Origin of the sequence: Lutibacter holmesii (assembly GCF_042679665.1) — a bacterium.
GTDB lineage: Bacteria > Bacteroidota > Bacteroidia > Flavobacteriales > Flavobacteriaceae > Lutibacter > Lutibacter holmesii.
Genome location: NZ_JBHTMV010000002.1, coordinates 57,672 through 115,342, shown reverse-complemented (window position 1 = coordinate 115,342; position 57,671 = coordinate 57,672). Strand labels below are relative to the sequence as shown.

The window sequence follows — 57,671 nt, the reverse complement described above, 5'->3', positions numbered from 1 at the left end:
AAGGAAACATTTTCATAAAAAAACGATATATGAATAAGACTAAAATTTATTAAAAAGGTTTGATTACTTTTGCAAAAAATAAAATTCAAAATACAAAATTTGTGCGTACTAAAACTAAGAAAGAAAATAAAATAAATGTAGTGACTTTAGGATGTTCTAAAAACGTTTACGATAGTGAAGTTTTAATGGGACAACTGAAAGCAAATGATAAAAATGTAGTGCACGAAGATGAGAACGATGATGGAAACATTGTAGTTATCAATACTTGTGGTTTTATTGGTGATGCTAAAGAAGAATCTATCAATACAATTTTACATTATGTAAATAAAAAAGAATTAGGTGAAGTTGATAGAGTTTACGTATCTGGTTGTTTAAGTGAACGTTACAAGCCAGATTTGCAAAAAGAAATTCCAGATGTAGATGAGTATTTTGGAACACATGATTTACCAAATTTGCTAAAGGTTTTAGATGCTGATTATAAGCATGAGCTAGTAGGAGAGCGTTTAACCACAACACCTACACATTATGCATATTTAAAAATTGCCGAAGGCTGTGATCGTCCTTGTTCGTTTTGTGCCATCCCTTTAATGAGAGGAAAACACATTTCTACTCCTATAGAAGATTTAGTTGTTGAAGCTACTAAGTTGGCAAAAAAAGGAATTAAAGAACTAATTTTAATTGCGCAAGATTTAACATATTACGGATTAGATATTTATAAGAAACGTGCTTTGGCTGATTTATTAAAAGAATTAGTAAAAATTGATGGAATTGAATGGATTCGTTTGCATTATGCATTTCCAACAGGATTTCCATTAGACGTTTTAGAAGTCATTAAAAATGAAGAAAAAGTTTGTAATTATTTAGACATTCCTTTACAGCATATTAATGATGAGGTTTTAAAATCTATGCGTCGTGGTACTTCACATGAAAAAACAACCAATTTAATTAAGGAGTTTAGAAAATCTGTTCCAGATATGGCTATTAGAACCACTTTAATTGTTGGATATCCTGGTGAAACAGAAGCTGCTTTTCAAGAGCTAAAAGATTGGGTTCAAGAAATGAAGTTTGAAAGATTAGGTGCTTTTGCGTATTCGCACGAAGAAAATACACACGCAGCTACTTTAGTTGATGATGTTCCTGAAGATGTAAAACAACAGCGTGTGAATGATATTATGGAGATTCAAAGTCAAATATCTTTTGATTTGAATCAAGAGAAAGTAGGAAAAACATATAAAGTTCTAATTGATAGAAAAGACGGAAATGAGTTTGTTGGAAGAACTGAATTTGACTCTGCTGATGTGGATAATGAAGTGTTAATTGATGCTACTAAGCATTATGTGCAAGTTGGTAAATTTGCAAACATAAAAATTACTTCGGCTACAGAATTTGATTTATACGGAGAACCTACTTAAGACGAAATTATATTAAACAAAAAAAGCGAGCTAAATGCTCGCTTTTTTTATGAATGTCAATACCTAGTTTAAAAATACAGCATTGGCAAAGAATAATTTTCCGTTTTGCCAAAAACTTCTAAATAAAGGATTGTCTACCATATAAACAATTTTTCCTCTACCTTTTCTTTCAATTCCAAATAGTAACGAATTAGGAACGTTTTCTAAGGCGTATTCACCCGCATAACCAGAAATAGGTTTTGTGTTTTCAGGTAAATAAGCAATATTAGCTCCATTTTCTAATAAGTTGTAATTTTTAGCACCTAATTTTAATGAAAAATAGGTGTCAGTATATCCAAAAGCCAACGGGTGTGATTCATCAACATTACTTTTAAAAATACTTCCTGTAATAGCTTCTTTAATATATTCTGCTTCTCTTTTATTGTACGGAGTTAAATTTGGTGACTTTTCCTCTTCTTTATCCTCTTTAGATTTTGAAGTTAACGAAAATCCTTCTTTATCAGCAAAATTATTTGCTGCATTTCCAAGTGAAATTACAGTACCACCTTTGGTAACATACTCAGTTATTTTAGCAAGTTGTCCTTTAGAAGCTCTATAATCAATAGGTAAAATTAAAACGTCAAAATCACTTAAATTAATTCTGTTTAATCCAGCAGTGTTTAAAACATTAACAGGATACTTTAATTGTGTTTCAAAAAAGTGCCATATTTCACCAAAATTAAGTGAAGAAGTTCCTTCACCACCAATTAATGCAACCTTTTTAGCTTTAATTAAAGCAACATTAGATGAACCAAAATCTGAACCACTATTTACAAAACCAGTTGAAGCTGAGTTTAAAAGTTGGTTGTTTTTATTAGCAATTTCAACAATTGTTGTATCAAAATCTGTTAGGTGTGTATTTTCACCTCTCATTACAATTAGTGAACCTTTGCTGTATTTGTTACCAGCAACTTCAAAATCTACCTCACTAAATCTAACATTAAACTTATTTTTTAATAATTCCGCTAAAAAAGTTGCATCAGCAACTTCGTTCCATTTAGTAATGTAAGCATACGCATTTATATCACTCGTATTTGCAGTAAAATCTTCTAATTTATATGCTGTATTAGAACTTGGATTGGTTGTACTTGCAATACAGTTTATACCATAAGCATAAGGTAAACTCCACGCGGTAATATCATAAGTTAATGGGTTTTCTAAAGCGGCATTTTGTTCAAATAACACTTTAACCATAGTTCCTTTTGGTTGGTTCACAGGAATAACAATGTCATCTTCAGTAATCTTTACAGATTTAGATTCCATTGAATTGTAGTCAAACCCTTTTACTGTTGTATTATTAGCTGCGTAATAGTTAATTTCATGCGCATCTAAAAGAGCCAATAAACTTTTAATATTCTTAGAGTTATTTTTTAGAATATAGCTTTTCGTTTTATAGGTATCTTGAACTTTAAAGAACTTTTCATACTCATCAATTAATTTATCAGCATTTTTAATGGTAATTTCAATAGTAGATAAACCTGTAACAGTATGGTGTGTAAGTCTGTCAAGTAAGGTTAATTCTTGACCATTTTCAAGAGAAATCCCTAATCCGGCCATTCCGTGTCCGGCTTGTTCATAGGTCATACCAATGGCACCCATATATGTTGGGTAGGTATCTCCATAACTAGGGTATAATAAATCAAAACGCTCTTTAGAAAAATATCTCCAACCTTCTTTGTCAAAGTATTTTGCGTGATTTTTACCAATCTCCGTTTGAAAATCTCTTTGCCAATCTGTAATTACCTCGTGAAAAGGTTCAGCAGCCGGTGCAAAATAATAAGGACTTTCGTAACCTTGTTCATGGAAATCAACATGTATTTGTGGCATCCATTTATTGTATTGTGCCAAACGTTGTGCACTTTCAACTTGACTAATCCAAGCCCAATCTCTATTTAAATCAAATAAATAGTGGTTTGGTCTTCCTCCTGGCCAAGGTTCATGATGTTCATAAGCCACAGGATTTGGATTGTATGGTGTATTTTGATATTGATTGTACCAGTTAACATATCTATCTCTACCATCTGGGTTTAAACAAGGGTCAATTATAATTACAGCTGTTTTAAGCCATTCTTGTTTTTTAGTAATTAATTTGTACAATGTTAACATAGCGGCCTCAGAACTAGAAGCTTCGTTTCCGTGAACATTATAGCTTAACCAAATAATTGGCACACTGGTAGACGGAGTACCTTCAACTATTCCTGTTCTTTTTAAATTGTCAAGTCTAATTGCTTCAAGGTTTTTAATGTTTTCTTCTGAAGAAATATACGAAAGTAACAAAGGACGATTTTCATTTGTTTCACCATATTTTTTTAAATCAACAGATTTTGAAGAATCACTTACATAATTAAAGTAATTTACAACTTGATGATGTCTTGTAAAACGAGTTCCCAATTCATAGCCTAAAAATTCAGATGGAGATTTAATAGTTTGGGATTTTAGTGTAAGTGTTGTGCAAAGAATTGCAAATGTGAGGATGATAAATTTTTTCATGAATGATTTTTATTAAGCATCAAATATAATTAAACTTTAGATAAAAAAAATGAGTTTTATAAGCAAATTAATGGCAAATTCGTATTTTAGTTAAAATAATGTTAGATATTTTATTGTTATACGACAAACTATTTAAATTTATTATTTTTATAAAAATTAACACTCAAAGTAATGGATAGTAAGAATGAATCAGCATATGATTTTGAAAGTCATTGGAATGATACATATCGAAAAATACCTGTAAAAAGTTTAGGATGGTATGAGGAAAGTCCAACAGCTTCATTAGAGCTCATAGGTTCTTGTTATTTGCCAGATGATGCTTTAATTTTTAATGCAGGAGCAGGAGCAAGTACCTTAATTGAGTGTTTATTGAATGATGGGTTTTCTAATATTGTTGTAAATGACATTTCTGTTTCTGCATTACTTGAATTAAAAAATAATTTATCTACACACAACCATTCAAATGTCACTTTTATTGTTGATGATTTAACAAAACCAACGTCATTATTAGAGTTAAAAAATGTTGATCTTTGGCATGACCGTGCAGTTTTACATTTTTTTACCCAAGAAGAGCAACGATTGGCCTATTTTAAGTTGTTAAAAAAAGTTGTTAATGTAGAAGGTTTTGTAATTTTGGCAGAGTTTAATTTAGAAGGAGCCAAAAAATGTTGTGGCTTACCGGTTTATAATTATAATGCTGAAATGTTACAAAATTATTTAGGACCGAACTTTACTTTACTAAAATCGTTCAATTATACATATACACAACCCTCAGGAAATACAAGAGAATTTGTGTACACATTATTTAAAAGAATTGCATAAATATTTATGAAATTACATCATATTCCTTTTCAACAAACAGGCTATTTTTCAAAATTAATGAATGATTATCTTGATGAAAATCAAGAATTAGCAAGTTTTTATGGAAATTTTCCAAACATAGAAGGGTTTAAAAATCAAATAAATCTTAAAAATGAATTTAGTTTAAAAACTAGAAAAGTTTTAGTTGAATCTCTTAAAAATCAATATATCTCAACTGAGATTTCTGAGAAAACACAAATTAATATTGAACAATTAGAAGTAGAGAATACGTTTACAGTTATCACTGGCCACCAATTAAATATATTTACAGGACCGCTGTATTTTTTATACAAAATTGCTTCAACTATTAATTTAACAAAACAGTTAGCAGCGGAATTTCCAAATAAAAACTTTGTGCCCGTTTATTGGATGGCAACTGAAGATCACGATTTTGAAGAAATCAATTATTTTAATTTTAAAGGCAAAAAAATAGCTTGGGAAAGAGAGAGTAGTGGAGCTGTTGGGCGTTTAAAAACAACTGATTTTGATAAAGTTTTAGATGTTTTTAAAGAAGAATTAGGTAATTCAACTAATGAAAAGAAGTTAATAGAATTATTTAAGAATGCATATGTTGCACATGAAAATTTAACTGATGCAACACGTTATTTGGTGAATGAACTTTTTGGTGAATACGGTTTAGTTATTATTGATGGTGATGATATTGCTTTAAAAAAAGAATTTTCACCTATTGTAAAAAATGAATTGTTACAACATACATCTTTTAAAAAAGTAACAGAAACAAATGAACAGTTAAGTAAAAACTATAAAATTCAGGTGAATCCAAGAGCATTGAATTTGTTTTATTTGAAAGACAATTTGCGTGAACGTATTGTGTTTGAAAACAATCAATTCAAAATTAATAATACAACTATTTCATTTTCAGAAACCGAAATTTTAGGTGAATTACAAACTCATCCAGAAAGGTTTAGTCCAAATGTAATTATGCGTCCGCTGTACCAAGAAAGAATTTTACCTAACCTTTGTTATATTGGCGGAGGTGGAGAGATTGCTTATTGGTTTCAGTTAAAAGCCTATTTTGAAGCTGTTAAAACTCCTTTTCCAATTTTATTGTTACGTAACTCGGTATTGTTAGCTTCAAATAAACAATTATCAAAACTAAATAAATTGAATATAACTCTTTCTGAAGTGTTTTGTAAACAAGAAGAATTAATAACTAAAAAAGTTAAAGAACTTTCAGAAGTTTCAATTGATTTCACCCAACAAAACAATTTTTTACAAGAGCAATTTAAACATTTAAAAGAGGTTGCTGCTAAAACAGATGTTTCATTTATTGGGGCTGTAAATGCACAAGAGCAAAAACAATTAAATGGCTTAGCTTATTTAGAAAAACGGTTGTTAAAGGCTCAAAAACGTAAATTAAAAGATCAAGTAACACGTATTAAAATGTTGCAAGATCAACTATTTCCAAATCAAAGTTTGGAAGAGAGAACTCGCAATTTTTCAGAAGTTTATGCGAATTTGGGTAATACTTTAATTCCTATGTTATTAGATGCTTTAGATCCTTTAAAATTAGAATTTACAATTATTGAATATTAAATAGGCTTTAAATGAATTGTATTTTTTTTGTATTTGAATTCAATTTCAACAAGCTTATTTGTTTTAATTTTTGAAGCTTCTTCATCAGTTAATTCAAAATCTACAGGTGTAAAATAAATCCCAGAACGTTGTATTTGGTGTGATTCTATAGTCGTATTATCTGAAGTAAATGTGAGTGTTTCATTTTGAAAAATATATGAAATTGAACAACCAACTCTTCTAATATTAATTTCATCAATTCCAAATAATGTTGTTTTTAAATATGGGAAACCTCCTAATTCTTCAACATCAGCATATAAAACATGTGTAGCACATTCAGCAAATTTAGTACCTTCAGTATAATTAATTTGATTTAATAATTCTGAAGCGTCAACCGTTGGTTTTGGTTTAAATAATTTTGAAAGTGAAAATGCCATATATGTTTTGCTATATTTTAATTATGATATAATTGATTGTGAACTAAAGTAGTACCACAAGATTTACAGTTTGTTGCACTTCCTGATCCTCCAGGGCAACCATTTGAACAAGTGTAGTGGAACACTCCATTTGCATTTTGTGCAGGGCTTGGTGCATTTATTGGTGCTGGTACAATTGCTTTACTTGGATTTGTAGCGTTACTTTCAACTTTAATTGGACCTGCTTTTAGTAAATCATTAGCGTGATATGCTGTATTGTGAAGATACGGGTTATTACAAACTGGACAGTTTCCGGCAACATCGCCTCCGCTATTTTCACAATTATTTTCACAAATATAATGTTGTACTTTATTAGCTGTATTTTTAGAATTTACAGTTTTAGGTTTATCATTTTTACATGAAATTGTTAAAACGGCAATTAACAACAATGTGAATTTTAAAATTTTCATAAATAATAGTATTGATTTAATTTGTAAAAGCTCAAATATACTAAAATCTTCATTGAAGAATTAAAGGTTTTAAAATAAAAAAGTCCAAACTGTTAGGTTTGGACTTTTTTTTATTTTTAACTTATTTTTTATAAGTGAATTACTTCATCATAAGCCGCTGCTACAGCTTCCATTACAGCTTCACTCATAGTTGGGTGAGGGTGAATTGCTTTTAAAACTTCATGACCTGTAGTTTCTAATTTTCTACCTAAAACAGCTTCAGCAATCATATCAGTAACACCAGCTCCAATCATATGGCAACCTAACCATTCACCGTATTTAGCATCAAAAATTACTTTTACAAAACCATCAGGAGTTCCTGCAGCTTTTGCTTTACCTGATGCTGAGAATGGGAATTTTCCAACTTTTATTTCGTAACCAGCTTCAATTGCTTTGGCTTCAGTTAAACCAACACTTGCAATTTCTGGAGTTGCGTATGTACAACCAGGAACATTTCCGTAGTCAATTTTTTCAGTATGTAAACCTGCAATTTTTTCAACACAAGTAATTCCTTCAGCAGAAGCAACGTGTGCTAAAGCTTGCCCAGGAACAACATCACCAATTGCATAGTAACCAGGAATATTAGTTTGGTAAAAATCGTTTACTAAGATTTTATCTCGGTCAACCACAATACCAACATCTTCTAATCCAATGTTTTCAATGTTTGATTTAATTCCAACAGCAGATAATACAATATCAGCTTCTAAAATTTCTTCTCCTTTTTTAGTTTTTACAACTGCTTTTACACCTTTACCAGAAGTATCAACAGATTCTACAGAAGAATTTGTCATTACTTTAATTCCTGATTTTTTTAAGGCACGTTCAAATTGTTTTGAAATTTCAATGTCTTCTACAGGAACAACATTTGGCATAAATTCAACAATAGTTACATCAGTTCCCATTGAGTTGTAAAAATGTGCAAATTCAACCCCAATAGCACCAGAACCAACAACAATCATTTTTTTAGGTTGTTTTGGTAAAGTCATTGCTTGGCGGTAACCAATTACTTTTTTACCATCTTGTGGTAAATTTGGTAACTCACGTGAGCGAGCCCCAGTAGCAATAATAATATGATCTGCACTATATTCAGTTACTGTACCATCAGCAGCAGTAACATCTACTTTTTTACCAGTTTTTATTTTTCCAAAACCGTCAATAACGTCAATTTTGTTCTTTTTCATTAAGAATTGAACACCTTTGCTCATTCCTTCAGCAACACTTCTACTACGTTTAACTACGGCTTCAAAATCTTTATCAATAGCTTCGGCTTTTAAACCATATTCATCTACGTGTTTTAAGTAATCATAAACTTGAGCACTTTTTAACAATGCTTTTGTAGGGATACATCCCCAGTTTAAGCAAATTCCACCTAAATTTTCTTTTTCTATTACGGCAACTTTAAAACCAAGTTGCGATGCTCTAATAGCTGTAACATATCCTCCAGGACCACTACCAATAATTATAACGTCGTATTTCATTTCTTTTTATTTTTTATATTCAATGCTGAATTTCGCAGCAAATTTAATTATTTTTTAATGGAATTGATTTAAGAATTCGTTAATTCTTTAACTCCTTTTTTTATAATATCGTAATTTTTAGGCTGTAAGTTAGTAATTACATTCTGTTTGGAACACTAATTCCCAATAATTTAAATGCATCTTTTATAACTTTACTTACTTTTGAAGACAGTTGAGTTCTAAATATTTTTTCGTCTTCATTGGTGCAACCTAAAATTGGAACAGTTTGGTAAAATGAATTGTATTCTTTTACCAATTCATAGGTATAGTTTGCAATTAAAGCAGGACTATGGTTTTGTGCTGCGCTTTGAATTATTTCTGGAAATAGTTGCACTTGCTTAATTAATGAACGCTCTTTTTGGTGCAATTTTATAGTTGTAATTTCAGTTGTGTAATCAAAAGTAGCTTTTCTTAAAATAGATTGAATTCTAGCGTAAGTATATTGAATAAAAGGTCCCGTGTTTCCTGCAAAATCTACAGATTCTTCAGGGTCAAACAAAATTCTTTTTTTAGGATCTACTTTTAATATGTAATACTTTAGTGCGCCTAAACCAATCATTTTATACAGTTCTTCTTTTTCTTCAGTTGAATAATCTTCTAGTTTACCTAATTCTTGTGAAATAGTTCTTGCTGTATTTGTCATTTCTAACATCAAATCATCAGCATCAACAACTGTTCCTTCTCTTGATTTCATTTTACCACTTGGTAAATCTACCATTCCGTAAGAAAGGTGGTATAAATTTTCAGCCCAATCAAAACCTAATTTTTTAAGAATTAAAAATAATACTTTAAAATGGTAATCTTGCTCATTTCCAACGGTATAAACTAGTTCATCTAAATCAAAATCTTTAAAACGTTCTATTGCAGTTCCAATGTCTTGTGTCATATAAACAGCAGTTCCGTCTGCTCTCAATACAATTTTTTCATCTAAGCCTTCAGCACTTAAATCTATCCAAACCGATCCATCTTCTTTTTTAAAGAATACACCTTTTTCTAATCCTTCTGCTACAATATCTTTTCCTAATAAATAGGTGTTGCTTTCAAAATAATTTTTGTCAAAATCTACACCTAATTCGCTGTAAGTTTTATCAAAACCATCATAAACCCATTGGTTCATAGTTTTCCATAAAGCAACTACTTCTTCATCACCAGCTTCCCATTTTAGTAACATTGCTTGTGCCTCTAACAATAAAGGAGCTTGTTTTTTTGCTTCTTCTTCTGTTTTCCCTTGTTCAATTAATTGTGCAATTTCTTGCTTGTATTCTTGGTCAAACTTCACATAATAGTTTCCTACTAATTTATCACCTTTTAATCCTGTGCTTTCTGGCGTTTCACCGTTTCCAAAGCGTTGCCAAGCCAACATACTTTTACAAATATGAATTCCACGGTCGTTTATAATTTGCGTTTTGTATACTTTTTTTCCAGAAGCAGCAATAATTTCTGCTACAGAATAACCTAATAAGTTATTTCTAATGTGACCTAAATGTAATGGCTTGTTTGTGTTAGGAGAAGAGTATTCTACCATCACAGCTTTTTCATCTTCATTAGGAGAAACAATTCCAAATTTTTCTGTTTTTAGTATACTGTTGAAGCTAGAAATAAAGTATGAATCATCAATAACTAAATTTAAAAAACCTTTTACAACGTTAAAATTAGCTACTTCAGCAACATTTTCTTTTAAATATTCACCAATTTTTGTCCCAATTTCTACCGGATTTCCTTTTACATAACGTAAAAAAGCAAAAACTACAATTGTAATGTCACCTTCAAAATCTTTTCTAGTGGCTTGAAATTCAACTGAATCAATGTTTGTGTTGTATATTTCTTGGAAGCCTTTTATTACAGCTAGTTCTAAATTTTGTTGCATAATTTTAATTAAATAATTCGAAGTGCAAAAGTACACATTTTTTAAAAGTTTAAATTGTATTTTTGCTTAAAATTAAAGGGATGGACGCGTTTTTAAAAGAGTTACCAAAATTATCAAAAGAAAAATATAATGAAACAAAAAAGTATTTTTCTAAATTAAAGAAAAGAACACCTAAAAATTTAGATGTTGTAATGCAAGATTTACACGCTAAAGAGTTTGAAAAAACAGATTGCTTAACGTGTGGAAATTGCTGTAAAACCACGAGTCCTATTTTTACAAATAAAGATATTGAGCGCATTTCAAAATCTATGAAAATGAAAGTTGTACAATTTATTGAGCAATTTTTAGAAAGAGATGCTGATGATTTTTATGTATTAAAAACTGCTCCTTGTACATTTTTTGATGAAACTGATAATACTTGTTTTATTTATGATGTACGTCCAAAAGCTTGTAGTGAATACCCACATACTGATAGACGAAAATTTATTCAATTAACTGATTTAACTTTAAAAAATACAGAAATTTGTCCTGCTGTATACAATATTGTTGAAGAATTAAAGAAAAAATTAGCAAAAGAATAGCTGTTTTATTATTTTTGATTAAAAAATAATATGAAAAAAATTCTTTGCCTTCTACTTATTGTTGGTAGTTTTTCAACTTCCTTAAAAGCATCAACCAATTGGTTAACCTCTTTTGATGATGCCAAAAAAATGTCTCAAGCACTTAACAAACCAATTTTAGTCGATTTTTGGGCGTTTTGGTGTGGTCCTTGTAAAGAAATGGATCAAAATGTTTGGAGTAAAGAAGATATTAAATCTCTTATGGATAATTTTGTTCCTGTTAAAATTGATATTGATGCAAATGTTGGTTTGGCTAGAACTTATAATGTACGGGCAATTCCACATATTTTAATTTTAGACGGTTGGGGAAATATTTTATACACTTCTGTAGGGTATAAGGATAAAAAAGAAATTACAGCTTTGCTTGAAAGTTTTTCAGTTAATATGGCTGCTGTGCATCAAGGTTTGGCAATTTTAGAAAAAGATAAAGAAAATGCCTACTCAAATGTTAGAGTTGCACAAAAATTTCAAGATGGTGCTTTTATTTTAAAAGGCGAATCAAAAAAGGCATTTTTGAGAAGCAGTAATTCTTATTTTAAAGAAGGTTTAAAATTTGTGCCAAAAGATAAGCCAGCGTTAAAAGAAAAGGTAGAATTGTTCATGGCTTTAAACAAAGCTTATGGTGGTTCGTGTAAAAGTGTTTTAAAAGGTTTACACAAAGCGTTGCCAAAAATAGATGCATCAAATAAATCGTTGTATTATTATATTGAATTTTATTGTTATCATACTCAAAAGGACGAAACTAAAGCAACCGAAAGTTATTCAAAATTGGCCGAATTGAATTCTAATACTTACTTAAAAAAAGCAAATTATTTAATAAAAAAGAGTGAATAGTTTAGTTATAAATCAAGTATTTGTTTCTAATCTTTTTGAATTCTTCAATTTCAGGTTGCCAAGAATTTTTAATTTCTTTTGCTGAAATTCCATCTTTTAATTGCTGTTCTAAAATTGTGTTTCCAGCATGAATGGTAAAAGTACTACCAAAGAATTTTTCGGTTTTTGGCGTTTTTGTATACGCATCAATTAGCCATTCTATATGTATTGAATTTAATTTTTGCACATCTTTTAAGTCAACTCCATAGCATATTTTGGTAGAATGTTTTGGGTATTTTGAACCAAAATTGGGTTTAGGCGTATATGAAAAATCACTTTTTGGAAAAAATGGAGCGCCATATTGTTGAAATTGAAATTCTGTACCTCGTCCGGCATTTATAGTTGTTCCTTCAAAAAAGCCTAAACTTGGGTACAAATTAATGGCTTTGTCATTTGGTAAATTTGGTGAAGGGCGAATTGCTAAATGATATGTACTTTGGTGTGTATAATTTTTTAAAGGAATAACGGTTAACTCACATTTTATGTTGTTTTTAAGCCAATTTTCACCATTTATCATTGTTGCATATTCACCAATTGTCATTCCGTAAACTAACGGAACAGGATGCATACCAACAAAACTTTTATGTTCTATTTGTAGTGTGGGTCCGTCAATATAATGTCCGTTTGGATTAGGTCTATCTAAAACTATTACAGGAATATTATTTTCAGCACAAGCTTCCATTACGCAGTGTAAGGTAGAAATATAGGTGTAAAAACGAACACCAACATCTTGAATGTCAAATACAACAATATCAATATTTTTTAGCTGTTCGGAAGTTGGCTTTTTGTTTTTTCCATATAATGAAACAATTGGCAATCCTGTTTTTACATCAACTCCATCAGCAACTTTTTCACTCGCGTCAGCTTTTCCTCGAAATCCGTGCTCAGGAGAAAAAACTTTTTTTATTGAAATATTTAATTGTAATAAAGAGTCAATTATGTGTGTGTAAGAATTAGCTTCTTTGTAAATAACTGAAGTTTGATTGGCTACAATAGCAATATTTTTGTTTTTTAAAAGCGAAACATATTCTTGAGTTTGTTGCGCTGCAGATTCTATTTTTAATGAAGTTGTTATTGGTTTTTGTTGTACTAGTTTCTCTAATTTTGAAGTTTTGTTTTGACCACAAGAAATGAAGCTTAAAAACAATGTTAAAACCAAGAAGAAATATGTATTTTTGAAAAATTCAGAAATCATTTATAAATTGAATTACGAGTTATTTATTGCCAAGCGCATTATTGCTGCAAAACAGCATAAAAGTAGTATATCATCTCCAATAATAAAAATTGCAATTATTGCTATTTCATTGGGGATTGTTATTATGATGATTGCTATTGCAACCGGAATTGGCTTACAACAAAAAATTCGTGAAAAGCTATCAGGATTTAACGGTCATATCCAAATTACAAATTTTGATAATAATTATTCTGAAATTACCTTAGAACCGGTTTCAAAAAATCAAGAGTTTTATCCTGAATTTAAATCTGTAGAAAACATTGATAATGTACAGGTTTTTGCTACTAAAGCAGGAATTATTAGAACTGAAACAGATTTTGAAGGTATTATTTTTAAAGGAGTTTCAGAAGATTATAATTGGGATTTCTTTAAAGAATATTTGGTACAAGGTGAGTTGCCTAATTTTTCAGAGGATGTTTCTACAGATGTTTTAATTTCACAAGAAATTTCAAATCGTTTACAAATAAATTTAGGCGACTCTTTTAATGTGTTTTTTGTGAAAGAAGATCCTTCAAAGGCTCCTTGGCTTAGAGTTGTAAAAGCAGTTGGTATTTACAATACAGGTTTTCAGGATTTTGATGAGAATTTTGTAATAGCTGATATTCGGCATATTCAAAAAATGAACCGTTGGAGTGTGCAAGAGGTTGGTGGTTTTGAAGTGTTAATTTCAAATTTTGATGAAATAGAATTGAAAAGTAGTGAAGTTTATACTGAAACCGGATCTACGTTAAATGCGCAAAGTGTTATTGAAAAATATCCAGCTATTTTTGAATGGATTAATTTATTTGATAACAATATTTATTTAATAATTGCCATTATGGTATTGGTTGCAGGTATTAATATGATAACTGCTTTATTGGTGCTAATTTTAGAGCGTACCCAAATGATTGGTATTTTAAAAGCTATGGGGGCAAGTAATGTTAGTATTAGAAAAGTATTTTTATACAATGCTGGTTACCTAATTATTAGAGGTTTATTTTGGGGTAATTTAATTGGTTTATTGGTTTTATTAATACAAAAATATACAGGTATTATAACATTAGATCCTGAAACTTATTACGTAACAAATGTTCCTGTATATTTAAATTTTAACTATATAATTTTACTAAACATTGGTACTTTAGTACTTTGTTTAGTAATGCTTATTTTACCATCAATAGTTATTTCAAAAATAAATCCTGTAAAATCTATAAAGTTTGAATAGGTTTGTTAAAATTCACTAGTAAAGTGTAATTTAACACTAGGATATTTGCTTTGCGTCATTTGAATGGTAAAAGCAGAATCTGCTAAAAACACCAATTGTCCTTGCTTATCCTTTGCTAAAAAGCGTTGTTTTACTCGTTTAAACTCTTTAAACTCTTCATTTTTAGGATCTTCAGGTTGTACCCAACACGCTTTATGAACAGGTAAATTTTCGTAGCTACATTTAGCACCATATTCGTGTTCTAAACGGTACTGAATAACTTCGTATTGTAAAGCACCAACTGTACCAACAACTTTTCTACCATTTAAATCTAGAGTAAATAATTGTGCAACACCTTCATCCATTAATTGGTCTAATCCTTTGTATAATTGTTTTGATTTTAAAGGATCAGCATTGTTTACATAACGGAAATGTTCTGGAGAAAAACTAGGAATTCCTTTAAAGTTTAAATTTTCTCCTTGTGTAAGTGTATCACCAATTTTAAAGTTTCCAGTATCTTGGATTCCAACAATATCTCCGGGGAATGATTCGTCTACAATTTCTTTCTTTTCTGCAAAAAAGGCATTTGGACTAGAGAACTTCATTTTTTTATTTAAACGAACGTGTAAGTATGGTGCATTTCGTTTAAATGTTCCTGAAACAATTTTTATAAATGCCAAACGGTTTCTGTGATTAGGATCCATATTTGCATGGATTTTAAATACAAACCCAGTTAAATTTTCTTCTTTAGAATCTACTAAACGTTCTTCTGAATTTTTTGGCTGTGGAGAAGGAGCAATTTCAATAAAGCAATCTAATAATTCTTTAACACCAAAGTTATTTAATGCCGATCCAAAAAATACAGGTTGTAAATCTCCTGCTAAATATTCTTCTTTATTAAATGCAGGATACACTTCTTCTACCAATTCAATTTCTTCTCTTAAAGTATCTGCAGCAGTTTCACCAATAATTTCATCTAATTCAGGAACTGAAATATCATTAAATTCAACACCTTCAGAAATGGTTTGCTTATTATCTCCTGAAAAAACATTTAATTTTTTTCCGTAGATATTATAAATTCCTTTAAAATCGTAACCCATTCCAATTGGGAAACTTAAAGGAGTAACACGTAATCCAAGTTTTTGTTCAACTTCATCTAGTAAATCAAATGCATCTTTACCTTCGCGATCTAATTTATTGATAAATACAATCATCGGGATTTTACGCATTCTACAAACTTCAACTAACTTTTCTGTTTGTTCCTCAACACCTTTTGCAACGTCAATTACAACAATTACGCTATCTACAGCAGTAAGGGTTCTAAAGGTGTCTTCAGCAAAATCTTTATGCCCTGGAGTATCAAGAATATTAATTTTTTTGTCTTTATAAATAAAAGCCAAAACAGATGTAGCAACAGAAATACCACGCTGGCGTTCTATTTCCATAAAATCGGAAGTAGCACCTTTTTTAATTTTGTTATTTTTTACAGCACCCGCTTCTTGAATAGCACCACCAAAAAGTAATAATTTTTCGGTTAAGGTTGTTTTACCTGCATCAGGGTGTGAAATAATACCAAAAGTACGTCTACGTTGTATTTCGTCTAAAAAACTCATCTGTCAAATTTTGAGGTGCAAATATAGGTTTATTAGTTTAAAACTAATAAAGTTTGGAAGTTGAAAATTAAATTTAAAAAAGCTTTAAATTAAAAATATTTTCAATTTAAAGCTTTAGAATTTATGAGCTGAAAAATATTTTTAGACTAAAAAATATAGTTACCTGTAATACGCAACATATTTCCATCCATTCCATACTTATTATGAGCTACAGAACCTCCATAAGTAAATTTAAAATTTAATTTTGTTGAAAGATATACACCTAAAGTACCTCCAAGTTGAAAAGTACTAAGTCTCTCATTAAAATTAGCATTATCAATAGCTGTTGCTCCACCCGTAACGTAATAGCTGTCAAGTGAAACCCATAGCATTTGATTAATTGCTTGTGTTATATGGCTTTCTAGATTAAATGTTGGTTTTCGTTTTAATGTATCACCATCAGTAATATCATTGTTATTTGTATAAAATGAAACACTAGGTAATACTTCAAAAGATGTTACTTTTGATGTACCCCAGTTCAAAAATTTAATCATTGGAGCACCTAATTTTAATTCCCATCGGTTAGTTCCTATGTTAATAGCTTTTTCGGCATCATATTGCCCTATTGGAGCTCTAAAAGCTAGTTGTAAGTCTAAAATAAAATCGTATTTGGTTTTCATATATTCCTCAACATTAACAGCCGGTGCTCCTACAAGATTTAAAATACCCATTCCATAAAAATCTGCTAATCCAGAAGCTTTTCCTTGAAAATCATTATATCCACCTTCAGTATTTCCACCTGAGAAAAAACCAATAACGGCAGCAGTTCTACCTTTTAATTCAAAAGATTGAGTTAACATGATTCCATAAAGGTTTGTGTTAAAATCAGCATCAGCATTAATATAATTATTAGCTAATAATACTTGGTTAGAATTAATGTTAAAATATAAAGGCGTTGCAATTGTTGTTGCTTTAGGAACGGGCCAATATGCTCTAGATCCATCTGCTTGGGCAAATAATTGACTATTTGTACTAAAAATTAAAAGTACTAATAAGATAAAAGGAACAATTTTAGTGATTTTTAAGTTTTTCATAATTTTGGAATTTATGCTAAAATAAAAAATAAAGTTACTTAATTATAGAAAAAATACATAAACAATAATACTGTTAAACTATTCAACAATATTATTTTGTAAGTTTGTTACAATTCCAAAAAAAAAATGAAAGAAGAACAAGTAATACTAGTAAACGAAAACGATGAGCAAATTGGTTTAATGCCAAAAATGGAGGCGCACGAAAAAGCGGTGCTGCATAGAGCATTTTCAGTTTTTGTTTTTAATGATAAAAATGAACTAATGTTGCAACAACGTGCAGCAGAAAAATACCATTCTCCTTTGTTATGGGCAAATACGTGTTGTAGTCATCAACGCGATGGTGAAGCTAATTTAGCAGCAGGTAAAAGGCGTTTACAAGAAGAAATGGGTTTTGTTTGTGAGTTAGAAGAAAAAACATCATTTATTTATAAAGCACCGTTTGACAATGGTTTAACAGAACACGAATTAGATCATATTATGGTTGGTTTTTATAATGAAGATCCGGTTATAAATAAAGATGAAGTTGAAAGTTTTAAATGGATGAGTTTAGATGCTGTAAAAAAGGATATTGAAAAACAACCTGAAATTTACACAGCTTGGTTCAAAATTATTTTTGATAAATATTACGAATTTATAAACAAGTAATTGCAATGAAAGTAACTGTGAATAGAAAAGCACATTTTAATGCTGCGCATAGATTATATAATGCTGATTGGACTGATGCACGCAATGCAACTGTTTTTGGTAAGTGTGCAAATCCTAATTATCACGGGCACAATTATGATTTAATTGTAGCTGTTAAAGGTGAAATAAATCCTGAAACTGGCTTTGTAATGGATATGAAAATTTTAAAACAATTGATTGAAGTTGAAATTGAAGAAAAATTTGATCATAAAAATTTAAATGAAGAAGTTGAAGAGTTTAAAGATTTAAACCCAACTGCTGAAAATATTTCAGTTGTTATATGGAATAAACTACGCGCTAAAATTGATGAAAAGTTAGAATTGTCAATTACGCTATATGAAACACCTAGAAATTTTGTTACCTACACTGGTGAATAAAAAAACCTGCTAATTTATTAGCAGGTTTTTTTTATCTTATTTTTTTGGTATTTTACAAGTATTCAGCCCAAAAATTGAGTAAAGAGGGCAAATGCTAATTACACTTGTTAATAAAAATATTCCTCCGGCTACTAAAGCAATTACACCAATTGTTCCAGAAATAATACCTGTAAAATATAAAACTGAAATAATTATAGCTACCACTATTCTTATAAGTTTATCTGTAGTTCCCATGTTTTTGTTCATATCAAAAAGTTTTTAAGTTAATAATATTGCAAATATATGAGTCGTAAAAGAGTTGTGCAGTGACTATAGTCACCACTAGTCAATTATTTCAATATGATTGCTTTGCTGTTTTACTTTATTTTCAGCTTCTAACTTTTTTACAATTCGGCTAATTACTTCACGTGCAGTTCCAAGTTCATTAGCGATTTGACGATGAGAAATTTTTAAAGGATTTTTTTGAGTCATTTTTCTTTTCTCTACCAAATAATTGTAAACACGCACATCTAACTTATCAAATAATAAATGGTTGATGGTTTTTAGCAATTCAGTATAGCGAACATTGTATTGACTGTAAAATAATTGATTGAATGCCGGGTAACTTTTTAACCAATTAGGAATTAAATTGGCTGGTAATAACAATACTTTTGTAGCTTCTTCAGTAACGGCAAAAATTTCACTTGGTGTGTTTTTCAAACTTGCAGAAAAAGACATTACACAACTTTCCGAAGGTTTTATATAATAGAGTAGTAGTTCTTTATCTTCATATCTCGAAAAAACTTTAATAAGTCCTTCTAAAACAATTGGAATTACTTTAATAAACTGACCTTCTCTAACTAACTCGGTGTTTTTTTCAATAGAAACTATGGTAGAAGTGTTTTCAATTTCAGTTAGTAAATTGGGACTTAAAAAAGATAATTTTTTACGAATTACTTCTAAACTCATAATTACTACTCCTTTTTCTGTTTGTTCAATTCGTCTTGTAATTGGCGTCTTACTTTTTGTTCACGTTCTAAAGCTTTTTTTCTATGAGCTTCAAATTCTTCATCAAGCTCTTTTAAATCTAATTTAGCTTGTTTTGTTATGCTATTACTTTGTTTAAACTTTGAAATAAATAGTAACAGTAGTAATGCTAAAACTACAATTATAGAAAACATAATAGTTTTAAAAGTTCCTTTATTAATTTGCATTCCAAATAAAGAAATACTTTGAATTTCATTATTTAAGTTGTTAATAGAAACTTCTGAAGTATGAATAGCCAATTTAAGACTGTCTACAGATTTTTTTTGTGCACTTATTAATTTATTAGCACTGCTTATTTCTGTTTTAGATTTTGAAATAGAATCTGTAACATTTGATTTTAATTTTAGTAACCACGTTTTTTTAACAACTTTATATTCTTGATATTTATTAGAGTTTTTAATTAAATTATCAAATTGGTTATCTACAGAACCTGTATCTGTAAATTTTTTAACGGTTTGACCAAATGTTAATGAAACAGTTAATAGAAGCGTAACTAATAATATATTTTTAATTTTCATGTGTAGCGGGGTTATTTTATGTTTAGGTGTTTAACGTTGATTGCTTTTAGTTATTGTACAAAATAGTATGGGTTTATTTAAATCTATCGTCTGATTTAAAATTAGTTTTATCTAAATTTGTTTTGTTTGCCAGCCAACCTTTTTTTGTGTTAAATCGGTTATCAAAATCTTCAAAAAATGGTTTAATATCTAATAAAGGAGAATCGTTAATCATATCAACATGTAATACATGAATTTTATTATCAATTACACGTTCAATTTCAACTATAGAAAACCCTAATTTATTTGGTCTTTGAGGTGATCTAGTAGCAAAAATACCTTTAGATTCAGTATCCATAAACGGAACAACTTCAAGTTTTGGTTCATTAATTAAATGCAGGTGGTAAATTAAAATAATATGTGAAAAACCATCTATATTTTTTAATCCAGCCGTATAATTGCTATTTAATTCAATAGTTCCTTTAATATTTTTTGCACCCGTTGGTTGAATTGGCATATTCTCTGGTGTTAACCAAGGAGTTTTAATTTTTCCTATAATATCTAAATGAATACTTGTGTTGTTCATACCATTTTCTTTAAAACGCTAAATTACATAAATCAGTTATTTTATTTGATATATTAAAATATAAAAACGCAAATAAATTATACTTGTTCATAACTAGTTAATAAATACTAAACAGTCTTTTATTGTGATGTTTCTTTAAATTATAAATTTGAATAGAAATAGGTTCTACGCTAAATATAAATTTAGTTAGATTAAAAGGGAATTAAGTGAAAAACTTAAACTGTTCCCGCAGCTGTAAGCTCATTTTTTGTTTTACAAACTTTTGCCACTATCAACATTTATTAGATGGGAAGGCGTAAAACTAGAGTAAGTCAGAAGACCTGCCTTTTTTAGATATAACAATACTTTCGGGAAAAAAGTTAAGGGTATATTTCTTTAAGAAATTACATGTAATTAATTAAAAAAGTTTGCTGGTTTTTACCATCATTAATTTGTGTTATTCATATGTTATTATGAATTATTCAGAAATAGAAATTGTTTTGCAAGAAGTACCAGGAGAAATAAGTATTTGTTTTTCCATAACTGGTTGTGGTGTTCAATGTAAAGGCTGCCATTCTTCATTTTTATGGAATAAACATAATGGTACAAAATTAACTGAAGAAGTGTACAAAAGCATTTTAACAAAATACAATGGTTTTGCAAGCTGTGTGTTGTTTATGGGAGGTGAATGGTGTTTAAATGAGTTAACAAACTATTTTAAAATAGCCAAAAATTTAGGTTTTAAAACGTGTTTATATACTGGTGAAACAGAAATTCCTAAAAAATTAAAAGTAGAATTAACGTATTTAAAAACAGGTCCTTGGGTTGAAAGTCTTGGAGGCTTAAATTCTAAAAAAACCAATCAAAAATTTATAGAAGTACAAACCAATCAAATATTGAATCATTTATTTTTAAAAAACTAAACTATGTTAAGATTATCAGAAGAACAAATTACCAAAAAAATTAATTTTATTGAAAACTATATTACATCAAACAATGCCGCAGATGGGTCTGTAATGGATGCTAATGCCAATGTTTCTTCAAAAAATATAGCAACTATGGAGGCTGAATTAAATAAAGATATTAATATTCAGGTAAATAGAAAGTTGGTTAAAAACAAAATAAATGAATTATTTGGCGCCGAGTTGGCGGAAGAATATATTAGACAATTAGAAGCTCATGAAATTTATGTACATGATGAAACTTCATTAAAACCTTATTGCGTATCAATAAGTATGTATCCTTTTTTGTTTGATGGTTTAACAAAATTAGGTGGAGAAAGTAGAGCGCCTCAGCATTTAGAAAGCTTTTGTGGAGAGTTTGTTAATTTAGTGTTTGCCGTGAGTTCGCAATTTGCAGGTGCGTTAGCAACAGTTGAGTTTTTGCTATATTTTGATTATTTCGCACGAAAAGATTACGGCGATAATTATTTAGAAACCAATAAAAAAATTGTTGCAAATCATTTACAGCATGCAGTTTATGCAATTAATCAACCAGCGGCAGCGCGCGGATATCAATCGGTTTTTTGGAATGTTTCTTTATATGATGAATTTTATTTTAACAGTATGTTTGGTGACTTTGTTTTTCCTGATTTGACAAAACCAAATTGGGAAAGCTTAAAAACATTTCAACAATTTTTCATGAAATGGTTCAATGCAGAAAGAGAAAAAGCTGTGTTAACATTTCCTGTTGTTACGGCTGCCATGTTGGTGAAAGATGGAAAACCAAGAGATACTAATTTTGCAAATATGTGTGCCGAAGAATTGAGCGAAGGCAATTCTTTTTTTATATACCAATCTAAAAGTGCTGATAGTTTAGCTTCTTGTTGTAGGCTAAGAAACGAAATTAGTGACAATACATTTAGTTATTCATTAGGAGCTGGTGGTGTGGCAACAGGCTCAATTAATGTAATTACATTAAATATGAACCGACTTGTACAGCAGGGGAAAGATTTAAAAACTGAAATTACTAAAATTCAAAAATATCAAGTTGCGTATCGTAAATTAATTGAGCAATATGAAAATGCTGGTATGTTACCTGTGTATAAGGCTGGTTTTATTGCATTAGATAAACAATTTTTAACAATTGGAATTAATGGAATGGTGGAAGCTGCTGAAAGTCAGGGAATAAAAGTTGAAAATAGCAAAGCATATAAAACGTTTGTTACCAATTATTTGAAGGTTATTTATAATGCAAATAAAGAAGCAAAAAAAGAGTATGGTTATATGTTTAATACAGAGTTTGTTCCTGCAGAAAATTTAGGTGTAAAAAATGCAAAATGGGATAGTGAAGACGGATTTATTGTACCTAGAGATTGTTACAATTCTTATTTTTATGCAGTTGAAGACGATTCAATAAATAGTTTAGATAAAATAATGTTGCACGGTGAGGAAGTTATACAATATTTAGATGGAGGTTCTGCCTTGCATTTAAATCTGGCCGAAGCTCCAAATAAAGAAGGTTTTTTAAAGTTAATAGATGCGGCAGCATTGGCAGGTTGTAATTATTTCTGTTTTAATATTAAAGTAACTATTTGCAATGGTTGTAATCATATTGATAAAAAAACCTTACAAAAATGCAGCAAATGTGGATCTACAAATGTTGATTATGGTACAAGAGTAATTGGGTATTTAAAAAGAGTTTCTAATTTTAGTTCATCCCGTCAAAAAGAGCATAACCAACGTTTTTACCATATTGAAGGTCAAAAAAAATCAAAAAATGGCATTCAAGAAAAAAGAATAGAAAAACTACAACATCATTTTCAAGAGCAAAAAAATGAAAAATTTGTTTAAAAATTAGTAGGCTGTTAATTTAAAAGTACAGCCTACTAATAAATTTAATTATGATGCTTTTTTAATGGTTTCTTTTAATTGAAATTTAAAAACAGCTTTACAAATAACAGGTGTAAGTTTAGCATCTTTTCTTAGAACAACAATCGCAATTTGAAGCTCTGATTGATTTAATTTTTTGATGTTTGATTGAATAAGCAATTTATCGTTTAAAAATGCATTTTCTAAAATCTCTAATTGATATAACTTAGGATTAAGAGTTGTAATATCAGGATTTTTTAAAATAATAGCAGTTACAAAACGTTCCATTTTTTTGTAGAGTACATTTGGAAGTAAAGCTTTGCTATTATTTATATCATTTTTAGATACTGTGAAGTTTTTTTCTGGGTTTGTGGTTGTGAATTGTATAGTTTTCATAATTTTTTTAATTTAAGTGTTTATTCTCAAGGGTATGGGTATGCTAGTATTTGTACTGTTTAATGTGGCTAAACGTTTGTATAATTTACAAATGGATTGGTAGACTTGTTGTGATAGCATAAAATGTTTCATAATTGTTTTGTTTAAAAATTAATATTAAAAATTGATATAAAAAAAAGGTGCTTTTTGTTTAAAAAGCACCTTTTATATTTGTTATAATTATTAGTTTATTTCCTAAAATTATTGAAAGTGCTTTTTTTAGCATATACATATTGTTGTTTAAAATTACGCATAGCATAAAGTGTACAAATGGACTGAATGGCCAATTTGACTTGATTTATAGCTGTATGTGTAATAAATACTTTCATAATTTGGTATAAAAATAATAATATTATTTAGAAAATGCATGTTTTTTAATATTTTTTTATGTGATATGCTTGTTTTGTTAAATTAATCATAAAATAAGTGATATTGTATTTTGAAATATTAACAAATTGATAAGTTGAAAAGAAAAAAATAAAACAATTAATAGGTCAATTTCTTGTACCTTTGCACTTATTATAAAATCAATAAATTATGGCAAGTATAAAAAACTTAAAGAAAGATATTAATTACGTATTAGGAGACATTATTGAAGAGTGTTATGCTTGGGAATTATTGAACCCAAAAGCTGATACTGCAGCGTGTGAAAAAATTATTGATGATGCTATTGAAGGTTTTGATACATTAATAGATATGATACATTTGAAAAATGTTGAAAACAAAAAAGCACATTTCAAAAACATTGAAGCTTCACTTGAAGCTAAAGCGGTTGAACTAATTTCAAGAGTTAATAAGTTATAATAGAATTTTTTGTGTACGAATGTTAAAGTTATGTTTTTTTTGTATCTTTAAAACACTAAAAACCCTATGAATTACGTTCATATTATATAACAAAAAGTTTATACCCTATGGCAAGAGAAATGTTTGAGTATACTAAAACAGTCCTCAAGAAAGTTAGTTTTAATACTGAATTATTTACAAAAGAATTAGAGAAAGCAGTTAATAGGTTATTACCATTTGAAATTAAAGAATTATACATTTGGTTACAAGAGTTCACGTATAACAAACCTGAACTTTATCCATGTTTAGCAGTAATATCTAATAAAAAATAAAAAAAAGGAGCTTTAAGCTCCTTTTTTTTGTAGTATAGGACTAATTATTTTAACATCATTAAATGCAATTATACCACGTACAATACTATCAATAGTATTTTTCAAAGTTTCTATTAAATGTATTTTTAATTGAGATTTATGGTAAATAATACTTACTTCTCTTGCAGGAACAGGTTCTTGAAATTGACGTATGTACATATTATCTTTTTCATTTATATCTAAGGTTTGTAAAAAAGGAAGTAATGTCATTCCTAAACCTTCTTTTGATAATTTTATTAAGGTATCAAAACTTCCGCTATGTAATTGAAAGTGTTGATTTGTTCTTCCAACGGTTGTGCATAAATTAATAACACTTTCTTTAAAACAATGCCCATCTTCTAATAATAAAATGTCTTCAATATTTAAATCATTAACATTTATATTTTTGTTTTCAAATAAACGATGCTCTTTAGGTACAAAACCTACAAAAGGCTCATAATACAATACTCTTTCTTTAATCGATTCATTTTCTAAAGGAGTTGCAGCAATGGCAACATCAATATGACCGTCAGATAATTTTTTAATACAATCTTCAGTGGTTAATTCTTCAATTTTTAAATTTACCTTAGGGTATTTTTTAATGAATGTTTTTAAAAATAACGGTAATAATGTTGGCATAATGGTAGGAATTATACCTAATTTAAAATCGCCGCCAATAAATCCTTTTTGTTGTTCAACAATGTCAGTTATTCTATTGCTTTCATCAACAATAATTTTGGCTTGTTCAATAATTTTTGAACCAATTTCAGTTAACTGAATAGGTTTTTTATTCCTATTAAAAATTTTGGTATCCAATTCATCTTCTAATTTTTGAATTTGCATACTTAATGTGGGCTGTGTAACAAAACAATGTTCTGATGCAGTGGTGAAATTTCTATATTCTGCAACAGCTAAAACATATTTCAATTGTGTGATAGTCATAACTATAAATTTTACCGATAAAGATATTAAAACTATCAATTACAATTATAATTATTTACTCTTTTTTTTAAGGAAATTTGTATTAGAAATAAAAACAAAATTATATACATAAAATTATAACATTATGAGTACTACAATAATAGGATTAAACACAAAACAAGCAGAAAATTTATCAGTTAGTTTAAATGAATTATTATCAAATTTTCAAGTTTATTACCAGAATTTGAGAGGTTTACATTGGAATATTAAAGGGAAATCTTTTTTTGAATTACATGTGAAGTTTGAAGAGTTTTATACAGATTCTCAAGAAAAAATTGATTTAATAGCAGAGCGTATTTTAACTTTAGGAGGTACACCTTTGCATACTTTTTCAGATTATAGCGAACTTGCAAAAGTTCCTGTAGGGAAAAATGTGACAAATGATGTTGAAGGAGTTACTTTAGTTGTAAATTCTTTGTCTGAATTATTAAAAATTGAACGTTCAATTTTAGAAGAATCTGATGATGCAAATGATGAAGGAACAAATTCTATGATGAGCGATTTTATTGCTGAACAAGAAAAAACTATTTGGATGTTAAATGCTTGGTTATCTTAAAAAGAGCATTAATTCTAATTTAGAATAGCAAAAAAAAAGCCACTTTTAAAAGTGGCTTTTTTTTTATCCTTTTATATTTTTTTGTTTGAATTTATCGAATTGGGTTTCTGTTGATTTTGGCCAACTGTTATTGCTGGTATCAACATCAGCAGTTTCTTCGTCAGGATCAATAGTTATTTTAGTAATAATTTTACTTGAAGGCACCACTTTTGTAACTTGGCTATCATTTTTTCTCCAAATTTGAGCAGGATATTGCTTTCTTTCTTTTGTTCCATCTTCATATTCAAACTCCACAATAATTGGCATAACTAATTCTCCTGGTTTTTCAAAAACTACTTCGTAAAAGTATTTTGGAACTGTTAAATCAGCTTTTTCTTCCGAAGAAAAATTAGTATCAATATATGAACTTAGTACCGAATAATCTTCAGGTTTTTTTGCTTTTAAATCTTCTGTAAATTCGTTACTATCTTCTGAAACTAAATACAGTGATGGAGGTAATTGATCAACAGTAATACCGTATCTTTTTGCCATATTTTGAGCACGTTCTGTTGGTTTATCTGTTACGTAGTATTTTTTAACTTCTTTTATTCCAATGTCATTTGTTCCGGTAGTGTAAAACCATCCTCTCCAAAACCAATCTAAATCCATTGCTGAAGCATCTTCCATAGTTCTAAAAAAGTCGGCAGGAGTAGGGTGTTTAAACATCCAACGTTGTGAGTAAGTTTTAAAGGCGTAATCAAACAATTCTGGACCCATAATTGTATTTCTTAAAATCCAAAGTGCGGTAGCAGGTTTTGCATATGCATTGTTTCCAAATTCATAAACATCATCTCCAACTGACATGATTGGTGCTATTTTAGATTGATCTCCTTTCATATATCTCACAATATTTTTTGGTAAACCTCTATTTAACGGGTAGCCTTCTTCATAATCCATTTGTGCTAACATTTGTACAAAAGAATTTAATCCTTCATCCATCCAAGTCCAACGACGTTCATCAGAGTTTATAATCATTGGGAAAAAGTTATGACCTACTTCATGAATTGTTACACCAATCATTCTATATTTAGTACGATCGCTGTAAGTTCCGTCAGTATTTGGTCTTCCTGGATTGAAACAAATTTGTGGATATTCCATTCCCATTTGTCCGTCTACAGAAATTGCTTTATGGTAAGGATAATCAAAAGTATATCGTGAATACGTTTTTAATGTTTGTGCAACAGCTCTTGTTGAATGATCACCATACAAAGGATTTGCTTCTTTTGAATAGTAAGAATAAGCCATTACGGTTCTTCCGTTAATATCAACAGCCATAGCGTCCCAAATAAATTTTCTTGAAGAAGCAAACGCATAATCTCTTACATTTTCAGCGTAGAATTTCCATGTTTTTGTTGTTGAAGATTTTGATTGTTCAATAACAGTTGCTTCATCTTGCGTTACAATTACAATTGGATTTTCATAAGATTTTCGTGCTTCTGCTAATCTTTTTTGTTGTGTTTTTGTAAGAACTTCTTTTTCGTTTTTTAAAACACCTGTTGCTCCTAACATATGATCGCTAGGTGTAGTTATGTTTACTTCATAGTTTCCAAACTCTAATGCAAATTCACTTCGTCCCCAAAATTGGTCGTTTTGCCAACCTTCAACATTATCATATACACAAAGGCGTGGAAAAAATTGAGCAATTACATAACTGTTATTATCATCTTCTGGAAAATGTTCGAACCCAGATCGTCCTCCTTGAGTTACGTGGTTGTTAATATTGTACCACCATTTAATTTTAAATGAAAACGTTGTACCTGAAGCTAATGGTTTGTCAAGGTTAATACGCATCATTGTTTGATTGATAAGGTAAGAGATTGGGCTATCATCAATATTTTTAACATATTCAATCTTAAATCCACCATCAAAAGGGTTATTTATAAACTGAGTTGTAAATTTAGTTGGATTGTAAAGAGCACTTGTACTTTCTCCTTTTACTAATGGAGATTTAGAGTCTTTAGCACGCATATTTTGATCTAGTTGCACCCATAAATACTCTAAATTATCTTTTGAATTGTTGTGATAAGTAATAGTTTCTTCTCCTAATATACGTTGATTTTCATCATCTAAAATTATATCCATTTTATAATCAACTTGCTGTTGATTGTATTGGTGTCCTGGTGCACCAGAAGCAGTATGTACATTATTTGGAGTTGGTAATTCTTCGTTTAATTGTTTAAACTTACTAATGTTATAATGTGCTTTTTGTTTTTTTGTTTCTTGAGAAAAAGCAATTGCTGTAATAAAAAATAAAAGTAACGAGTTAAAATATATTTTCTTCATAGTTAGGTATTGTAATAAAATATTATAAATAGTAAGAGCCACAAAATGTGGCTCCTATGTTTTATCCTTTAATTTGATCTTTTTTAAATTTATCAAATTCAGTTTCAGTTGTTTTTGGCCAACTATTATTAGTAGTGTCAACATCAGCAGTTTGCTCATCAGGATCTACTGTTATTTTTGTTATAGCTTTACTTGAAGGTACTACTTTTGTAACTTGGTCATCATTTTTTCTCCAAATTTGTGCAGGGTATTGTTTACGTTCTTTAGTACCATCTTCATATTCAAATTCAACTATAATTGGCATTACTAAATCTCCAGGTTTTTCAAATACCACTTCGTAAAAGTATTTTGGAGTTTTTAAATTACTTTTTTCTTCTTCTGAAAAATTATCATTAATATAATCACTTAAAACACTATAATTTTCAGGTGTTTTTGTTTTTAAATCATCTGTGAATTCTTCACTATCTTCAGATACTAAATACAATGATGGTGGCAATTGATCTACTGTAATTCCGTAACGTTTAGCCATATTTTCAGCACGTTTTGTAGGTTTATCAGTAACATAATATTTTTTTACTTCTTTGATGCCAATATCGTTGTTTCCAGTAGTATAAAACCAACCTCTCCAAAACCAGTCTAAATCCATTGCTGAAGCATCTTCCATAGTTCTAAAAAAGTCTGCTGGTGTTGGATGTTTAAAAGCCCAACGGTTGGCATACGTTTTAAAAGCATGGTCAAAAAGTTCTGGCCCCATAATGGTTTGGCGTAAAATAAATAAACCTGCTGCTGGTTTTGAGTAAGCATTTGCACCAAAATTAAAAACGTTATCTCCGTGAGACATTATTGGTGCTAAACGATCTTGGTCTCCTTTCATATAGCGTGTAATATCTTTTGGTTGTTTACCCATTGGAAATAATTCAGGATCGTATTCGTATTCAGCTAAAATTTCAACAAATGAGTCTAAACCTTCATCCATCCAAGTCCATCTACGCTCATCAGAATTTACTATCATAGGGAAAAAATTATGACCAACTTCATGAATAATTACACCAATCATTCCTTTTTTAGTTCGTTCACTAAAGTTTCCGTTTTCATCAGCTCTACCAAAATTAAAGCATATCATAGGGTATTCCATTCCCATTTGAACATTTACAGAAGTTGCATGCGGATACGGATAATCAAAAGTGTGTTTAGAATATACTTCTAACGTTTTTGCAACCGCTCTTGTTGAATGTTCTTCCCATAGTTTTCCACCTTCTTTTGGGTAAAGTGAATAGGCCATAGCTGTTTTATCATTTAACTTTACAGCCATTCCATCCCACATATAATTTTTTGAAGTTGCAAAGGCAAAATCACGTACATTTTCAGCGTATAACTTCCAAGTTTTTGTTTTTGTACTTTTTCCTTTTGAAGCTTCTAATGCTTCTTCAGGTGTAACAATATAAATAGGTTTGTCATATGTTGTTTGTGCTTTTTGATAAGCTTTATATTGAGTTTTTGTTAGTACTTCTTTTGGGTTTTTTAAAGTTCCTGTACCGTTTAAAACAAAATCACTTGGAGTGGTAATTGAAACTTCATAATTACCAAATTCTAAAGCAAATTCACTAGATCCCCAAAATTGCATATTTTGCCATCCTTCAACATTGTTATATACTGCTAATCTTGGATAAAATTGTGCAATTGCATAGGCTGCATTTCCATCTTCAAAAAATTCATAACCAGATCTTCCTCTATCAGTTTGGTAATTGTTAATATTATACCACCATTTTATGTTAAAAACATAAGTTGCTCCAGGAGCAAGCGGTTGCTTTAAATTAATTCGCATCATAGTTCTATTAATCATATAATCAATAGGATTTCCACTAGCATCATTTACGTGTTCTATGTTAAAACCACCTTGAAAAGGTTTTCCCATAAAGCTACTTGCAAATTTTTCAGGAGCGTATAAAGGTCTTGGTCCGTTTCCTTCAGCAAGAGGAGATTTTGAATCAGGTGCACGCATATTTTGATCTAATTGCACCCACAAATATTCTAAATAATCTTTTGAATTGTTATGGTAAGTAATAGTTTCTTCTCCTTTAATTTGTTGGTTTTCATCATTCAAAACCAAATCAATTTTATAGTCAACTTGTTGTTGAGTGTACTCGTAACCAGGTGCTCCAGATGCTGTGTGTTGGTTGTTGGGTGTTGGTAACTCTTCGTTTAGTTGTTTAAATTTACTAATGTTGTAATGTGCTTTAGTTTCTTTTTCATTTTCCTGTGCGAAAAATGGGGTTGTAGTAAATAGTATTGCAAGTACTATTAATAATGATTTTTTCATTTGCGATGGTTAAATTTAAATAAGCACCTAAAATAAATATTTTTAACAAGTATTAGCGTTTTTTCTTATATTTTTAACAAACAATTAGGATTATTGTTGTTTAAATAAAAAGATTTGTGGAGTTTGTTTACTTTTAATTTAATTATATTTTGTTGATCTTCAAAATATTCGAATAAACAAGAGTTGAATATTTCAATTGAATTTAATTGTTGAATATTTTCAATTTCTAAATAAAACCTTACAATATCATCATCATATTCTTTTCCAATAAAATTATAAGTACATAAGTTTTCGTTGGCAATAACTTTAAAGTGTTTATTTAAATAGGCTTCGTAATATTTATCAATGTCTTTATATTCTGTTTTTGTGGCTAAATTTAATGTTGCATTGTGTTCTTTGTTTAAAACAACTTCAATATCATCAATAAATAAACCTAAAATTATTTGAATGGATTCTTGCTCTTGGTTATATTCAATTTCACATAAACTAATATAATATTTGTGCATTGTGAAAGCGAGTAGGGGAACAAGTAGTGCAATTGATAGATACTTTGGAAGTTTCATGTTTTTTAAAAATGGAGATTTAACAAAGAGCTGTAATTATTTTTTTAATTCTAAATACTCATTGCTCTGTAAAACTAGAAAATTTTTAACAAGAAACTCATTACTGTCATATAATTCTCTTAAACCATTTGCTTCGCAAAAATCTAAGAAAACATTTATTTCATCAACAGGAATGTACAACCATTCTACAAAAAACTTATCGCCGTAATCATTTCTTATTTTAAATGCAAAACCATCTTTAAGGCGTGTAACACGAATGTTTTCATTGTTTTCAGCTCGTTTTTTTGCTTTTGCATTTTTTGTTATTGCATTATAAATACCAATAAAACTAACACCATTGGTTAATTGAGTATTGTAGTCAAATGTTCTACTTACGTCTGGTGCAGCGCTTCTGGTTATTTCATCTTCATCAAGAATTGTTCTTCTATCAATAGCAACATTGTTAAATTCAAGACGCACTTTTCTTAATATTTCAACTTCATCTAATTCATTAAATCCAGGTTCTAGATAAACAGTTAATGATTTTTCTTCAATGATATGATCTGTAATTACAATAGTTCTATTTTGATATGAAATTGAAGAAAATAAAATAGAATCTCCTTTGGCAGCAGGGATAATAAAAATACCATGTGAATTACTAGCAGTTCCTATTTTAGTTGCTAAGTTTACAATGTTTATACCTTCTAAAAAGGTATCATTATATTTAACTTTTCCTTGTAAAATTGTTCTATCTTCTTGAGCGTATAATTTAACACCAAAGTTAAAAATAAGGGCAGTAATTAGTAGTATTTTAATGTTTAATTTCATTGTATGTTTTACTTTCTTTTTTTAATATATTTAGAACTTCTAAAACTTTGTTATCGTAATATTTTTCAAAAATTTCATAATATTCACAGTAAGATAAGAAATTATTAATTTGATCTGCTTCAATTTTTAAATCTTTTGTAAAATACTCAATTCCAAATTCATTTTGTATTTTTTTTGAAAAATCTTTTCGTAATGCAAGCTCACGTTTTTGTTTTAGCATTTTTTCATAACCTTTTGCTGGTAATGAAATACCATTACTTAGCGGGCCTATTGGGTCTGTAATAGCATGTGCGTTAGGTCTTTTAGACTTTTGGTAACTGTCATCAGGTAGTTGTTTGTATAAATCTTTTTTACTGTAAACGTAGCCAACTTGTGGAGTTGTTTCTTTTGGTCTACTAGCCATGTCTGCTCTTAAATTTCCTGATAAATGTTTTAAAAATACTTCATCTAATTCGTTTACATTGGCTGTTAACTCAATAATTAATTGTTTAGATGCTATATTGTTTTGAGATACAATTATTGTTAATTTTTTATACTGAAGTGAAGAAATGTACAATGTGTCATTTAAAGCAACATTTAACTCAAATTTTCCTGCATTATTTGTGATAGTTCCTTTTCTTTTAGAAATGTTATACACGTGAACGTTCTCAATACCTTTTGAATTGTTTACAACTTCTCCCTGAATAGTAATTGCATCCTTTTCTTGAGAATAGGACTTTAAAATACTAATGCATATAATAAAAAAGAAGGGTAGTTTTATATTCACAGTTACAAATAAAGAAATACATATCTTAAAATAGTATTAATGCTATTGTAAATTTTTGTTAAAGGATGTAAAACTGTACATTTGATGAAATTTCAATTTTATGAAAAAATTACTGATTGCAAGTACTTCAACAGTTCACGGAAAAGATTATTTGGAATATATTATTCCAGAATTGGCTAAATTTTTTAAAGGAATTCATGAAATATTATTTATTCCGTATGCTAGACCTAGTGGAATAACATATGATGAGTATACTGCCATTGCCCAAAAAGGATTTGATAAAATAGGAATTAAAGTTAGAGGTATTCACGAATTTAAAAATCATTTTGGAGCCGTAAGTAATGCTAGAGGTATTTTTACAGGTGGAGGAAATACGTTTCTTTTATTGAAAAAGCTTTATGAAATGAAATTAATTGCATCTATAAAAAATGTAGTTGAAAATGGAACGCCTTATTTTGGAACAAGTGCAGGTAGTAATATAACCGGTTTAACAATTCAAAATACCAATGATATGCCAATTATTTACCCTCCAAGTTTTAATGCTTTTGGGTTTATAAACTTCAATATAAATCCACATTATTTAGATCCTGACCCTTCATCAACTCATATGGGAGAAACAAGAGAAACGCGTATTAATGAGTTTCATACAATAAATAAAATCCCTGTTTTAGGTTTAAGAGAAGGTAGTTGGTTAAAAATGAAAGGAGATAAATTAGAACTTAAAGGAACATTAAATGCAAGATTGTTTCAACAAGGAAAGGCTCCTACAGAATTACCACCTGAGACCGATTTAAGTTTTTTAATGAGAAATTACTAACGTTTGTTCAATAATTTGAGCGTCTGGAGCTTTTTTCACTTTAGATGAAAGTGATTTATAAGTATTTATAATTTGTAAGGTATCTAAAGTAGTTGCTTTTAATTGGTCTCTTAAAATCATTCCTGACACGTAAGAATTTGGGTTATTTTTTATAAAAGTAAAACTAAAAGTTCTAAATTCAGCTTCAATACGTTTCATTTTTTTTCCAATTTCATCTAATTTAATTGCATTGTTTTCTAATCTTGCTTTTTGAAATTGAGGAAATAAATAATCTATTTTTTTGAATATGTTTTTTGAGTGTGTTTTGTACTCATTCAATTGAACATTTAAGGCAGAACCTTTTATGCTTGGTTCATGAATAAGTTGTGGATTAATTTCAATTTGAAAATTGGTATTTTCTAAAATAAAAACAATTATTGCTGAATAATTTTCAAAGGTTAGCGCAAATCTTTCAGGGAAATCTACTGCACCTTCAAATATAAATTTATTGTTTGTAATTGCTGCAGAATCAATAGGGTAGAAGCTATCTTCGTCTATTTTATTTAAATAAACTTTATCTGCTAAATAGCTGGTTAAAGTACCGTTTAAAGCAAAATTAGCAACGGCTGTTGTTTCATTTGCTTGAATAGGTTTTTTTTGTGTTGAATTACAACTGAAAAGAATGAAAAAGATACTAAAGTAACACCCTATTATATTTTTCATTCTCAACAATTTTAATAATTTACGTATTCAATAATTTCAAGACCGTAACCAGTCATTCCAACACGTTTTCTATATTTTGTGGCATTTGATAAAACGCGTAATTTTGAAATTCCTATTTCGTGCAAAATTTGAGCACCAATTCCAAAATCTTTCTCATCCATTTTTAAACTAGGAAGATATGGTTTATTTTGAGCTTGACTTTCTTTTAAAATTTCTAAGCGACTTAATAAATTAAAAGATTGATTTTCTTGATTTATAAAAACAATGGCTCCTTTTCCTTCTTTGTTAAGTGCATTAAAAACACCATTTAATTTATCGTCAGGATTTTTTGTTAGTGTACCTAAAATATCATTGTTCACTAAAGTAGAGTTTACTTTTACCAACACTTCTTCATTAGCGCTCCACGTACCTTTTGTTAGTACTAAATGTACTTGATTGTTAGTAGTTTGTTTGTAAGCTCTTAATCTAAATTCTCCAAAACGTGTGTTAATTTCAAAGTCTTCAGTTAATTCAATTAATGAATCATGTAGCATTCTATATTCAACTAAATCTTCAATTGATACAATTTTTAAATCAAATTGTTTTGCAATTTCTAATAGTTGAGGAAGACGTGCCATTGTTCCATCTTCATTCATAATTTCAACAATAACACCTGCAGGGCTTAAGCCTGCCAAACGTGCTAAATCAATACTAGCTTCAGTATGTCCGGTTCTTCTTAAAACACCACCTTCTCTTGCTTTTAAAGGAAAAATATGTCCTGGTCTACTTAAGTCGTGTGGTTTGGTAGATTTATCTGTTAATGATTTTACGGTAATGGCTCTATCACTTGCAGAAATTCCTGTGGTAACACCTTTTCCGTGAAAATCTATTGATACTGTAAAAGCCGTACCTAACGGATCGGTATTTAAACCAACCATTAAATTTAAATCTAATTCTTCACATCTACTTTCAGTAATAGGAGCGCAAATTAAACCTCTACCTTTGGTAGCCATAAAATTAATCATTTCAGGAGTTACCATATCGGCAGCAGCTACAAAATCACCTTCATTTTCTCTGTTTTCGTCATCAACAACAATAACAATTTTTCCGTTTTTTATATCTTCAATAGCTTCTTCTATGCTATTTAAGTTGGTCGTTTTTTTTGGTGAATTCATGAGTTAAATTTTTGTTGGTTTTTTAAATTTTCTGAAGAATTTCTTGAAATTATCAAAAATAGCATCAATATTAAAAATGCCCATTCCTTTAGTTGCTCTTCTGGTAAGTAATATTCCAAAAGGTAATAATATGATTGTTGAAATCCAGCTTCCTAATAAGGCAGAAATTGCACTTTCTTCAGCTAAGTTTTTTCCAAATTGTGATATAAAAAAGTATAGAACAAATATCATAATAGCCAAAATCATTGGCAATCCAAATCCTCCTTTTCTTATAATTGCGCCTAAAGGTGCTCCAATAAAAAACAGTACTAAACAAGCTAAGGCAAAGGATATACGATAGAAAAATTCAAAATCGTATAAGTTGAGCATTTTGCGTTGATCTTTATAACGTTTTAAGTTATTGGCATTTCTATCTGTAATTCTTTTTAAACCTTGAATGGCATCACTTAAAACAATATTTTTATTTTTAAGATCGAAGTTATCCAATATTTCTGGTGATAGTTCTTTGTTAATTGTTGAATCTGGATATTTGTACAGTTTTTTTGCCTGAATGCTTAAATAAAGCGTTTTAGCTTTGTTATCAAGGAATTCATCGTATTCAATTTTTCTTATTTTTGAAATAGAATCAAGTTGAACTACACTTAACATTCCGTGATGATGTTTTAATTTTTCATCTTTTAAATTGTCGTCATCATTAAACGATGAAATATCTATGTTGATCGTATATTTTTCAAAAGTTGCATGCGAAGCAGGCATTTTTTGGCGATCTTTTTTCTTGTTTATTTTTTTTACATGTTCTTCGTAATAATTTCCATCTTCCAAAGTTAGTGTCATATACTTACTACCTTCTTCACTTGAAATAATTCCTTTTTTCGCTGTAATAACTTTTAATTTACCACGTCCGCCACTTAAATCAGCTATTTGAACATTTTTAAGTAAATTCTCTTCTTCGCCATATTTTTCTTCAAATTTTATGCTAAATCCTGGTATGTCTGTGTTAAAAGTTCCAGGAACCAACGCAAGAGCTGGTTTTTTCTTTTTCATATTTAAATATAAATTCTTTTGCTTTAAAGTAGCCCAAGGATAAATATTGTTTAAGAAAATGAAATTTAAACCACTCAATAAAATTGTTAGTATAACTAATGGTCTTATAACTCTATTCAATGAAATTCCGGCAGATTTTATTGCAGCCATTTCATAGTTTTCAGACAAGTTACCAAGCGCCATAATTGATGATAATAAAATACCAATTGGCAAAGCTGTAGGAGTTAGCATTAATGCTAAATACCATAAAAATTTCAGAATAAAAATTAGATCAATTCCTTTTCCTGCAATTTCATCAAAAGCCAGCCAAAGTGCTTGCATTACCAACACAAAAAGAACTACAAAAAATGTAGCTAAAAAAGGTTGTAAAAAGCTTTTTAAAATATATTTATCAAATATTTTCAACGCTATTAGTTTGGTTCAGAGATGGTGTAATTCTTTTGATTTTTAAATTTTTCTAAATCAAACTTGAATAGTTTTTCTGAAATAGGTTGGTTGGTTTTGAAGGTTCTCACTTCTAAGGTTGTTACAGTGCTATTTTCACCAGTTTCAATAATGTTGAAAATATGTTTAGTTTTCACATCAATTCCTACCAAAATTTTAACAATTTCAGAGTCACTTTCTAATGGTGTTAATTTTACATATTGAATTTTTATACCTTTTATAGTTTTTAATTCATCCATTTCATATACAAAACCACTTTTGTAAAATGAAAACATTTTTGATGGTGTTAAAGATTCACCATCAGAGTTTGAAGGATCTTGAATAATAACTTCTTCATCTTCATGAATAATTAAATATGTTTTTGAACCATCAAAAAGTTGTTCAGTTCCCATGTAATTTAAATGGTACAAATCACCTTCTAAAGTTACATTTCCTCTTGTTTCTTGATGTACATCGGCGTCATCATTATCTAGTTTGTGAATAAACTCAAGTTGCATATTTTCATATGATTCAACTTTAGCAGCAACTTCATCAAGTAATTTTTTTGCTTCAGCTGAATTTTGACCGAATATTGGAAAACTTAATAATGCAATACTTAATACTGTTATGATATTTTTCATTTTTAATAAAATTCTTTTACTATAATAAATCTTTTTCTCCGTCTAATAATTGATTTAAAGCTAATTCATCTGGAACTAAAACCTGACGTGCTTTACTACCTTCAAATGGACCTACAATTCCTGCAGCTTCTAATTGGTCAATCAATCGTCCAGCTCTGTTGTATCCTAATTTTAACTTTCGTTGTAATAAAGAGGCAGAACCTTGTTGTGCGTGTACAATTAATAGTGCTGCATCTCTAAATAATGCATCGCGCTCACTTATGTTAATATCAAGACTTGTGCCAACTTCTTCTCCAGTGTACTCAGGTAGTAAATAAGCTTCAGGATAGGCTCTTTGTGTTCCAATAAAATCTGTAATTTTTTCTACTTCTGGAGTGTCAACAAATGCACATTGTAAACGTGTAACATCGTTACCGTTTGTAAACAATAAATCTCCTTTTCCTATTAATTGATCTGCACCTGAAGTGTCTAAAATTGTTCTAGAATCTATTTTAGAAGTAACTCTAAACGCTGCTCTTGCAGGGAAATTGGCTTTTATAATACCTGTAATTACATTTACTGATGGACGCTGAGTTGCAACAATTAAATGAATACCAATTGCTCTTGCAAGTTGTGCCAAACGTGCAATTGGTGTTTCAACTTCTTTACCTGCAGTCATAATTAAATCGGCAAATTCATCAATTACTAAAACAATGTATGGTAAAAATTTATGTCCGTCGTTTGGATTTAATTTACGAGATTTAAATTTAGCATTGTATTCTTTAATATTTCGAACCATTGCTGTTTTTAATAAATCGTAACGTGCATCCATTTCAATACACATTGAATTTAATGTGTGTATTACCTTGGTTGTATCTGTAATTATTGCGTCTTCTGTGTCAGGTAATTTTGCTAAAAAATGTCGTTCTATATGGTTGAATAAGGTTAGCTCCACTTTTTTAGGATCAACCAATACAAATTTTACTTCAGCCGGATGTTTTTTGTATAACAATGAAGTTAGCACAGCATTTAAACCTACAGATTTTCCTTGTCCTGTAGCACCTGCCATTAATAAGTGTGGCATTTTAGCCAAGTCAACAACAAATGTTTCATTTGAAATAGTTTTACCTAAAGCAATTGGTAATTCCATTTCTGAGTTTTGGAATTTTGTTGAAGAAATAACCGATTTCATAGAAACCATGGTTGGTTTTTTATTTGGCACTTCAATACCAATAGTTCCTTTTCCAGGAATAGGAGCAATAATTCTAATTCCTAAAGCCGATAGAGAAAGCGCAATATCGTCTTCTAAGTTTTTAATTTTTGAAATACGAACTCCAGCATCAGGAACAATTTCATATAAGGTTACTGTTGGTCCAACGGTTGCTTTAATTTTAGCAATTCCAATTTTGTAATTGTTTAAGGTTTCAACAATTCTATTTTTATTGGCTTCTAGTTCTTCTTGGTTAACAGAAATTGTTTCGTTGTACTCTTTCAGTAAGTTTAACGCTGGGAATTTATAATTTCCTAATTCTAAAGTAGGGTCAAACTCGCCAAAATCTTTAACTAATTGATCTGATAAATTCTCAACTACGTGATTTTCTTCAACACTTTGTTCAACTTCAATTGAAACATCTTCACTTGTTGAATTGTCTATTTTATTTTTTGAAGTAGTTTCAATAGTACTATCTAATGTAACTGTTTGCGTTGCCACATTTTCTTTAGTTGCAGAAATAACAGGTTCTAAAGATAGTTCAAGTTCTTCCTTTTTTGTTTCTTCAATAATTGGTGAAGGTTTTTCTGGTTTTGTAGAAATAGTGTCTTCAACAATAGTAGTACTAGTTTCTGAAGTTACTTTTTCTTTTTTAGGAAAACTTTCTTTTACACGCTCTGGTGTTAATTTAAAGCGAATAACTAAATATGATATAAATAAAAATAGGAGCGACAAGAACAATCCTGTTTTACCTAAAAATTGCAATAAATAATTGTTTAATTCGTAGCCTACAACACCTGCTAATAATGTGTTTTTATGCGATAAAAATCCAAATAAAATTGAAAACCAAAGGATTCCAAGAATTCCCCATCCCCAAGATTTTCTAATTTTAACTAAGCTACCTTTCATAAAAATAAGAAGGCCTGAAAAGAAAACTAATATTGGAATGTAAAGTGAAATTACGCCAAAACCATCATAAATAAAAAGCTCACTAATGCTTGCGCCTATTTTTCCTAATAAATTTTTAACGGTTACTTTTTTATTGGTGAATTCTTGTAGTTGACTTTGGTCATCTTGCCAATTAAATAAGTATGAAATAAAAGAAACCAATAAAAATATAGCAAAGAGCATGATAAACAAGCCCAAAATAGTTTGAGTTTGTCTATTTTCAAAAAATAATTTAATTTTTTGAAACCTTGGTTTTCTTGGTGTTTTTGTAGTTTTCTTTTTTTGTTTCGCCATGAAAGTAATTATGTCACAAAAATATAAAATTAAAGTGATTGTGGTTAATTTACAAAATAAATTTAGGGATGTAAATTATTAAACCAATAATTACGGCAAAAATTGCAGCAAAAAAAGCTGCGCCTGCAGAAATATCTTTGATTCGACCTATTTCTTTATGAAATTCGGGATGCACAAAATCGGCCAATTTTTCAATCCCTGTATTTAAAGATTCTGCTACCAAAATTAAGCCAATTGCAAAAATTTGAAACATCCATTCGGTAGCAGAAATATTCATTATAAACCCAATTATGGTCATAAAAACACCAATAATTGTTTGGGCTATAATACTTTTTTCAGAAGTAATTAAAATCCAGAATCCTTTGGCGGCATAAGTAAAAGCCTTTAGTCTGTTTAAAATAAAATTACGTTCTGTATTCATATATTAAAGTGCTTTTAATGCAGCTTCATAGTTAGGTTCGTCAACAATTTCAGGAACTTGTTCAGTGTAAATTACATCTCCTTTTTCGTCAATAATTATAATTGCTCTTGAGTGTAAATTTGCTAATGGTCCATTTTCAATAGTTAAACCGTATGCTTTTCCAAATTTACCTTTAGCAAAATCAGATAATGTAATTACATTTTCCAATCCTTCGGCACCACAAAAACGAGCTTGTGCAAATGGTAAATCTCTTGAAATACATAATACTTTTGTATTTTCTAATTTTCCTGCTTCTTCGTTAAATTTACGTACTGATGCTGCACAAGTATCTGTATCTAAACTTGGAAATACGTTTAATACAACTTTTGAACCTGCAAAATCTTTTAATTTAGATTTTGATAAATCTGCACCAATTAAAGAAAATTTAGGTGCTTTTTTTCCAACTTTAGGTAATTTTCCAACTGTTTTAAAAGGGTTTCCTTTCAATGTTATTTTTGCCATAATATTATTTTTATTTATTAGATAATCAAATTTAGTTTAAAAAGTAAAAACTCCCGAAAAAATCGAGAGTTTTTTAGCAATTTAATTTTAGTTAGTAATTAGTAGTCATTTAATTTTTTGATAAATAATCAGCAACACCTTCGTGAGTTGTTGTTAATCCTTCTTTTTCTGAAGTCCAGTTTGCAGGACAAGCTTCACCGTGCTCTTCGTTAAATTGTAATGCATCAACCATTCTTAAAGCTTCATCAACATTTCTACCTAATGGTAAATCGTTCACAACTTGGTGACGCACAATTCCGTCTTTGTCAATTAAAAATAACCCACGGTAAGCAATTAATTCTCCGCTAGCTTGTAATTGGTCGTTGTCATCATAAAAGTAATCTCCAGCTAAAACATCGTAGTTTTTAGAAATTGTTTTATTAGTATCAGCAACTAACGGGTAAGTTACACCTTGAATTCCTCCAGCATTTTTTGCCATTTGTAACCATCCCCAGTGAGATTGTTCAGTATCTGTTGATACAGCTACAACTTGTACATTTCTTTTTTCGAATTCTGCTAATTTATCTTGAAAAGCAAATAATTCAGTTGGGCAAACAAAAGTAAAATCTTTTGGGTAAAAGAATAATACAACATATTTGTTTCCTTCAAATTGTTCTAATGAGTAGTTTTCAACAAACTCCATTCCGTTTACTACTGCTTGCGCATTAAATTTTGGTGCTTTTTTTCCTACTAATACAGCCATTCTTATATTTTTTTTAAATGATTATTAATTTTTTTGTGTTACAAAAGTACATATAAAAACAGTTTTTTTGAAAGATGTTAATTTTAATATTTTATCCCGAAATAGATTTTATTTATGGTAAAGTTAAATATAAAATGTAGGTGATTAAAATCTTGTATATTCGCAGCAAAATTGTGCATACATTGAATTTAGAAAAATACACATCAGAGTTTAAAAATAACTTAAAATTAGCTACACCTGTAATGATAGGCTCTTTAGGGCATTTATTGGTAGGTTTAATTGATGATATTATGGTGGGGCGTTTAGGACCTGTAGAATTGGCGGCTACATCATTAGGTAATAGTATTGTTTTTATTGCACTTTCTATTGGTATTGGTTTTTCATTTGCTATAACTCCTTTATTGGCTGAATCTGATAGTGAAGGTGATGAAAATAAAGGACGATTAATTTTTCAACACGGATTGTTATTAACAACAATAATGGGTGTTGTAATGTTTGTGTTTTTGTTTTTTTTGAAGCCTATTTTATATCATTTAAATCAACCAGAAGAAGTGGTTGTTTTGGCTATTCCGTATTATGAAATTATTGCTTTTTCAATGATACCTTTAATGATATTTCAAGGCTTTAAACAATTTACAGATGGTTTATCTCAAACTAAATACGCAATGTATGCCACCATTGTAGCAAACATTATTAATGTTGTTTTAAATTTTGCTTTAATTTATGGTTTGTGGATTTTTCCAAGATTAGAATTGGTTGGTGCAGCTATTGGAACCTTAATTTCAAGAGTTGCAATGGTATTTTTTATATACATTGTTTTAGCTAATAAAGAAAAATTTAAACCTTATTTAATAAGATTAAAATTTAATGAAATAAAAAAAGAAGTGCTAAAAAAAATAGTAAACTTAGGGTTTCCAACAGCATTACAAATGTTGTTTGAAGTTGGTTTATTTGCGGCTTCTGTTTTATTAGCAGGAACGTATGGTGCTTTTTCACAAGCAGCAAATCAAATTGCTTTAAAATTAGCTTCTACAACGTTTATGATTGCGGTAGGAATTGGTGTGGCAGCAACGGTAAGAGTTGGAAATCAAAAAGGATTAAAAAACTATGTAGAATTAAGAAGAATTGCCTTTTCAAATTTTATTTTAGTGTTTTTTATGATGTCTATGTTCTCTGTAGGTTTTTTACTATTAAAAGATATTTTACCTTTGGCGTTTACAGATAACTTAGAAGTAATTCAAATAGCTTCAAGTTTGTTAATTGTTGCAGCGCTTTTTCAATTGTCTGATGGAATACAAGCTGTTGTTTTAGGAGGATTACGAGGCTTACAAGATGTAAATATACCGTCATTGTTAACTTTTATGGCGTACTGGGTTATTGGATTTCCTGTTTGCTATTATTTAGGAACCATTTTAAAAATGGAATCTTTAGGCATTTGGATTGGTTTATTAACCGCCTTAACAAGTTCAGCAGTTATGCTGTTTTTTAGATTTAACTATTTAACCAATAAATTAATACATAAGAATAATGGAACTACCTAAATTTTTACTTGGAGATAATACAGATTGTCAGGATGATATTTTTGTAATTCATACTGAATTCCCTCGATTTTTAATCAATTTAGTTGATGATGAAATAGAGTGGTGGGAAGATTTTCAAGGTGAAGATCAACAAGAGTTAGAAACTCAAGTAGCCGTGCTAATTGAACAAGCAAGTGAGTTTTACGACCGTGAAATGGAGCGTTATCAAAACGACTAATTATTTTTTAGCAGCTTGTACCAATTCTAATTTGGCTAAGGTAGTTTTGGTAGTAAATACACCGTAATTGATAAAAGCGTTTTTCTTTTCAATTTTTTCAAGAACTCCAGTAGAATTGCTACCAACTATTTTTACCTTATCATTTACTTTAAAAACGTAGTCAGCTTTTTGTTTGGCTACTTTTTTTGCTTCTATTTCTTTTACCTCTCTCACTTTTTCAACGGCAACAACCACTTCTTTTTCAATGGTTTTTAGCTTTTCTTCAACCTTTTTTTTCTCAATTTTTACTTTCTTTTTTTGAGCTTTGGTTTTTGGTTTTGGAGGTTTATTTTTTAAATGTTTTGTTTTTTCAATAGTAACCCATTTATTTAGCTCGGTAGTAAATTCTTTTTTGTTATTGGTTTGGAAATATTTATTTACCAATTCATTAAATTTTCTACCGTAAAACAGCATTTTTTGGTTCTTGTCATACAATTCTTGAAAACCTTCTAGCTTCTCTTGAATTTTTTGTTGTTTTTCAGTTAAATTATCGGTTTTTTCAACGGCTTTAGATTTTTCTTTTTCTAAAGTTTCAGAAGTGTGTTGTAATTTATTTCGTTCTTTTTGAAGTTTTGAAATAGTTTTGTCTAATCTAACTTTTTCACTTTCAACTCTCTTTTTTGCTTTGTTTATTAAGCTAAACGGAATTCCGTTTTTTTGAGCAACTTCAAATGTAAAAGAGCTACCTGCTTGTCCAATAAATAACTTAAATAATGGTTCTAATGTTTTTTCGTCAAAATGCATATTGGCATTTACAACATTATCCAATTCACTGGCTAAAACTTTTAAATTTGAATAGTGTGTAGTTATAATTCCAAAGGCTTTTTTGTAATAAAATTCTTCTAAAAATATTTCAGCCAAAGCACCTCCTAATTCAGGATCACTTCCTGTACCAAATTCATCAATTAAAAACAAGGTGTTTTTATTGCAGTTGCGTAAAAATTTACGCATATTTTTCAATCGGTAGCTGTATGTACTTAATTGGTTTTCAATAGATTGATTGTCTCCAATATCTGTAAGTATTTTTTCGAAAAAATAAGTTTCAGAACGTTCATGAACAGGAATTAACAAACCACTTTGTAGCATTGTTTGCAATAAACCAATTGTTTTTAGCGTAATACTTTTTCCACCAGCATTTGGTCCCGAAATAACAATTATTTGTTGTTTTTTGTTTAATTCAAGTGTTTGCGGAATTGTTTTTAGCCCTTGTTCGTTGTTTTTTAATAATAAAATTGGGTGATAAGCATCACGTAAAAATATCTTTTTTTCTGAAGTTATTTTTGGCAAACAAGCCTTAATTTTATGAGCATAATTTGCTTTTGAACCAATTACATCTAAAGTGGTTAAATAGCTTTGAAAAGCAACAATATTTGGTGTAAATTCACGTAAAGAATTGGTTAACTCTTTTAAAATTCTAATAATTTCTTGATGTTCTTCATAAGATAAGTTTTGTAACTCTCTGCTGTATTGAAGTGTTGCTTCAGGAGCAATATAAACAATACTTCCTGTTTTAGAGCTTCCAACTAAACTTCCTTTTACTTTTCTTCTATGCATAGCTAAAACAGCTAAAACACGTTGATTGTCAATTACAGATTCTCTTATATCATCTAAATAACCAGCGCTATTATATTGGTTTAAAGCTCTTGTAAAACTTGCACCAATTTTAGATCTAATGTTATTTATTTCGTTTCTAATTTGTTTTAATAATGAAGATGCATTTTCATTAACTTCACCAAAAGGTGTAATTATTTTTTCTATATTTTCAGTAATTGCCTTAATATATTCTACTTCATTAGATGTTGCGAAGAGCGTAGGGTAAATTTCTTTAAATTTCTTAAAGAACTTTAACAACTCAAAAACTGTATTTGTGTTGTTTAAAATTTTTAAGAATGAAGCAGGCTCTAAGTAGCTGTTTTCTATATTTAATAAATGAATTTCTTTTTGAAGATCATCAAAATAATGATTTGGTATTCTGTTTTCATTTACAAATGATGATAAGTATTCATTAACTTGATATAATTCAGGTAACAGTAATTCTTTATTAGAAAATGGCCGTATTTGTAAAACGGCTTCTTTACCTAAATCGGAAATACAAAATTCACTTACCGATTGTAAGATGGTAAAAAATTCTAAATCATTTAATGTCTTTTCTGAAATACGACTCATAAAAAATACTACTTTTGAAAGATAGACAAAAGTATAAATTTAAGACGAAAACAAGCGATGAATATTAAAATTGATGCTAGTTGGAAAAAACAGTTACAAACAGAGTTTGAAAAACCTTATTTTGAGGAGCTTACACAATTTGTGAACAAAGAATATAGCAGTTATAAGTGTTTTCCTGAAGCTAATCAAATTTTTGAAGCGTTTAATTTATGTAAGTTTAACGATGTAAAAGTTGTTATAATTGGTCAAGATCCATATCACGGTGACGGACAAGCACATGGTTTGTGTTTTTCGGTGAATGAAGGAGTTGCAAATCCACCTTCGTTAATAAATATTTTTAAAGAAATTGATGCCGATTTAAATATTCCTTTTCCAAAAAATGGGAATTTAGAGCGTTGGGCAAAGCAAGGTGTACTTTTGTTAAATGCAACATTAACTGTTCGAGCGCACGAAGCAGGCTCACACCAAAAGAAAGGTTGGGAGCAATTTACGGATGCGGTAATTGCAACTATTTCAGCACAAAAAAAGAATGTTGTTTTTTTACTTTGGGGAGGTTACGCCAAAAAGAAAGGTGCAAAAATAGATACATCAAAACATACTATTTTAACTTGTGGGCATCCTTCACCATTAAGTGCTAATAGAGGGTATTGGTTTGGAAACAAGCATTTTAGTAAAACGAATACTTGTTTGGTTGAAAAAGGTTTAAAAGAAATTAATTGGTGATTGTTTAATGTCGTTGGGTGTATTTATTGTAAAATTTAAGATATAATGAAAAGTAGAATAAATTTAGTAATTGTTGTGTTTTGTATAAGTACATTATTTAGTTGTAAGGATAAGGCAACTTATTCAAAAGTTGACAATTTAGAGCCGGTTGGCAATAAAACTTCAGTTCATAAAATTGTGGTAAATGACATTATTAATGTTGGAACTTATATGTACTTGCAAGTAAATGAAGATGCTAAAGAATATTGGATGGCAATTCCAACTACCAAAATAGAAAAGGGAGCAACGTATTTTTATTCCGGAGGAATGGAAATGAAAAATTTTGAAAGTAAACAATTGGGTAAAACATTTGATTTTATCACTTTTGTTGAAGGAGTTAGTTCTTCGGAAGTTGAAACTATAAATTCTAATCTTCATCAGCCAACAAATTCTACTGGACATAAACATATTGAAACAGAAGCAATTCATATTGAAATTCCAGAAAATGGAATTTCAATCTCAAATTTGTATTCAAATCCAACTAATTTCAAAGAAAAAGAAATAGTTGTTAGGGGTAAAGTGGTAAAAGTAAATAAGAATATATTAGGGAAAAACTGGATTCATATTGTAGATGGTACTAGTTTTGAAAATAATAGTGATTTAACCATTACAACATCACAACTTGTAAAACTGGGAGCTACTGTTACCTTTAGTGGTACAGTAGTTTTAGATAAAGATTTTGGTGCTGGTTATGTGTATAGTTTATTATTAGAAAACGGAGAGATTGTACAATAAATTATAACTGTTTTAAAATAAAAAAAGCGCCTACAAAGACGCTTTTTTTATCAATTAATCAAACATTTATTGTAAAACAAAGCTAACGACTTCTTTGTTCTTTTAAAGTATAACGCAAATGGTATGCCTTTCATATTTTATGTATTGTTAATTATAAGTTAAAGAAAATTTACTCTTAAAATAGATGTAAAATATTCAAAAAAAAGCGTCCTTTCAGACGCTTTTTTAATCAACCAATCAACCTTTTTATTATAAACAAAGTTAAGGACTCCTTTGTTCTATTTTATAACGCAGTTTATATCGAGTTCATATTTATAGAGATGTTAATTATAAGTTAAACTAAACTTAGTGTTCGTTATAAGGAAATGTTATAAACTAAAAAAAGCGCTAACAAGGCGCTTTTTTTAATCAATTAACTCAAACATTTTTAAAATGAAAACAAAGCTAACAACTTCTTTGTTTCGTATTTAAAATAGCAATAGCTATGCCATTCATTTTTAAGTAGTTGTTAATTAAAAGTTAAACCGTAATTAGAGTTTTTTTGAAGAAATGTTATAAACTAAAAAAAAGCGCTAACAAGGCGCTTTTTTTTAATCAATTAACTCAACATTTTTAAAATAAAAACAAAGCTAACAACTTCTCTGTTTTATACTTTTAACGTACTAGTTATAGTAATATTGAGTTTAAAAAGTTAATAATAAGTTAAATACAGATTTTTAAACTTATTCTAAATGTTTTTGAGCTTTGTAAGAAGAGCGTACTAAAGCACTACTTTCTACATGTCTGAATCCCATTTTAAGTCCAATTTGCTTGTATTTATCAAATTGTTCAGGAGTTATAAATGCTTGAACTGGTAAATGTTTTTTACTTGGTTGTAAATATTGTCCTATAGTTAAAATATCAACTTTGGCATTTGCTAAATCTTGCATAGTTTCAATAACTTCCTCTTCTGTTTCTCCTAAGCCAAGCATAATACCAGATTTGGTTCTACGTTGACCTTGATCTTTCATATATTTTAAAACTTCTAAACTTCTATCGTATTTTGCTTGTATACGCACCTCACGAGTTAAGCGTCTAACTGTTTCTAAATTGTGTGAAATAACTTCAGGAGCTACAGCTAAAATTCTGTCAATGTTTGCAGTGTTTCCTTGAAAATCTGGGATTAAAGTTTCTAATGTAGTTTCGGGGTTTGCTCTTCTAATGGCATTAATTGTTTCTGCCCAAATAATTGAACCTCCATCTTTTATATCGTCTCTATCAACAGATGTAATAACGGCGTGTTTAATTTTCATTAATTTTATAGAGCGTGCCACTTTTTCAGGTTCTTCCCAGTCTACATTTTCAGGCCTTCCGGTTTTTACACCACAAAATCCGCAAGAACGGGTGCAAATATTTCCTAAAATCATAAAAGTTGCAGTTCCTTCAGTCCAGCATTCACCCATATTTGGGCAGCTTCCACTTGTGCAAATAGTGTTTAGTTTGTATTTTTCAACAACACCTCTAAGTTCTGTATATTTTTTACCTACTGGAAGTTTAACACGTAGCCATTTAGGTTTTTTAGTTTTATCTGTAGTTGTAGTAGTTTCTGACATTTTTTATGAAAATTGACTGCAAAAATACAAAGAATTTTATAAATAAGATTCGATTATTAAAACCGTTTGCTTACAAATATATAAAACGGAAGTACTTTAACTAGTTAATTAATTTAGTGAATAGTTGGGTTTAAAAAAAAGTGCCATTTTTTTTACGTTTGATATCTAACCAATATGTGGCTTTTAAAAATAGTCCTCTTTCAACTAATATATGTGGGTTTGTTGTATTTACACCACTATATGTTAAGTAAATATCTGAAAGTGGAGCATACCTCCATTGTACTCTTGAAACAACAAAAAAGCTATCTGTTTGCGTACTATACTGTATGTCTGTATTCCAAAAAAGGGTTTTAGTAAATGTAAAATTTAACGTAGGCCCAATGTACCATAAATTGTTAGATGAATAAGGTTCTGGAAGGTTTATATCATCATATTGTACATTTAATGAAACAAAGAAAATTGGCTGTACACGGTATTGAAAAGTAATATCTGTAGTAGATTTAGTACCTGTATAAAAAGAACCATATTTTATATTTCCTTCTAGCCAAAACGCATTACGTTTGTTTGTGTTAAAATCTACTTTTAGATCACGATAATTGTAACCACCAATTGGTAACGGTTCTCCATCACCACTTCCAGGGTTAAATGGTTCATCAAGGTATTCATAACGTTCTGCTCCGGTTAATGCAACTGAGGCACCACTTGTAAAATTAAATGTACTTGCCAGTAATAAATCTGAACCTACAAATCGCATATCATCAGAAGGCATCCAAAATAAGTTATTACTAATTTTTAAAATTATGGTATTTAATGCATTGGTTTTTGGATATATATTATATTCAAAGAAAGGATTTGCTCTCACAATGTCTTTTCGTCGAATATAACCTAAGTCAGATTGAAATCCATTATCTATATACTGTCCAGTGAATCTTAAAGTGTATTTTCGTTTTTCAAGATTTAAATAGGTTCCTGTTGAAATAGAGTTACTTTCAATATTTTCAGTAAATGATTTGTGAAAAAAAACTTGAGCGTCGAAACTATTATTTTTTGAGAAAAATTTTAAATCGGTTCCTGCTACACGATTATATCTTGTTCCTGAATATTTATCGTTTGGATTGGTAACTTCTCTGTTTATAAAAAAGAAACTAATATTTGACTTCGAAAATATTTTTTGCTGAGCAGCCAATACAAGGTTGTTGTTTTTTGGTATAAATTCATCCTTGTCACCACTAGTTTGTACGTCTAACACTCCAATTCTTAGTCCTTTATTTACTTTACCAGTAAATTTAATTCCTGCTGAAATTGGAACACTAATATCGTTTCCATCAGTATTTGAACCAACACCAACTCTACGTGAATAAAAAGCAAGCGCATCATCTGGAAGACCAAATTCATTAAATAAATCTCCATTATCTATAAAAAACTGTCTAGTTTCATCTTGTTTAATTTCGAAGCGAGTTACATTATTTTGTCCTGCAACAACATCTTCACTTGAAAAATCAGGGTTCAAAGTTAAATCTAGCATATAGCTACTTTTTATTGGTATTTTAACATCAAATCCAGTTTTAAAATCAAATGACCTTTCATCATTTAGGTAATCTTTAGAGTAAGAGGGAGTTATGTATGGTATTATTGAAATAGGGCTTTTTGATTTTACTAATGGTTTTTCAAAAGTCATAGTTCCAAAATAACCAAGGTTTAGTTGATTTTGACTAAGCGGTACTGGAGCCCAAGAACTTTTAGTATTTGATTGCGTATTTGACCGCATTGCATTAAATTTCCATTGTGTTACACCTTCTTTATATTTAAATGCAGACATGGGAATTCTAATCTCTGATGTTGTAAAAAATTCATCAATAGTAGATTCTCCTAGCCATTTTGTATCCCAGCTTAAATCAAGATTACCAGAAGTTCCACCGTTAGATATTAATCCTTCACGTTGCACTCTATAAGGATTAATTCCAAATAAAAAGGCATTGGTACGATCGCTAAAAGTATCGAACATAAGATTTATAACATCAGCTCCACTAATACTAAAATCTCTCTCATACGATGGTGTTTGATAATCCATACCTGGTGAATGTGCTTTAATACCTATATATAAAAAGGCATCATTATAAAGCATTCTAATCTCAGTTTGGTATTCTACAAGTTTTGAGTCTGTTGGAAAGTATTCAGTAAATTCACTTGAAACAATAGCAGTATCCCACATAGCTTCATCTAAAACACCATCAATTACAAACTCATTAGATGCTACATATTTTACTGAAATTTTTTTCTGAGAATATACATTTGAAAACGAAATTAAAATAAAGGTAAGTAGCAACAGGTAATAATGAGTTCTTAAAGTAGAATAAACCTGCTTTATTTTTGGCATATTATTAAATTTTTTGATTTCTTGTATAGCAATAGACAATTAATAAAATAAAAATAGCTTGTATTTTTAAACTAAACCAATTTTTGAGAGAGTTTTTTTATTTTAGTAATATTCTGGTAGAAATTACACTGTAAATATTTAGTGTTTAAACAACAATTAAGATTTTTCAATAATTGCAGCAAGTAATTTTTTTGCCCTCAATAATTTAACTTTTATATTGCTCATTGGTTCATTTAAGTGATCAGCCATTTCTTTATAACTCATTTCCCTAAAATAACGAAGGTTGATAACTTCCTGATAGTTAGGTTTTAACTGTTTGATATAATTGAGTAGTTGCTCTAAATTTTGTTCAATTATTAGCTGATCTTCAGCGCTTGGAGTTTCATCAAAAATTTTATAGGCTTCAGATTCTTTTTTGTTTATTGAAATGGTGTGAGTACGCTGTTTCCGTACGTGGTCAATAAAAATATTTTTTGAAATTGAAATTAACCAAGTCTTAAAATTGTATTGCTCGTTATACAATTTAATTCTATCAAATGCTTTTGAGAAAGTTTTAATTGTAATGTCTTCAGCTTCATCTTCATTTTCTGTTTTTGAAAGCTGAAATCGAAAAACATCACTCCAATACGTATTCAAGAGCGCATTAAAAGCTTTTTGATCTTTTAAACGTGCTTTTTCAATTAAATTAGAAATATCGCTATTTTTTTTTACCAATGTGAGGGTTTTGATCTGATATTTTTTATAAAGATAAACAATTGTACGAATATTAGAAATAATTCATAAAAAGGTAAAAACAGAATTACATCTTTTTCATTTAATTTTTTTGCAGCAAAACCAATAGAAATATAATGAAAACAACTTCTGAAAATAATGAGTGCAACAACAAATTGCCATTTGTATAAAAAAGAAAGCAGCAAAATACCCAAAACCCAAAATAATAACTGAGAAGTGTAAAATAATCCCAGTAGTAATTTATGTGTTTTTTTATAATGTGATGCTGTTGAAATGTGTCTTCTTTTTTGTTGAATCCAGCTTTTAAATGTTGTTTTAGGGTTTGAAATTGTACTACTGTTATTTGAAAAACAAAAAGTGGTATTTTTTTTATTTGCTACTTGATTTACAAATAAATCATCATCACCAGATTTTATTTTAATATGATTTACAAAACCTTTGTTTGTAAAAAAAAGGTTTTTTGTATACGCTAAATTTCGTCCTACGCCCATATATGGCATTCCTATTTTAGCAAACGAAAAATATTGAATTGCAGTGATAAGCGTTTCAAAACGAATAATTTTATTTAAAAATGAATTTCGTATTTTTTTATAACCACCATAGCCTAAAATTAACTCTTTGTCTTCGCTAAAATGCTGCGTCATTTCTGTAATCCAATTATTAGAAACTGGTTTACAGTCAGCATCAGTGAATAGCAAATGTTCGTTTGTGGCAGCTTTTATACCTAGTGTTAACGCATATTTTTTACTTCCCCAAAATTGTTCATTAGGTGCAACATTCACAATTTTTATTTGTTCTGGGTGCGTTTGTTGAAATTGTTCCATAACCTCTAAAGAGTGGTCATTTGAACCATCATTAATTAAAACCAATTCAAAATTGCTATAATTTTGATTGATAAATAGAGGAATGTTTGTAGTTAAATTTTGTGCTTCGTTTTTTGCGCAAATAATAACCGAAACAGGTATGTTGAATGTAGCTTGTTTTGGTGCTTTAGAAGCAAATGAAAAAGCTCCAAAAATAAATATATAGTAAATAAATTGAATACCCAGAATTGCTATAAAAGCAATAAAAATATATTCAAGCATAAATTATCTATTTTCACATTCATCTGCAGTTTTTCCGCAAAACCCACAAGGTTCACCATCTTTATTTAAGTGAGGGTTCTGACTAGCGCAAGTTCCAGCAAACTTTCCATTTTTTTTTGCCCAAATTTTAATTGCGATTCCAGCAACTCCAATTCCTAAAAGTGCCAGTGTTAAAAGTAATAATTTCATAAATACTAATTTTAAGATGCAAATATAATTAATTCTGAAGGATGATAGCATATATTTAATAAAATAGAGCTATTGTAAATTAAGTATTGAAACGTGTTAAATAATGCGTAAAAACTAATTAAAGTGTTAAAAATTAGCGGAATTATTTTATTATGTAGATAATTATTATTAAATTGCTTGTATTAACATTTATATCTTTATAAGAATTGCGTCAACTATAGAACCAGCTAAAGCAATATGCATTATAAAATTAAATTGAATTAATAATAAATGTTAATTATTTTACCTAAAAAAGACTCGCTAATTTCATTTGAAAAAGGCGAGTCTTTAATTTAAAAATGTTTGGTTATTTTTCTTTTTTTATCAATTCATCTTGCACGTTATTTGGTACCAATTCAAAATTAGAAAATTTGGTGCTAAAGCTACCGCGACCTTGTGTTATAGAGCGTAATGTTGTTGAATATCTATACATTTCAGCCAAAGGTGTTTTAGCTTTTATTGTTTGATATCTTCCATCACTGTCCATTCCTAAAATAATTGATCTTCTAGATTGTAAATCAGTCATTACATTTCCCATTAATTCTTCAGGTACTTTTACTGTAAGTTCATTTATAGGTTCTAATAATTTAGGTTTTGCTTGTAAAAAAGCAGCTTTAAAAGCGTGTGCTGCTGCAATTTTAAATGAAATATCATTGGAATCTACGGAGTGCATTTTACCATCAAATACCATAACTCTAATATCTCTTGCGTACGAACCAGTTAAAGGTCCTTCTTCCATTACTTCTAGGCAGCCTTTTAAAACCGAAGGTAAATAGCGTGTATCAATTACACCTCCTACTATACAGTTGTAAAACACCAATTTTCCACCCCATTCTAAATCAATTTCTTCTTTACCTCTAATATTAAATCCTTCAGGCTCTGGCATTCCTTCAAACCAAGGTTCAATTTTTAAGTGAACTTCACCAAATTGACCAGATCCTCCAGATTGTTTTTTATGTTTGTAACTTGTTGTTGCTGATCTTTGAATAGTTTCTCTATAAGCAATTCTTGGTTGTTCAAATTCGGCTTTTATGCCGTATATTTTTTGAAGCATCCAATTAATAGTTGCTAAGTGTAGCTCTCCTTGACAAGATAAAATTTGTTGTTTTAATTCTGTTGAATATTGAATAGTTACCGTAGGATCTTGGCTGTGGATTCTTTTCAATGCTTCGTTTAATTTTTCTTCATCGTTTTTATCAACCGCATTAACGCATTTACGTATTCTTGGATCAGGATATTGAATTGGTTTTATAGTTATATTAGAATCTTTGGTCCTTAAAGTATCATTTGTTTCGGTGTATTTTAATTTTAAAGTAGCTCCAATATCACCTGCACTTAATTTTTCAACAGGTTCACGGTTTTTACCGTCCATGATATACAACTGATTTAAAATTTCAATTTCTTCGTTTCTTGAGTTTTCTAATTTGTCATTTTGTTTTACTTCACCTGATTTTACTTTAAAGAAACTAATTTGACCTAAGTTTGGTTCGTATAACGTTTTAAATATGAATAATGAAGTTGGCGCATCTACTTTACATTCAATAGAAGCTCCTTCAACACTTTGTTCTGGTTTTAAATCAGCAGCTGAAGGTGCAACGTTGTCTATGAATCCCATTAAACGCCCACTTCCCATATCATTCAAAGCAGAAATACAAAAAACAGGGAATAATTCATGATTTAACATTCCTTTTTTAATTCCTTCACGCATTTCATCTTCATTTAATTCACCTTTATCAAAATAAAGTTCCATTAAATCCTCATCATTTTCAGCCGCTTTTTCAACTAATTCATTGTGTAATTTATTGGCCAAGTCTAGCTGGTCTGCAGGAATTTCTAATTTTTCAGGTTTTCCACCTTCTGGACCAAATTTGTATAATTTCATTTTAAGTACATCAATAATACATTGTGCACCATCAATAACTAAAGGATATTGAATTTTTATAGCGTTGTTTCCAACTAAATCTACAATACTTTTAAAGCTTTCATCAAAATCGGCATTCGGATTGTCTATTTGGTTAATTACAAATAACGTTGGTTTTGAAAAACGATCAACATAATTCCAAATAATTTCAGTTCCAACTTCAACACCGTGTTGTGCGTTTACAACTGTTACAATAGAATCTGCAACACGCATAGTTGAGGCTATTTCACCAATAAAATCATCTAAGCCAGGAGTGTCAATAATGTTAATTTTGTAATTGCGCCATTCGGTATGAAGAGGAGTGGCAAAAATGGAAGTTTCTCTTTCTTGTTCAATTTCGTGATAGTCTGAAACAGTATTTTTGTTTTCAACACTACCACGGCGTTTGACTAATCCAGCTTCAAAGAGCATTGTTTCTGCAAGCGTGGTTTTACCACTTTTATTTGCACCTACAAAAGCAACATTTTTAATGTGTTTGTCATCGTATATTTTCATAATATTTGCGGTTTATATTAAAAAGTTTCATAAAGTTACGAACTTTTTAATATAAAAAGGTGACATATGTTAGGTTTTCAATTTGGTGAGTTTTGTTTGTGTAAAACGTTTAAAATAGGGTTTTTACACGAGTTTTTGTTGTTTTTGAAGGTTTTTATTTGAGGAAATATTTTAAAATTTTGATTAAAACTACAATTCATCCTAAAAATATTACAATTCAGCATTATTAAATTTTAGAAAACACATTTATACCACAATTTTGTAGTGTGAAATTTAATTATGAACTAAAAAACAAAAACTATGCAACATTTAATTTTAACAGTAGCCTTTTTAATTACAACAGCAGTATTTGGGCAAACATCACAAAAAAAAGCATTTAAAAGCAATGCAACAATTAAAGTGTCAGTAACAAATGCGTTAAGTGACAACGGAACCATTTCTTTTGCACTTTATAACGAAGAAGGATTTTTAAAAGCTCCTTTATTTAGAGCTTCAGCAGTTATTTCAAATAGACAAAGTTCTGTTGAATTTGAAAATATTCCTGCAGGAAATTATTCAGTTGTTTGTTTTCACGATGAAAATAGCAATGGTAAAATGGATTTTGAATTAAACGGAATGCCAAAGGAATCTTATGGAGCTTCTAATAATGTAATGAATTTTGGTCCGCCTCAGTTTGAAGATTCTAAATTTGAAGTGAAAAATGAAAATGTAACTTTAGAAATTAAGTTTTAAATTGCAACGTACATTGAATTTATTTAATATGAGAAAAGATTTAAAATACCTGCTTAAAATATCACTTATAATTGCTTTTGTAATTTTTTTAATTGAGCGATTGGTTTTTGGTGGCGGTTTTAATTTACCTATAAATGAGTTGTTTAAAGTGTTTAGCATTCATTTTATGTATGCCTTTGTATTGTCAACAATAAATGGATATTTCTATTATTACTTAAATTCAAAATTCTCTTGGGAAGAGCATTCAAAAAAGAGATTGATAATTGGTGCATTTGGATCTGTAATTTTATCTATGGTTGGGTTGGTACTTTTAAGGTTAGTAACCTTGGTATTTATATTAGGAAAACCATTTGATGCTTTTTTAAATGATGAAAATGCGATAAATTATTATGTATTTGGCTTAAGCTTAACATTAATTGCAAGTTTGGTTTTTCACGCAATTTTCTTTTACAAAGCTTTAACCGAGAAAAAAGTTACAGAACAACAAATTGTTGCAAAAACTGAAACAGCTAAATATGAATCGTTAAAAAGTCAAATAGATCCTCATTTTTTATTTAATAGTTTAAATGTGTTAACATCTTTAATAGGTGAAAACCCAAAGCAGGCAGAAAAGTTTACCACAAAACTATCAAAAGTTTATAGGTATGTGTTAGAACAAAAAAATAAAGATTTAATTGATTTGGATGAAGAGTTGTTGTTTGCTAAAACGTATATGGAATTGTTAAAAATGCGTTTTGAAGACGCAGTAACTTTTGAAATTCCTGAAAAAGCAAGCAATCCAGAATTAAAAATAATTCCTTTATCACTTCAATTATTATTAGAGAATACAATAAAACACAATGTAGTTTCAGAAGAACATCCATTAACAGTTAAAATTTATGAAGAAAATGGATATTTAATGATCACAAACAATTACAATCCTAAAACAATTGTTGAAAAAGGAACCAAAGTAGGTTTAAAAAATATTGTTGATAGATACGATTTAATTACTCTTAAAAAAGTATTTGTTGATAAAATAGGACAAGAATTTACGGTAAAATTACCGTTACTAACTCAAAAAACAAAAAACATGAATTCATCACAACATA

General features: G+C 29.3%; 55 protein-coding genes and 1 riboswitch (2 of these 56 cut by a window edge). Of the genes, 20 read left to right on the top strand and 35 right to left on the bottom strand.

Annotated features, from left to right (window positions below; genetic code table 11):
• Positions 1 to 16, bottom strand: partial view of a serine hydrolase domain-containing protein gene (locus ACFQ5N_RS01685; protein ID WP_386807188.1) — the start only. It extends 1,046 nt beyond the left edge of the window; the window shows 16 of its 1,062 coding nt (coding positions 1-16); the start codon lies at positions 14 to 16; its stop codon lies beyond the left edge, outside the window.
• Positions 17 to 101: 85 nt separating this feature from the next.
• Here ACFQ5N_RS01685 and rimO point away from each other — a divergent pair, with 85 nt between their 5' ends.
• On the top strand, positions 102 to 1,412 hold the full coding sequence (gene rimO, locus ACFQ5N_RS01680) for a 30S ribosomal protein S12 methylthiotransferase RimO (protein ID WP_386807187.1): 1,311 nt from the start codon (positions 102 to 104) through the stop codon (positions 1,410 to 1,412).
• 63 nt (positions 1,413 to 1,475) lie between these two features.
• Here the strand turns inward: rimO and ACFQ5N_RS01675 are convergent, their stop codons facing one another.
• Positions 1,476 to 3,941 carry a M14 family metallopeptidase gene (locus tag ACFQ5N_RS01675; RefSeq protein WP_386807186.1) on the bottom strand — a complete coding sequence of 822 codons (2,466 nt, stop codon included), beginning with the start codon at positions 3,939 to 3,941 and terminating at the stop codon, positions 1,476 to 1,478.
• Positions 3,942 to 4,112: 171 nt separating this feature from the next.
• On the opposite strand from ACFQ5N_RS01675, the gene ACFQ5N_RS01670 reads away from it, so the two are divergent.
• Positions 4,113 to 4,763: a methyltransferase domain-containing protein gene (locus ACFQ5N_RS01670; RefSeq protein ID WP_386807185.1), complete on the top strand. Its 651-nt coding sequence runs from the start codon at positions 4,113 to 4,115 to the stop codon at positions 4,761 to 4,763.
• Between the two features lie 6 nt (positions 4,764 to 4,769).
• On the top strand, positions 4,770 to 6,359 hold the full coding sequence (gene bshC / locus ACFQ5N_RS01665; RefSeq protein ID WP_386807184.1) for a bacillithiol biosynthesis cysteine-adding enzyme BshC: 1,590 nt from the start codon (positions 4,770 to 4,772) through the stop codon (positions 6,357 to 6,359).
• On the opposite strand, the gene ACFQ5N_RS01660 is transcribed toward bshC, so the two are convergent.
• From ACFQ5N_RS01660 to argS, 4 genes are all read right to left on the bottom strand, one after another.
• Entirely contained in the window at positions 6,356 to 6,775 is a 420-nt protein-coding gene (locus tag ACFQ5N_RS01660; protein ID WP_386807183.1) for a hypothetical protein, read from the bottom strand. The two genes, bshC and ACFQ5N_RS01660, sit on opposite strands and share 4 nt — an antisense overlap.
• Positions 6,776 to 6,792: 17 nt before the next feature.
• The gene (locus ACFQ5N_RS01655; protein WP_386807182.1) at positions 6,793 to 7,224 is read right to left on the bottom strand and encodes a hypothetical protein; all 432 of its coding nucleotides are present in this window, start codon (positions 7,222 to 7,224) and stop codon (positions 6,793 to 6,795) included.
• Positions 7,225 to 7,352: 128 nt separating this feature from the next.
• The gene (gene lpdA, locus ACFQ5N_RS01650) at positions 7,353 to 8,741 is read right to left on the bottom strand and encodes a dihydrolipoyl dehydrogenase (RefSeq protein WP_386807181.1); all 1,389 of its coding nucleotides are present in this window, start codon (positions 8,739 to 8,741) and stop codon (positions 7,353 to 7,355) included.
• Positions 8,742 to 8,877: 136 nt separating this feature from the next.
• Positions 8,878 to 10,647 carry an arginine--tRNA ligase gene (gene argS, locus ACFQ5N_RS01645; RefSeq protein ID WP_386807179.1) on the bottom strand — a complete coding sequence of 590 codons (1,770 nt, stop codon included), beginning with the start codon at positions 10,645 to 10,647 and terminating at the stop codon, positions 8,878 to 8,880.
• A gap of 80 nt (positions 10,648 to 10,727) precedes the next feature.
• Between argS and ACFQ5N_RS01640 the strand changes: the two genes are divergently transcribed.
• Positions 10,728 to 11,228, top strand: a complete 501-nt coding sequence (locus tag ACFQ5N_RS01640) for a YkgJ family cysteine cluster protein (protein WP_386807178.1) — start codon at positions 10,728 to 10,730, stop codon at positions 11,226 to 11,228.
• Between the two features lie 30 nt (positions 11,229 to 11,258).
• A complete protein-coding gene (locus tag ACFQ5N_RS01635) occupies positions 11,259 to 12,101 on the top strand; it encodes a thioredoxin family protein (protein ID WP_386807177.1) in 843 nt (280 codons plus the stop codon).
• Between the two features lies 1 nt (position 12,102).
• Here the strand turns inward: ACFQ5N_RS01635 and ACFQ5N_RS01630 are convergent, their stop codons facing one another.
• Complete coding sequence (locus ACFQ5N_RS01630) at positions 12,103 to 13,335, bottom strand: exo-beta-N-acetylmuramidase NamZ family protein (RefSeq protein ID WP_386807175.1); 1,233 nt, start codon at positions 13,333 to 13,335, stop codon at positions 12,103 to 12,105.
• A gap of 7 nt (positions 13,336 to 13,342) precedes the next feature.
• On the opposite strand from ACFQ5N_RS01630, the gene ACFQ5N_RS01625 reads away from it, so the two are divergent.
• Positions 13,343 to 14,578 (top strand): ABC transporter permease, encoded by a 1,236-nt coding sequence (locus tag ACFQ5N_RS01625; RefSeq protein WP_386807556.1) that lies wholly within the window; start codon positions 13,343 to 13,345, stop codon positions 14,576 to 14,578.
• 5 nt (positions 14,579 to 14,583) lie between these two features.
• On the opposite strand, the gene ACFQ5N_RS01620 is transcribed toward ACFQ5N_RS01625, so the two are convergent.
• Together ACFQ5N_RS01620 and ACFQ5N_RS01615 are read right to left on the bottom strand one after the other, a co-directional pair.
• Positions 14,584 to 16,170: a peptide chain release factor 3 gene (locus ACFQ5N_RS01620; RefSeq protein ID WP_386807173.1), complete on the bottom strand. Its 1,587-nt coding sequence runs from the start codon at positions 16,168 to 16,170 to the stop codon at positions 14,584 to 14,586.
• Positions 16,171 to 16,316: 146 nt separating this feature from the next.
• Complete coding sequence (locus ACFQ5N_RS01615; protein ID WP_386807172.1) at positions 16,317 to 17,243, bottom strand: transporter; 927 nt, start codon at positions 17,241 to 17,243, stop codon at positions 16,317 to 16,319.
• Positions 17,244 to 17,369: 126 nt separating this feature from the next.
• On the opposite strand from ACFQ5N_RS01615, the gene idi reads away from it, so the two are divergent.
• On the top strand, positions 17,370 to 17,888 hold the full coding sequence (gene idi, locus ACFQ5N_RS01610) for an isopentenyl-diphosphate Delta-isomerase (RefSeq protein WP_386807171.1): 519 nt from the start codon (positions 17,370 to 17,372) through the stop codon (positions 17,886 to 17,888).
• A gap of 5 nt (positions 17,889 to 17,893) precedes the next feature.
• Complete coding sequence (locus ACFQ5N_RS01605) at positions 17,894 to 18,304, top strand: 6-pyruvoyl trahydropterin synthase family protein (protein ID WP_386807169.1); 411 nt, start codon at positions 17,894 to 17,896, stop codon at positions 18,302 to 18,304.
• A gap of 36 nt (positions 18,305 to 18,340) precedes the next feature.
• Here the strand turns inward: ACFQ5N_RS01605 and ACFQ5N_RS01600 are convergent, their stop codons facing one another.
• The 4 genes from ACFQ5N_RS01600 to tsaA form a co-directional block, all read right to left on the bottom strand.
• On the bottom strand, positions 18,341 to 18,550 hold the full coding sequence (locus ACFQ5N_RS01600; RefSeq protein ID WP_386807167.1) for a YgaP family membrane protein: 210 nt from the start codon (positions 18,548 to 18,550) through the stop codon (positions 18,341 to 18,343).
• 75 nt (positions 18,551 to 18,625) lie between these two features.
• Positions 18,626 to 19,252, bottom strand: coding sequence for a Crp/Fnr family transcriptional regulator (locus ACFQ5N_RS01595; protein WP_386807165.1), 627 nt, complete (start codon positions 19,250 to 19,252; stop codon positions 18,626 to 18,628).
• 5 nt (positions 19,253 to 19,257) lie between these two features.
• Positions 19,258 to 19,848 (bottom strand): hypothetical protein, encoded by a 591-nt coding sequence (locus tag ACFQ5N_RS01590; RefSeq protein ID WP_386807163.1) that lies wholly within the window; start codon positions 19,846 to 19,848, stop codon positions 19,258 to 19,260.
• A gap of 73 nt (positions 19,849 to 19,921) precedes the next feature.
• Complete coding sequence (gene tsaA / locus ACFQ5N_RS01585; protein ID WP_386807162.1) at positions 19,922 to 20,413, bottom strand: tRNA (N6-threonylcarbamoyladenosine(37)-N6)-methyltransferase TrmO; 492 nt, start codon at positions 20,411 to 20,413, stop codon at positions 19,922 to 19,924.
• A 143-nt stretch (positions 20,414 to 20,556) separates the two neighbouring features.
• Positions 20,557 to 20,755, top strand: a riboswitch (cobalamin riboswitch).
• 110 nt (positions 20,756 to 20,865) lie between these two features.
• On the opposite strand from tsaA, the gene nrdG reads away from it, so the two are divergent.
• Together nrdG and nrdD are read left to right on the top strand one after the other, a co-directional pair.
• Complete coding sequence (nrdG, locus tag ACFQ5N_RS01580; protein ID WP_386807159.1) at positions 20,866 to 21,315, top strand: anaerobic ribonucleoside-triphosphate reductase activating protein; 450 nt, start codon at positions 20,866 to 20,868, stop codon at positions 21,313 to 21,315.
• Between the two features lie 3 nt (positions 21,316 to 21,318).
• Entirely contained in the window at positions 21,319 to 23,184 is a 1,866-nt protein-coding gene (gene nrdD / locus ACFQ5N_RS01575) for an anaerobic ribonucleoside-triphosphate reductase (RefSeq protein WP_386807157.1), read from the top strand.
• A gap of 48 nt (positions 23,185 to 23,232) precedes the next feature.
• On the opposite strand, the gene ACFQ5N_RS01570 is transcribed toward nrdD, so the two are convergent.
• Positions 23,233 to 23,598 (bottom strand): hypothetical protein, encoded by a 366-nt coding sequence (locus tag ACFQ5N_RS01570; RefSeq protein WP_386807156.1) that lies wholly within the window; start codon positions 23,596 to 23,598, stop codon positions 23,233 to 23,235.
• Positions 23,599 to 24,174: 576 nt separating this feature from the next.
• Here ACFQ5N_RS01570 and ACFQ5N_RS01565 point away from each other — a divergent pair.
• Together ACFQ5N_RS01565 and ACFQ5N_RS01560 are read left to right on the top strand one after the other, a co-directional pair.
• Entirely contained in the window at positions 24,175 to 24,441 is a 267-nt protein-coding gene (locus ACFQ5N_RS01565) for a hypothetical protein (protein WP_386807154.1), read from the top strand.
• Positions 24,442 to 24,548: 107 nt separating this feature from the next.
• On the top strand, positions 24,549 to 24,752 hold the full coding sequence (locus tag ACFQ5N_RS01560; RefSeq protein WP_386807152.1) for a hypothetical protein: 204 nt from the start codon (positions 24,549 to 24,551) through the stop codon (positions 24,750 to 24,752).
• A 12-nt stretch (positions 24,753 to 24,764) separates the two neighbouring features.
• On the opposite strand, the gene ACFQ5N_RS01555 is transcribed toward ACFQ5N_RS01560, so the two are convergent.
• Positions 24,765 to 25,712, bottom strand: a complete 948-nt coding sequence (locus tag ACFQ5N_RS01555) for a LysR substrate-binding domain-containing protein (protein ID WP_386807151.1) — start codon at positions 25,710 to 25,712, stop codon at positions 24,765 to 24,767.
• A gap of 124 nt (positions 25,713 to 25,836) precedes the next feature.
• Between ACFQ5N_RS01555 and ACFQ5N_RS01550 the strand changes: the two genes are divergently transcribed.
• Positions 25,837 to 26,307: a Dps family protein gene (locus tag ACFQ5N_RS01550; protein WP_386807150.1), complete on the top strand. Its 471-nt coding sequence runs from the start codon at positions 25,837 to 25,839 to the stop codon at positions 26,305 to 26,307.
• Positions 26,308 to 26,370: 63 nt separating this feature from the next.
• Here ACFQ5N_RS01550 and ACFQ5N_RS01545 read toward each other — a convergent pair whose 3' ends face one another.
• From ACFQ5N_RS01545 to ACFQ5N_RS01525, 5 genes are all read right to left on the bottom strand, one after another.
• Positions 26,371 to 28,629, bottom strand: coding sequence for a M1 family metallopeptidase (locus ACFQ5N_RS01545; RefSeq protein ID WP_386807149.1), 2,259 nt, complete (start codon positions 28,627 to 28,629; stop codon positions 26,371 to 26,373).
• A 61-nt stretch (positions 28,630 to 28,690) separates the two neighbouring features.
• Entirely contained in the window at positions 28,691 to 30,949 is a 2,259-nt protein-coding gene (locus ACFQ5N_RS01540; protein ID WP_386807148.1) for a M1 family metallopeptidase, read from the bottom strand.
• A 65-nt stretch (positions 30,950 to 31,014) separates the two neighbouring features.
• Positions 31,015 to 31,455, bottom strand: coding sequence for a DUF6702 family protein (locus tag ACFQ5N_RS01535; RefSeq protein ID WP_386807147.1), 441 nt, complete (start codon positions 31,453 to 31,455; stop codon positions 31,015 to 31,017).
• A 93-nt stretch (positions 31,456 to 31,548) separates the two neighbouring features.
• Entirely contained in the window at positions 31,549 to 32,319 is a 771-nt protein-coding gene (locus ACFQ5N_RS01530; RefSeq protein WP_386807145.1) for a carboxypeptidase-like regulatory domain-containing protein, read from the bottom strand.
• Entirely contained in the window at positions 32,303 to 33,085 is a 783-nt protein-coding gene (locus tag ACFQ5N_RS01525; RefSeq protein WP_386807144.1) for a carboxypeptidase-like regulatory domain-containing protein, read from the bottom strand. The genes ACFQ5N_RS01530 and ACFQ5N_RS01525 overlap by 17 nt, the downstream gene beginning before the upstream one ends.
• A gap of 100 nt (positions 33,086 to 33,185) precedes the next feature.
• On the opposite strand from ACFQ5N_RS01525, the gene pepE reads away from it, so the two are divergent.
• Positions 33,186 to 33,902, top strand: coding sequence for a dipeptidase PepE (gene pepE, locus ACFQ5N_RS01520; protein ID WP_386807143.1), 717 nt, complete (start codon positions 33,186 to 33,188; stop codon positions 33,900 to 33,902).
• On the opposite strand, the gene ACFQ5N_RS01515 is transcribed toward pepE, so the two are convergent.
• The 8 genes from ACFQ5N_RS01515 to ACFQ5N_RS01480 all read right to left on the bottom strand — a co-directional run bounded on the left by ACFQ5N_RS01515 (position 33,885) and on the right by ACFQ5N_RS01480 (position 41,961).
• The gene (locus tag ACFQ5N_RS01515; protein ID WP_386807142.1) at positions 33,885 to 34,604 is read right to left on the bottom strand and encodes a DUF4369 domain-containing protein; all 720 of its coding nucleotides are present in this window, start codon (positions 34,602 to 34,604) and stop codon (positions 33,885 to 33,887) included. The two genes, pepE and ACFQ5N_RS01515, sit on opposite strands and share 18 nt — an antisense overlap.
• A gap of 11 nt (positions 34,605 to 34,615) precedes the next feature.
• Complete coding sequence (gene ribB, locus ACFQ5N_RS01510) at positions 34,616 to 35,758, bottom strand: 3,4-dihydroxy-2-butanone-4-phosphate synthase (RefSeq protein ID WP_386807140.1); 1,143 nt, start codon at positions 35,756 to 35,758, stop codon at positions 34,616 to 34,618.
• A gap of 3 nt (positions 35,759 to 35,761) precedes the next feature.
• The gene (locus ACFQ5N_RS01505) at positions 35,762 to 37,207 is read right to left on the bottom strand and encodes an LptF/LptG family permease (RefSeq protein WP_386807138.1); all 1,446 of its coding nucleotides are present in this window, start codon (positions 37,205 to 37,207) and stop codon (positions 35,762 to 35,764) included.
• A 5-nt stretch (positions 37,208 to 37,212) separates the two neighbouring features.
• The gene (locus tag ACFQ5N_RS01500; protein ID WP_386807136.1) at positions 37,213 to 37,866 is read right to left on the bottom strand and encodes a LolA family protein; all 654 of its coding nucleotides are present in this window, start codon (positions 37,864 to 37,866) and stop codon (positions 37,213 to 37,215) included.
• 19 nt (positions 37,867 to 37,885) lie between these two features.
• The gene (locus ACFQ5N_RS01495) at positions 37,886 to 40,297 is read right to left on the bottom strand and encodes an FtsK/SpoIIIE family DNA translocase (RefSeq protein WP_386807135.1); all 2,412 of its coding nucleotides are present in this window, start codon (positions 40,295 to 40,297) and stop codon (positions 37,886 to 37,888) included.
• Between the two features lie 49 nt (positions 40,298 to 40,346).
• Entirely contained in the window at positions 40,347 to 40,718 is a 372-nt protein-coding gene (locus ACFQ5N_RS01490; protein WP_386807134.1) for a diacylglycerol kinase, read from the bottom strand.
• Between the two features lie 3 nt (positions 40,719 to 40,721).
• On the bottom strand, positions 40,722 to 41,219 hold the full coding sequence (gene tpx / locus ACFQ5N_RS01485; protein ID WP_386807132.1) for a thiol peroxidase: 498 nt from the start codon (positions 41,217 to 41,219) through the stop codon (positions 40,722 to 40,724).
• A 109-nt stretch (positions 41,220 to 41,328) separates the two neighbouring features.
• Positions 41,329 to 41,961 (bottom strand): peroxiredoxin, encoded by a 633-nt coding sequence (locus ACFQ5N_RS01480; RefSeq protein WP_386807131.1) that lies wholly within the window; start codon positions 41,959 to 41,961, stop codon positions 41,329 to 41,331.
• A 182-nt stretch (positions 41,962 to 42,143) separates the two neighbouring features.
• On the opposite strand from ACFQ5N_RS01480, the gene ACFQ5N_RS01475 reads away from it, so the two are divergent.
• Positions 42,144 to 43,502: an MATE family efflux transporter gene (locus ACFQ5N_RS01475; RefSeq protein WP_386807130.1), complete on the top strand. Its 1,359-nt coding sequence runs from the start codon at positions 42,144 to 42,146 to the stop codon at positions 43,500 to 43,502.
• Positions 43,489 to 43,719: a hypothetical protein gene (locus ACFQ5N_RS01470; protein ID WP_386807129.1), complete on the top strand. Its 231-nt coding sequence runs from the start codon at positions 43,489 to 43,491 to the stop codon at positions 43,717 to 43,719. The genes ACFQ5N_RS01475 and ACFQ5N_RS01470 overlap by 14 nt, the downstream gene beginning before the upstream one ends.
• Here ACFQ5N_RS01470 and ACFQ5N_RS01465 read toward each other — a convergent pair whose 3' ends face one another.
• Complete coding sequence (locus tag ACFQ5N_RS01465) at positions 43,720 to 45,924, bottom strand: endonuclease MutS2 (protein WP_386807128.1); 2,205 nt, start codon at positions 45,922 to 45,924, stop codon at positions 43,720 to 43,722.
• Positions 45,925 to 45,981: 57 nt separating this feature from the next.
• Here ACFQ5N_RS01465 and ACFQ5N_RS01460 point away from each other — a divergent pair, with 57 nt between their 5' ends.
• Positions 45,982 to 46,647: a uracil-DNA glycosylase gene (locus ACFQ5N_RS01460; protein WP_386807127.1), complete on the top strand. Its 666-nt coding sequence runs from the start codon at positions 45,982 to 45,984 to the stop codon at positions 46,645 to 46,647.
• A 45-nt stretch (positions 46,648 to 46,692) separates the two neighbouring features.
• Positions 46,693 to 47,421, top strand: coding sequence for a hypothetical protein (locus tag ACFQ5N_RS01455; RefSeq protein ID WP_386807126.1), 729 nt, complete (start codon positions 46,693 to 46,695; stop codon positions 47,419 to 47,421).
• A 722-nt stretch (positions 47,422 to 48,143) separates the two neighbouring features.
• Here ACFQ5N_RS01455 and lipA read toward each other — a convergent pair.
• The 6 genes from lipA to ACFQ5N_RS01425 all read right to left on the bottom strand — a co-directional run bounded on the left by lipA (position 48,144) and on the right by ACFQ5N_RS01425 (position 55,851).
• Positions 48,144 to 49,013 carry a lipoyl synthase gene (lipA, locus tag ACFQ5N_RS01450; protein WP_386807125.1) on the bottom strand — a complete coding sequence of 290 codons (870 nt, stop codon included), beginning with the start codon at positions 49,011 to 49,013 and terminating at the stop codon, positions 48,144 to 48,146.
• Positions 49,014 to 49,143: 130 nt separating this feature from the next.
• Entirely contained in the window at positions 49,144 to 51,390 is a 2,247-nt protein-coding gene (locus ACFQ5N_RS01445) for a DUF5916 domain-containing protein (RefSeq protein ID WP_386807123.1), read from the bottom strand.
• A 156-nt stretch (positions 51,391 to 51,546) separates the two neighbouring features.
• Entirely contained in the window at positions 51,547 to 52,104 is a 558-nt protein-coding gene (locus tag ACFQ5N_RS01440; RefSeq protein ID WP_386807121.1) for an RNA polymerase sigma factor, read from the bottom strand.
• The gene (locus ACFQ5N_RS01435; RefSeq protein ID WP_386807119.1) at positions 52,098 to 53,207 is read right to left on the bottom strand and encodes a glycosyltransferase; all 1,110 of its coding nucleotides are present in this window, start codon (positions 53,205 to 53,207) and stop codon (positions 52,098 to 52,100) included. Before ACFQ5N_RS01435 ends, ACFQ5N_RS01440 begins: the two co-directional genes overlap by 7 nt.
• Before the next feature lie 3 nt (positions 53,208 to 53,210).
• On the bottom strand, positions 53,211 to 53,396 hold the full coding sequence (locus ACFQ5N_RS01430) for a membrane or secreted protein (RefSeq protein WP_386807117.1): 186 nt from the start codon (positions 53,394 to 53,396) through the stop codon (positions 53,211 to 53,213).
• A gap of 346 nt (positions 53,397 to 53,742) precedes the next feature.
• Complete coding sequence (locus ACFQ5N_RS01425) at positions 53,743 to 55,851, bottom strand: elongation factor G (protein ID WP_386807116.1); 2,109 nt, start codon at positions 55,849 to 55,851, stop codon at positions 53,743 to 53,745.
• Between the two features lie 300 nt (positions 55,852 to 56,151).
• On the opposite strand from ACFQ5N_RS01425, the gene ACFQ5N_RS01420 reads away from it, so the two are divergent.
• The gene (locus ACFQ5N_RS01420; protein ID WP_386807115.1) at positions 56,152 to 56,583 is read left to right on the top strand and encodes a DUF2141 domain-containing protein; all 432 of its coding nucleotides are present in this window, start codon (positions 56,152 to 56,154) and stop codon (positions 56,581 to 56,583) included.
• A 28-nt stretch (positions 56,584 to 56,611) separates the two neighbouring features.
• Positions 56,612 to 57,671 carry the 5' portion of a 2TM domain-containing protein gene (locus tag ACFQ5N_RS01415; RefSeq protein WP_386807113.1) on the top strand. It continues 284 nt past the right edge of the window, so 1,060 of the gene's 1,344 nt are visible here — the first part of the coding sequence; the start codon lies at positions 56,612 to 56,614; the stop codon falls past the right edge of the window.

What these genes read in the sequence shown, in the direction of transcription:
- ACFQ5N_RS01655 (WP_386807182.1), bottom strand. Translation starts at nt 7,224, where the DNA reads ATGAAAATTTTAAAATTCACATTGTTGTTAATTGCCGTTTTAACAATT.
- lpdA (WP_386807181.1), bottom strand. Translation starts at nt 8,741, where the DNA reads ATGAAATACGACGTTATAATTATTGGTAGTGGTCCTGGAGGATATGTT.
- ribB (WP_386807140.1), bottom strand. Translation starts at nt 35,758, where the DNA reads ATGAATTCACCAAAAAAAACGACCAACTTAAATAGCATAGAAGAAGCT.
- ACFQ5N_RS01420 (WP_386807115.1), top strand. Translation starts at nt 56,152, where the DNA reads ATGCAACATTTAATTTTAACAGTAGCCTTTTTAATTACAACAGCAGTA.
- ACFQ5N_RS01615 (WP_386807172.1), bottom strand. Translation starts at nt 17,243, where the DNA reads ATGAAAAACTTAAAAATCACTAAAATTGTTCCTTTTATCTTATTAGTA.
- pepE (WP_386807143.1), top strand. Translation starts at nt 33,186, where the DNA reads ATGAAAAAATTACTGATTGCAAGTACTTCAACAGTTCACGGAAAAGAT.
- ACFQ5N_RS01605 (WP_386807169.1), top strand. Translation starts at nt 17,894, where the DNA reads ATGAAAGTAACTGTGAATAGAAAAGCACATTTTAATGCTGCGCATAGA.
- ACFQ5N_RS01460 (WP_386807127.1), top strand. Translation starts at nt 45,982, where the DNA reads ATGAATATTAAAATTGATGCTAGTTGGAAAAAACAGTTACAAACAGAG.
- ACFQ5N_RS01480 (WP_386807131.1), bottom strand. Translation starts at nt 41,961, where the DNA reads ATGGCTGTATTAGTAGGAAAAAAAGCACCAAAATTTAATGCGCAAGCA.
- ACFQ5N_RS01635 (WP_386807177.1), top strand. Translation starts at nt 11,259, where the DNA reads ATGAAAAAAATTCTTTGCCTTCTACTTATTGTTGGTAGTTTTTCAACT.
- ACFQ5N_RS01470 (WP_386807129.1), top strand. Translation starts at nt 43,489, where the DNA reads ATGGAACTACCTAAATTTTTACTTGGAGATAATACAGATTGTCAGGAT.
- ACFQ5N_RS01425 (WP_386807116.1), bottom strand. Translation starts at nt 55,851, where the DNA reads ATGAAAATATACGATGACAAACACATTAAAAATGTTGCTTTTGTAGGT.
- ACFQ5N_RS01600 (WP_386807167.1), bottom strand. Translation starts at nt 18,550, where the DNA reads ATGAACAAAAACATGGGAACTACAGATAAACTTATAAGAATAGTGGTA.
- ACFQ5N_RS01445 (WP_386807123.1), bottom strand. Translation starts at nt 51,390, where the DNA reads ATGCCAAAAATAAAGCAGGTTTATTCTACTTTAAGAACTCATTATTAC.
- ACFQ5N_RS01455 (WP_386807126.1), top strand. Translation starts at nt 46,693, where the DNA reads ATGAAAAGTAGAATAAATTTAGTAATTGTTGTGTTTTGTATAAGTACA.
- ACFQ5N_RS01535 (WP_386807147.1), bottom strand. Translation starts at nt 31,455, where the DNA reads ATGCACAAATATTATATTAGTTTATGTGAAATTGAATATAACCAAGAG.
- nrdD (WP_386807157.1), top strand. Translation starts at nt 21,319, where the DNA reads ATGTTAAGATTATCAGAAGAACAAATTACCAAAAAAATTAATTTTATT.
- ACFQ5N_RS01430 (WP_386807117.1), bottom strand. Translation starts at nt 53,396, where the DNA reads ATGAAATTATTACTTTTAACACTGGCACTTTTAGGAATTGGAGTTGCT.
- ACFQ5N_RS01660 (WP_386807183.1), bottom strand. Translation starts at nt 6,775, where the DNA reads ATGGCATTTTCACTTTCAAAATTATTTAAACCAAAACCAACGGTTGAC.
- ACFQ5N_RS01555 (WP_386807151.1), bottom strand. Translation starts at nt 25,712, where the DNA reads ATGACTATCACACAATTGAAATATGTTTTAGCTGTTGCAGAATATAGA.
- bshC (WP_386807184.1), top strand. Translation starts at nt 4,770, where the DNA reads ATGAAATTACATCATATTCCTTTTCAACAAACAGGCTATTTTTCAAAA.
- ACFQ5N_RS01670 (WP_386807185.1), top strand. Translation starts at nt 4,113, where the DNA reads ATGGATAGTAAGAATGAATCAGCATATGATTTTGAAAGTCATTGGAAT.
- ACFQ5N_RS01545 (WP_386807149.1), bottom strand. Translation starts at nt 28,629, where the DNA reads ATGAAGAAAATATATTTTAACTCGTTACTTTTATTTTTTATTACAGCA.
- ACFQ5N_RS01495 (WP_386807135.1), bottom strand. Translation starts at nt 40,297, where the DNA reads ATGGCGAAACAAAAAAAGAAAACTACAAAAACACCAAGAAAACCAAGG.
- ACFQ5N_RS01530 (WP_386807145.1), bottom strand. Translation starts at nt 32,319, where the DNA reads ATGAAATTAAACATTAAAATACTACTAATTACTGCCCTTATTTTTAAC.
- ACFQ5N_RS01550 (WP_386807150.1), top strand. Translation starts at nt 25,837, where the DNA reads ATGAGTACTACAATAATAGGATTAAACACAAAACAAGCAGAAAATTTA.
- tsaA (WP_386807162.1), bottom strand. Translation starts at nt 20,413, where the DNA reads ATGAACAACACAAGTATTCATTTAGATATTATAGGAAAAATTAAAACT.
- ACFQ5N_RS01500 (WP_386807136.1), bottom strand. Translation starts at nt 37,866, where the DNA reads ATGAAAAATATCATAACAGTATTAAGTATTGCATTATTAAGTTTTCCA.
- ACFQ5N_RS01640 (WP_386807178.1), top strand. Translation starts at nt 10,728, where the DNA reads ATGGACGCGTTTTTAAAAGAGTTACCAAAATTATCAAAAGAAAAATAT.
- ACFQ5N_RS01560 (WP_386807152.1), top strand. Translation starts at nt 24,549, where the DNA reads ATGGCAAGAGAAATGTTTGAGTATACTAAAACAGTCCTCAAGAAAGTT.
- ACFQ5N_RS01465 (WP_386807128.1), bottom strand. Translation starts at nt 45,924, where the DNA reads ATGAGTCGTATTTCAGAAAAGACATTAAATGATTTAGAATTTTTTACC.
- ACFQ5N_RS01570 (WP_386807156.1), bottom strand. Translation starts at nt 23,598, where the DNA reads ATGAAAACTATACAATTCACAACCACAAACCCAGAAAAAAACTTCACA.
- ACFQ5N_RS01675 (WP_386807186.1), bottom strand. Translation starts at nt 3,941, where the DNA reads ATGAAAAAATTTATCATCCTCACATTTGCAATTCTTTGCACAACACTT.
- argS (WP_386807179.1), bottom strand. Translation starts at nt 10,647, where the DNA reads ATGCAACAAAATTTAGAACTAGCTGTAATAAAAGGCTTCCAAGAAATA.
- nrdG (WP_386807159.1), top strand. Translation starts at nt 20,866, where the DNA reads ATGAATTATTCAGAAATAGAAATTGTTTTGCAAGAAGTACCAGGAGAA.
- ACFQ5N_RS01435 (WP_386807119.1), bottom strand. Translation starts at nt 53,207, where the DNA reads ATGCTTGAATATATTTTTATTGCTTTTATAGCAATTCTGGGTATTCAA.
- ACFQ5N_RS01590 (WP_386807163.1), bottom strand. Translation starts at nt 19,848, where the DNA reads ATGAAAATTAAAAATATATTATTAGTTACGCTTCTATTAACTGTTTCA.
- lipA (WP_386807125.1), bottom strand. Translation starts at nt 49,013, where the DNA reads ATGTCAGAAACTACTACAACTACAGATAAAACTAAAAAACCTAAATGG.
- idi (WP_386807171.1), top strand. Translation starts at nt 17,370, where the DNA reads ATGAAAGAAGAACAAGTAATACTAGTAAACGAAAACGATGAGCAAATT.
- ACFQ5N_RS01630 (WP_386807175.1), bottom strand. Translation starts at nt 13,335, where the DNA reads ATGATTTCTGAATTTTTCAAAAATACATATTTCTTCTTGGTTTTAACA.
- ACFQ5N_RS01565 (WP_386807154.1), top strand. Translation starts at nt 24,175, where the DNA reads ATGGCAAGTATAAAAAACTTAAAGAAAGATATTAATTACGTATTAGGA.
- ACFQ5N_RS01595 (WP_386807165.1), bottom strand. Translation starts at nt 19,252, where the DNA reads ATGAGTTTAGAAGTAATTCGTAAAAAATTATCTTTTTTAAGTCCCAAT.
- ACFQ5N_RS01620 (WP_386807173.1), bottom strand. Translation starts at nt 16,170, where the DNA reads ATGAGTTTTTTAGACGAAATACAACGTAGACGTACTTTTGGTATTATT.
- ACFQ5N_RS01540 (WP_386807148.1), bottom strand. Translation starts at nt 30,949, where the DNA reads ATGAAAAAATCATTATTAATAGTACTTGCAATACTATTTACTACAACC.
- tpx (WP_386807132.1), bottom strand. Translation starts at nt 41,219, where the DNA reads ATGGCAAAAATAACATTGAAAGGAAACCCTTTTAAAACAGTTGGAAAA.
- ACFQ5N_RS01515 (WP_386807142.1), bottom strand. Translation starts at nt 34,604, where the DNA reads ATGAAAAATATAATAGGGTGTTACTTTAGTATCTTTTTCATTCTTTTC.
- ACFQ5N_RS01490 (WP_386807134.1), bottom strand. Translation starts at nt 40,718, where the DNA reads ATGAATACAGAACGTAATTTTATTTTAAACAGACTAAAGGCTTTTACT.